Here is a 57,671-nt window from a genome sequence, read left to right as displayed (position 1 = left end):
CGAAAACCACCCGGCCGAGGTTGCTCGTATCAGCGCCTGTGCCCGGCTGCCCGCCCGGCTCGACGGCGGTAACCCGCGGCGGCGGGTGCAATCCCGCCGACGACCTGTGGAGAGGAACGCAACGTGCCCGACTCGGCCGAGAAGAAGGACCTTGCCGAATTCTGGTTCGACCCCCTGTGCCCGTGGTGCTGGATCACCTCCCGATGGATTCTCGAAGTCGCGAAGGTTCGCGATATCGAGACGCGTTTCCACGTGATGAGTCTGGCGGTGCTCAACGAGGGCCGTGATCTGCCGCCCGAATACCAGGAGTTGATGAAATACGCCTGGGGTCCGGTCCGGGTGGCCGTGGCGGCGGCCCAGCAGCACGGCGAGGAGATCCTGCCGTCGCTCTACGCCGCGCTGGGCACCCGGTTCCACAACCGCCGGGCCGAGTTCGAGATCGATGGGGACCGCCAGGGCACCTTTGCCGGCATCGTGGCGGACGCGCTCGCCGAGACCGGGCTGCCGGCCGAACTGGCGGCGGCCGCGGAGAGCGGCGACTACGACGAGGCGCTGCGCACCAGCCATCACGCGGGAATGGACAAGGTGGGTCCCGATGTGGGTACTCCGACCATCCACGTCAACGGTGTCGCCTTCTTCGGTCCGGTGCTGTCGCGTATCCCGCGTGGCGAGGAGGCCGGAAAATTGTGGGACGCCGTGGTGACCCTGGCGGCCTACCCGCACTTCTTCGAACTGAAGCGCACCCGGGACGAGAATCCGGAATTCGACTGAGCGCGCGCGTTCCGGATTCCGCCGGGAATCCTTAACCCCGGTACGTCCGCCTCCCGGGTCAGAGCGGGACTTTGGACAGGGTGATCGCGTCGCCCCCCGGACCCGGCGGCGGCCCGGCCGGTGGGGCGAACCGCGGCGGCACCGGGTTCGGCCGCCAGAACAGCCGTCCGTGCCGGCTGCGATCACGCAGCGCCCACATCCGCCAGGTCAGCACCGGATGCGACGCCATCGCGTTGACCATCCAGACGAAGAACCCGCGTTCCTGGGCCGCCCGGTCGGCCATTTCGTCGAACCCCACCACCGAGTTCAGGTACTTACCGGCCGCCAGGGTTCCCATCGCGGCGGGCGCCCCCTGTGGCCGATGGCAGTAGCCGTGATTGTCGGCGGTGTACTCCTGTGCCCGGATCAGCGAATTGCCGAGAATCGGCAGGAACGGCACCAGGAACATTCCGAGCTGACGCCAATAGGAAGCATGACCTGCCGCGATATGACCCACCTCGTGACCGATGATGAAGGCCAGCGCATCGGGTTCCCGGGCGGCGCCGCTGATCTCGAACAGGTCGCTGTACACCACCACGTAGCGCCGGAAACCGTGCCCGGACGCGAAGGCATTGATCTGCCCGTTGCCGAGGACGACATAGGCGTCCGGGGGAGCGGCCATCCCGAACCGGGCCGCGGCCTCCTGCACCATCCGATATCCGTCCGGGAACTGCGAGGGCGACATCTTCACCCCGTTCACCCGCTGCGACGAGAAGTTGACACCGCGACCGAACCAGAGCAGCAACGGCGCCCCCACCAGGATCAGGACGTACTGGTTGACCGCACCGAGGAACAGCAGCACGAACGCCAGCAGATAGGCCACCGCGGTGAACAGCACGATCACGACCAGTAGCGGGACCTCCCAGCTGTGCCGGGCCGGCATCCCGAACGGCGACAGCCCGCGGGGTTCGTGCCGCGGTACCGGCGGCGGGGGATATCCACCCGGAAGCGGCACCGAGGATGCGGGATGGTCGGTGAGCCACGGGTAGGGCCCGGGCTCCGGTGTACTCGCGGACCAGGCGGCGCCGGGGCCGGATCCGGACGGCTGCTGAGGGTCGTGCGGCTGCATACCCACGACTCTAAGCAGTAACTCGGTCACCCCGCCCGCCGTCGGGGCTCGGCCGGGGGCCTGACAGAATCGCAGCCATGCGCGTATACCTGGGTGCCGATCACGCTGGTTTCGAATTGAAGAACGCCGTCAAGGACCACCTGGAAAAGGCCGGTCACGAGGTCGTCGACTGCGGCGCCCTCGTCTACGACGCGCTCGACGACTATCCCGCCTTCTGCATCGAGGCGGCCCGCCGAACCGTCGCCGACCCGGGCAGCCTCGGGCTGGTCTTCGGCGGCAGCGGCAACGGCGAGCAGATCGCCGCGAACAAGGTGCCCGGCGCGCGGTGCGCGCTGGCCTGGAGTGTCGAAACCGCCCGGCTGGCGCGGGAACACAACAATGCTCAGCTGATCGGTATCGGCGGTCGGATGCATTCCCGCGACGAGGCGCTCGCCATCGTGGATGCCTTCGTGTCGACCCCGTGGTCGAACGAGGAGCGCCATCAGCGCCGGATCGATATCCTCGCCGACTACGAGAAGTCCGGCGAGGCGCCGGCGCTGCCCGCCCACTGATCCACCGGGTGGGCGAGTAGTCGGGTGCCGGAAGGTCATACCCTGCACCGGCTCGCCCGGCGTCACCAGCAGCGGCTCGCCGGTGCGGTGGTGCGGGTGTCGAGTCCGCAGGGGAAGTTCGCGGCGGGTGCCGCCCGTGTCGACGGGCGGGTCCTGCTGCGGTCGCAGGCGTGGGGCAAACATCTGCTCCACGAATACGAGGGTGAGCTCTACGTCCACGTCCATCTCGGGCTGTACGGCACCTTTTCCGAATCGGGGCTGCCGATGCCCGATCCGGTCGGCCAGGTACGGATGCGGCTGACCGGATCGGGGCGGGACGGACGCGGATTCGGGACCGATCTGCGTGGTCCCACCGCCTGTGAGATCCTCACGCCGCCGGAGACGGCGGCCCTCATCGCCCGGCTGGGGCCCGATCCGCTCCGCGCGGATGCCGACCCGGAGCAGGCGCGGGCCCGGATCCGCCGCTCACGGCGCAGTATCGGATCCCTGCTCATGGATCAGCGCGTGGTCGCCGGGGTCGGGAACGTCTATCGTGCGGAAGTGCTTTTCCGGCACGGGATATCCCCGCAGCGTCCGGGCACGGAGCTCACCGCCGGGGAATGGTCGGCGCTGTGGGCAGACCTGGTCGAGCTGATGCAGGTGGGCGTGCGGCGGGGAAAGATGCACGTGGTGCGGCCCGAGGACGATCACGGCGCGCCCTCGTACGCCGCGGACAGGCCGCGGACCTACGTCTACCGCCGCGCCGGTGAACCGTGCCGTTGCTGCGGCGATCCGGTGCGCCATTCCGTGCTCGAGGGGCGGAACCTGTTCTGGTGCGCGCGGTGCCAGCCGGCCTGACCCGCCGCGGTCAGCCGGCGACAGCGGTATCGACGGTCGTCTCCGGTGTCTCGGCGCCGGCGAAGCGGCGCCCGCCCGCGGTTTTCGCCGAGTACATGGCCTGGTCGGCGCGGCGGAGCAGTTCGGCCAGTTCGCTGTGGTCTTCCGGCGGTGCGTAGGTCGTGCCGACACTCGCCGAAACCGGTACCGGGCCGACCGACGACCACACCGAATCGTTCAGCGCGAGGACGATATCGTGCGCCAGTTCGGTGACCGAATTGTCCGCCAGTCCGGCGGCGAGGACGAACTCGTCCCCGCCGTAGCGGCAGACCACCGCGCCCGGCGGCGCCACCTCAAGCAGCCGTTTCGCCAGTTCCACCAGGACCTCGTCGCCGACCGCGTGGCCGTAGCTGTCGTTGATGTGTTTGAACCGGTCCAGGTCCACCACCAGCAGGCCGACCCCGCGGTCGGTCTGTTCGGCCATCATGCGCACCCGTTTCCGCAGCAGGGTGCGGTTGGCGAGTCCGGTCAGCGCGTCGTGGGTGGCCTCGTGCTCGAGCCGCTGCTGCAGTGCCGCGAACTCGCGGACCCGCTGGGTCGCCTCGTCGGAGAAGTTCTTCTTCTGCTGGGCGAGCGCGAGCTCCTGGAGCGCCTGGGCGTAGCTGTCGATCGCCTGGCTGGCCACCAGGGGCCACTGCGTCGCCACCAGTGACCCCCTCGGCCCGGCCGGGAAGCCGAGCAGGGTGCGTGTGACCAGGGCCAGCATCTTGACCCGGTGCAGGGGCTCGGCGCAGAGCCGGGCACCGAGGCGGCGGGCGGCGCGGATCGGGAAGGGATCGGAGACGGTGAGGTCCAGCAGCTGTTCGAGGATGTCGACGAGAACAGGTTCGGCCTCGGCCGCGGTGATCTCGGCGTCGGGCTGGGAGCCGGCGGTCAGTGCCCATTCTCGGGCGGTGGAGCGGACGGGTGGCCGGTGCTCAGCGGTCATATCGGCCACCGGTGGCGGTAGGGATGATCGCGCCGCGGACCAGGGTCCGCCGCGTGGGTGCCGGACCGGGCCGGCTCTGTCGCACTGCTATGCGGATGGTCCACCTTGTCGGGTGCACGCCACCGCCCCCTTTCCAGATACCCCGTCCGGCAAGAAGATCGTAGCAAGATGGTGGAGCCCGCCGACCTGCGTTCTGCAACAAGTTATCGGTCTCCGGAACAACAGTGATCTCTGCGCCTATCGTCGCGGAATCGCCTGTGTTACACACCTTTGCAGAAATTCCGGTGCCGAGTACCACGCGCCTCCCAGATCTGGGCCGTCGAATCCGCGACTACCGGGGTTCCCAGTATCGGGGAACTGCCGTGACCCGGCCGTTCCCCGGTGCGGACACCGGTATCGACGCTGGTCCGGGGGCTGATTGGCAAAATGAAACCGCGATTGGGTAGAGTCGCTGTGCACACGACATCGTGGTGGAACCACAGCGTCGTAGGTATGCGGGTGTAGTTCAATGGTAGAACCTCAGCCTTCCAAGCTGATGGTGCGGGTTCGATTCCCGTCACCCGCTCCAGACCGGTGATCATCCCCTCCGGGGGTAGTACGGGGTGTGGCGCAGCTTGGTAGCGCACCCGCTTTGGGAGCGGGTGGTCGCAGGTTCAAATCCTGTCACCCCGACAGTCGTTCGTTACCGAACCCGCGCCCCTTCGTATCGCGTTCCCGCCTCAGATACGAGTGCGTGAAGGCTGTTTCGCATCGCTCACCGCACTCTGCTGGCCCGGGCGCGGTAGTGCGATATCCACATCCGGGGGCGGGAGCTCCGCGCGGCGTCCGAAGGACTGGTCGATCAATTCGGAAGCGGCCCGGGTGACGATCAGCCGGGCGATGGCCAGATCGGTTTCCAGTTTGGTGCGGTCCTTGGGGTTTCGTTCGGACTGCTCGTAGGACCGGCCCGCCAGGACGTAGAAGATCTCCGCGGCATAGCGGTCGGCGATGCGGTCGCATTCGGAGCGCATTCGTTCGACCAGGTGGAAGGTGGCGGCGGCGGGTAGGCCGGCATCGGTGAGGCGGGTGGCGAGATCACTGCACCGAGGGTTGGTGACCCGGTAGACGTCGAACGGATCGTCGCTGGCGGCCAGCGCCTGCTGCACGTACTCGGGGAGCTCGTGTACCGGCTCGTCGGGTTCGGGTTGCGGCGGCCCGGCCGGTGCCTGCCGCCCGGGCGTGCTGACGGTCTGGTCGGTGACGCCCAGGACGTCGCCGAGGCCGTCGCCGCGATCCCAGGCGGCCAGCAATTCCCGGATGCCGTTCAGCTTCATACCCCGGCCGAGCAGACGGCTGATGGTCTGCAACCGGTTGAGGTGGTCGGAACCGTAGTAACCGATCCGGCCCCGGACATCGGGCGAGGGCAGCAGCCCACGCTCGTGGTACACGCGGACACTGCGCACGGTGGTCTCGGCAGCGCGCGCCAGCTCGTCGATCGTGTACTCGGATTCGCCAGCCATACCTATAGGAAACCATAATCGGGCCCGTAGATAAACGGTCCGTAACCAAACGAACCGCTGAGCAGCGGCGAAAAGATGTGAAAAACATGTCAACGTACCGTTACTTAACGGCATGAGGCCTTGCCTGAAGGCCCGGTAGTGCTTTAACGTGCGTGATACAGCTGACATCAGCTGGTTTCCGGGGACTGTTGAGCAGCCCTGATGTTCCGCCCGACCAACGGGACACGTATCGGTTTCCCCCGGCGTGCCCTCGGCAGTTCCGGAGACGGCTATGAGCGCAATGCGTATTCGTTCCCTGAGCGTGGTTACACCCCGCGCCACCACTACTCCCCGGCTTCCCGCGACGCCGCTGCCGGCGCCGGTGAAATCGGCGCAGCGGCCGCCGTGCGCGGAGGTCCCCGACAGCTGGGACCTGGACTCCGGAACGCCGGAAGCGTGGCATTCAGCAGTGCGCATCTGCTATGGCTGCCCTCTTTTCGCGCAGTGCAGCCGGCTCGCGGAGACGCTCATCGAGCGGGGCGACGCACCGCGGGCCATGATCTGGGCCGGCGTGGCCTACGACAACTCGGGCAATGTCATCGAGAACCTGGACCGTCACCGGACTGTCCCCATCGATCACAAGCGCCCGATGCGGATCATCCGCAACGGGCCCCGTCCCACGCACGGTGCGGCGGTCGCAGCTGCTCCGAAGCGGCATATTGTGCTGGGTCGCCCACTTCGCCCGACGGAGTCCGCGGCCGTCTGACTATGCTGCGGGGGCAAACGCGGATCTAACTCTGGTGGTGCGTAGATGACAATCCTGGCGTTGGAGATCGGTCCGACCCGGTTCGCCGCGATCGAGATCGCCGACGACGTCGGAGCCGACCGGGTCCAGCGGATCCCGGTCCCACGGGCCGGGGCCTGGGATCGCGTGCGCGAGCTGCTGCTCGGGCTCGCGGCCGGTCGGGACATCACCGCGGTCGGCATCGCCTCGAACGGTCCGATCGATATGGCCTCGGGAGTGGTCGCGCCGGATCAGGTCCGGGAGTGGCAGGCCGGTTTCCCGCTGGTGGAATCGGTGCAGAAGCTGTTCCCGGCCGCGACCGTCGCGATGGCCCTCGACGGCGTGTGCCTGGCGTTGGCCGAACGGCATTTCGGTGCCACCCAGGAGGTCATGGACTCGCTGTCGGTATATGTCGCGGACACGATCGTCGGTGGCGTGATGGTCGGCGGTTTCGTGGTGGTCGGGCGTACCGGGAACGCGGGCCAGATCGGCCACGTGCTGGTGCCCGGCTACGACGAGCGCTGTGTGTGCGGGGGCCGCGGATGCCTCGAATCGGTAGCCGGGGGCCCGGCTCTGACGAAATGGGCGCGCGAACAGGGCTGGGCCGGTGATTCGGTCGAGTCCCTGGCCGCGGACGCGCAGGAGGGCGATCGGATCGCGGTCGCGGCCCTGGAGCGGGCCGGTACTGCGTTGGGCCGGGCGATAGCCACGGTGGCGCCCCTGCTCGATATCGACCGGGTCGTGATCGGCGGGCCGATTGCCACTCCCGGGTCGGCGCTGTGGAAATCGCTGCACAACGCCGTCGCGAGGCACGCACGGCTTCCGTTTCTCACCGGATTGCGGGCGGTGGCTTCGGAACTGGAGGATCTCGGCCTGCTGGCCGGCGCGGGCGTTATCGCCCTGACCTCGCAGAGTGAGTGAACCCTCCTCCGGAAAACCGGAATCGACCGGCTCGTCCACGACACGGCCGTGGATGCCCCGCGGGGGCGGCAGCGCCGTTTGCGACCGGACGGGAGGGTCACCGTGCCGGTCAATTGGCTGATTATTAGCTGTCGGCTCTTCCGGTGGCCGCGGGCCGCGTCCGGGCCGGAGAGTGGCCGGTGCGGGTCGCGGATTCGTACCCCGAACAGGTTGTGTTGCCGATGATTTCCGTGCAATCGCCGGATGCCCGGCTCGCCGCCCGGTCAATGGGGGTTGCGGGCGGGTTGGGTTGCCGGGCTCACTCTTCGTGTTCTGCCCAAGGTCCACTGTTGAACGTACCGCTGCGCAACGGTACATTATGTTTTGCGGCCGATGTCTCGTTTGAGGCACCCACCGCGCAACAGTAGGACGCACGCGATGAGAGGGCGCAGTGATCCCCTGGGTGACGGTCGAAACTTTGGCGCCGGAAGGATTCTCGGTCGCGTCGGTCGGGGATACCGCACGTGAGTTCGCTGACTGGCGGCGAGTACTGCAGCGGCAGCTCGCTCGCACGCCGGCACTGTACGACGGGCTGAGCACCCGTGATATCACCGAGGCCCTCCGGGCCTCCATCGAAGGTTCGGCCGATGTGGACAAGACCGTGTCGACACGGTCCGGCTCGCACAAGCTGATGGTGCGCCCGGTTTTCGGACCGGGCGGCGAAGTGCATGCAGTCCGCTGGTGGGCCGGCCCGGAAAAAAGTCCTGTTCCGCCGTTGCCCGGCGCGGTGGGAGTGATCTGGGACCTGGACAGTCAGACTCTGGCCCAGCCCAGCGGGATCACCGGTCTGTCCGGGATCGCGCCCGAGGAATACGTGCCGCGGATGTCCATCGCGGAATTCTTCCACCGCGTCTCGGCCTTCGACCGGCACGCCGAAGTGCTCGACCTCCTCTATCGGCCGGTGCCCGGAGACAAACTTCAGTTCGAGGTCTCTGTGCTGCGCAACGCGGGCCGCGCCACTCGATGGCGGATCACCGTACGGGCGCGCGACGACGAGTACGCGCGCGGCGCCTGGTGGCTCATCGAGGACATCACCTCCGACAGCGATCCGGCGATCTGGCCGACGCTGGAGAGCGTCGGGCTGCGTGAGGCGCACCGGCGGGCCGGAAACCACCTGGCGGTCGTCCAGTTGGCGCACACCAGCATCTCCCATTGGCTGACCGACCCGGCGCCGTGGATCCGGTGGGACTATCTGTTCCGGCCGGTCGATGTCTTCCATCCCGAGGATCGGGTCCGGTTGGTGGAGCTCGGGTCCCGCGTGCGCAACGGCGAAAGCGCCGGGGTGACGCTCCGGGCGCTCAACTACGCCGGGGGCTACACCCCGACCTCACTGCTGCTCTATCCCTATCCCGGGTTCTCCAACCGCGAGCTGGCGATCGCGCAGCTCGTCCGAGTCGCCGACGATATCCCCATGATGGAACCCGAGCCGACGGATCTGGCCGCGCTGGAAACACCCATCGGATACGACGATCAACTCCGATACCGGCTGGCCGGCCGGTTGCGCCACAGCGCGATGTCGTGAGGGCCGCGGTGGTCGCGACCGAGCAGGCGAGTCCCCAGATGTGGGAAGGGGTCGCCGGTCGGTGGCCCCGCTGCTCTTTACCATTTCGAGAGTGAGGACTGGGGTGGCCGGACGTGCAGAATCGGGCGAAGCGCTGCTTCGTCAGATGGCCGCGCGCAGGCGCCGCGACAATATCGTCGTGATCGTTCTCGCGGTGCTCGCCGTACTGGGCGGTGGGCACGCTGTCTACGACTTCTTCGCCACCGATCCACAGCCCCCCGGTGACGACGCGATGATCACCGTTGCCGGGCACGACCGGTTGGCCGGTTCCTTCGCCGAGGATTTCGTGGTCGCCTACCTCAGCGCGGGCACCGGGCAACAGGAGTCGCTGTCCCGGTATGTGGGCGGTTCCCAGCAGCTTTCGCTTCCGAAGACCGGCCAGCAGGTGCGCGACCCGATCGTCGTCTACACCAGCCGTACGCTGTCCGCCGGGACCGTCGAGATCTGGACGGTGACGGTTTCGATACATGTGGGGCGTGGTCAATCCGACGGGGCACGGCAGTACTATCGCGTGCCGGTTTCGATATCCGAGGGGAACCTGCGGGCACTCACCCTGCCCGCCGCGGTACAGCCGCCGGGTATCGGCGCCGATCTGGCCCAGGCCTATTCGGCACCGTGCGGTGAGGAGACCCCGTTCACCCAGGTCGTCACGGGATTCCTCACTGCCTATCTGACCGGTTCGGGAGATGTCGCGCGATACGTGAGTGTCGACTCCGGGATCGCGGCGCTGCGCCCGGCCCCGTTCACCGAACTGAAAACCGTGGCCGTCACCGCCGAGGACTCGGCCTGCGGAACCGCCGGAGACACCGCACGAGTGCTCGCGACGGTGACCCCCGAAGGACAGTCGGGGGCCGCCCCGGCGCTCGCCTACCCGCTGACCATGGTTCGCGGCGACGGCCAGTGGCAGGTGCGGGTGATCGAAACACTGCCGGCGCTGAAGGAGCCGCTCACCGCCGTCCTGAACCAGGGGGAGAAAGCCGGTCCGGCGCCCGGTGGTACCACCACCGGAGCACCCACCGCGACAGCAGAGATTCCACGGGCCACCCAGAACTGACATGAGGCGACCAACACATGGGCAATATATCCAATATCCTCTACGGAATTCTCGTCTTCGTCCGCTGGGCGGGCCTGATCCTGATCACCATCGTCTCGATGGGTGTGATGATCTCGGAGGCCGCGAAATCCAAACTGTCCCCGGCGAAGGTCCTCGGTGTGGCCGGTTCGGCGATCCTGGCCGCCGTCCTGTTCTGGATGTTGCCGACACTGGTGAACTACGCGCGCGGCGACGCCAACATGATCGTGCCGGACCACCCCGTGGGTGGTTATAGGTGACCCAGGTGATCAAGGTCTTCACGCCGGTAAAACGTGTTCCCACCATGATCGGCAAGGCCCAGAACGGCCAGAAGCTGCCGTTCGGGCCCTACACGCTGCCGCAGGTGGCGGGGGTGGCCGTGGGATTGATCCTCACGGGCCTCGGCGCGATGACCCTGCCGGTCAATCCGGCGATCACCTTCCTGGTCGGTTTGGCGCTGACCGTTTTGATCGGGTTCGGACTGGGTCTGATCCCTTATACCGGGGTCCGACTGTTGTCCCGGTTCGTCTGGTTCGGCCGACTGATCCTCTACCCGAAACCGGCTCTTGCCTCGGGGATGCCGGTCACCCCGGAATCGGCCCGGATCACCATGTTCGTCGAGGAGACGGTGGTGGCGATCCTGCCGCACGAGCCGGCAGCTCCGGTGTCGGCGCGGGAACGCAGCAAACGGAACGCCGCCCGCGGCGGTCAGATCCTCGAGATGCTGGGCACGAGCCGCTTCATGCGACCGGTGGAAGTGGTGGAGCCGGCCACCGCTTCCGGTACGCCCTCCAATTGGCGGACGATGATCGGTGGTAACGGGGGGAGATCGAAGAGCGGAGAGGGACGCTGATGGGGTTCAACCGAGATCTACAGCCCACGGCCGCGATTCGCGGTCATCTGCAGTTCACCCATACCGGGCTGGTCACAGCGAATTATTTCATCACTCCGCTCGGCTACGGATTGCGTAAGGCCAGCGATAAATTCGATGTCAAACTGGCGCATCATTCGCTGGTCAACAACCTGCCCAACGGATCGCTGCTGCTGGGCATCCAGGCCCGGCAGAACACGATCGACGTCTTGAGCAAGATGGTCGAGGGCGTGGACCTCGACGAATGCGCCGACTACGCCGACGAGGTGTTCGCGTCCTACGAGCGGGTCCGCGCAATCTCCCCGCAGACGCGGATCTTCCTGCTCTCGTTCCCGGTGGGCACTGTCGGCACCGGTGGTATCTCGGCGATCTCGCGTATGTGGCGGGGCAGTACCACCACGATCGACGCCACGGCTGTTTCGCGGGCCGAATTGGATGCCTACGAAGCCGAGGCGAACGAGATCCTGTCCCGTATCGGTGGCGACTTCGATCCGGTGCCGGTGCCGGCGGCGCTGTTCCAGTGGCTCTGGGAGCACTATCTGGCGCGCGGCGCGGTCGGCGATCCGGTGGCCCCGACCCGGGCGGGAGCCCTGGACGACGCGACCGCGGCGGTGTTCAAATCCGCGGCGCTGGACGAGGGCGCTCGCGCCGATTCCCAGCGCCGGCTGCGACCGTCGTTCGTTCCGGTGATCAAGGTGGTACAGCCGGACACCGGCTATCGGCCTTCCTATCAGGCGATGCTCACGCCGCGTTCGTTCCCGTACGCGGGCATGATGTTTCCCGGCGGCAGCGAATTCCTCAATGTGATCGACGGTCTCGGTGACGTCACCGTCGACTGGGGGATGCGCATCTCCACCAAACCCGCCGACCAGGTGTTGAAGGCCAACGAGATCAACCTGCGCCGACTCGGCGAGCAGATGGACCAGCGCGACCAGGAGATCTCCTTCGCGCAGAACACGCTGATGTCCAAGGCTCAGATGCTGGGCGAGTACAACCAGCATTTCGAGGTGAACGGCGGCGAATCGGAGGTGTCGTTCACCACGGTCATCGCCGTGGGCGGGCCCTCGCGGGACGAGACCATGGACGCGGTCAATACCCTGCGGCGCCGGTACAAGCGGTTCCAGGTGGAGATGACCGCGCCGGTGGGAGCGCAGGTGGACCTCTGGTCGCTGCTCGTACCGGGTAGCCCGCCGCGGCGCGCATTCGACGATTTCGCCCATATCGTGCCATCGGATATGTGGGCGGGTTTCGTACCTTTCACCACGAGCCAGATCGGTGACGACAGCGGCCCGGTCATCGGTATCAATCTGCTGTCCGGGCATTTCGAGCCGATCCATTTCGGGATCATGGAGGCGGCGCTGCACGATCTGTCCGCTTCGTTCGCGGTCACCGGCGAACTCGGTTCGGGCAAGTCGTATTTCCTGAAGCTGATGGCCGTCCTCGTGCACGATATGGGGGGCCAGTTCCTCGCTATCGACCGCAGTCAGGTGGGTGAATGGGAGCATTTCGCCTCGGCCATCGACGACGCCGTGATCATCGACCTGGCCAACCCCACGGTATCGCTGGATCCGCTGCGTCTTTTCGATCCGCGAGTCGCCGGTGAACGTGCGCTCGACTCCGTGCTACCGCTGCTGGATCTGTCGCCTACCTCCGGTACCGGCGCGGTCATCAGTAATCTGCTCTCGCCGCGTGGGGTCGCCGAACACGGTATAACCAGTCTGCTGGACCTGTTCCACGTGGTCCGGCGGCTGCGCGACGAACCGGGCTCGCTGGAGGAGTACTCCGATCTCGCGTCCCGGCTGGGAACCATCGTGGAGCGGGTCCCGGTGCTTTTCGATCCGAATCTGGCACCGATCCGCCTGGACGCCGCGGCCACGGTGGTGCGCAGCCACCGGCTCGCACTGCCGACCGCCGAGGAACTCACCACCCCGCATCTGTACAACCGGCTGCCGCTCACCAAACGACTGGGGACCGCACTGTACGAGCTGGTCGGCGTGACCGCCCGGGAGGCGTTCCTCTCCGACAACGGCCGGTTCGGTCTGCTGGTCGGCGATGAGGCGCACCACTTCACCCAGACCCAGGTGGGTTCGGCCGTGACCTCCGATTTCAGCCGTGACGGTCGTAAACATCTCGCCGCGATCGGTCTGGCATCGCACGACCCCGCCACCGACTTCCAGGGTGCCGCCCATAACCTGATCCCGAACCGCTTCGTCTTCCGCCAGCGCGACGAGACCCTGGCCCGGAACAGCCTGGAGTGGCTGGGGGTCGATCTGGAAGAGGCTCCGTTCCTGCTGCAGGCGTTGCGGGAGGAGACTTCGCCACCGGTGGGCGCGGGACGACAGGTACCCGAGGAACGCCGGGGCGAAATGTTCATGCGCGATGCGTTGAACCGGATCGGGCGCGGTAAGGTCCTCGGCCCGGCCCGAACGGACCGAGCCGAAGCCATCACCAGTACCCCGACCGTCGTCGCCAAGACCGATCGACTGGAGCCGGAGGCGGTGCGGTGACCGAGGGGTGAACGGTGGCAGACGGATCGAAATCTGACGGCATCAACGGCTCGACGCGTGTACTCATCGTGGTAGCGGTTCTGCTGATCTGCTGTTGTGGTGGCATCATCACGGCACTCGTCCCGCTGGGGGAGATGATGTCGGCCGGGAAACGGCACTACAACCTGCAGTGCGATATCGCTCTCGGGCCGGAGCCCGGTGCTTCTCCCTCGCCCACCACCACAACGACCACGGCGCGGCCGGAGCCGATGACGCCGCGGCCGACCGCCAATCCGTACGCGGAGCTGAATTTCGACCCGAACGACCCGAACGTCACCGACCGGGATCTGGCCTGCCAGTCGGCGATGAAATCGGCGCCGCTACAGGATGAGCCGTGGCAGCAGGTCAATGCCAGTTGGGAGGCGGTCTGTGCGGCCGAGCTGGCGCAGCGATATCCCGAGGCGGGTGGCACCGCGACAATGGCCGACTATGCCCGCGATGTGATCTACAGCGCCTCGATCTACAGGTCGACCGGACAGTGCGTTCCGACCCGGGCGCCGGCGGCCGTCGCGATGGAGAACTGCGGCGATCCGAGTCGAGCCGTTTCCGCCGTGGTGCTACCGGCAGTCGTCGGTGATCAGGGATATTGCGGGCAGCTGGTCGCTCCGGAAGCGGCGTCTGCCGGCGACCTCGTGTTCTGGGAGTACAGGGACCGCAGAGCGACGCGGGTCGGCATCGCGCTCGGACCCCGTGAGCTGGTCACCGTGGACAGTGGAAAGTTCGTGCGTCTCGCCCTTCCCGAGGGTGCCGAAGTGCAGATCAAACGGGTTTTGGGGGCTGCCGCGTGACCAGCGCAGAAATCGGGCCGTTCTCGATAGAGGCCGTAGAGGCCGTTCTCATAGGGGAGGAACGGGACGGCGGTGATTCCCAGCCGGGGGAGCAGTCGAAACCCGGCGAGCAACGCCGCAACGGTGACAAGAACGGCGGGGGTCCGGGGGCGCCCTCGATACCCCCTGGCTCGCCGAACCCGAACGGGAGTGCGCCGCCGGCAGCCGGTCCCGCGCCCGCCGCCCCGGCCACCGTCGCGCCGGCGCCCGCCGCACCCGTGCCCGCCGCGCCGGCTCCGTCTGCGCCGGCGGCGCCTGCTGCGCCACCCCCGTCGCCCGTGCCCGCCACCGCCGCGCCGCCCCCGGTGGCCACGCCCGCACCCCCCGCCCGGAGCGCGGACCAGCCGGAACCCGAACCGCTGGTCGATCCGGAGACCGTGGAGAAGCTTGCGCCCATGGCCATGATGGCCGGGGCCGCGCTGCTCCCGATGATCGGTTCAGCGCTGTCAGGTCTACTCGGTGGTGGTTCCGGTGGCGCCGCCCCTGCCGCCACATTCGGTGGCACCGCCTTGGATCCTGAGTCCCAGGAGGCCATGAAGGCGCTGAAAGCGCTGGAGTCCGTCTACGGGGAGGGCGAGCCGACCGACCCCGGCATGAAGAAACTGCGAGACGAGGGCACCGATGCGGCTGCCGGCAGTGGTGACGGTCCGGCAATGGTCAAGGCGAAGCGGTTGTTCCAGGCCAATCGCGCCACTGCCTTCAACAATCTGGACAAACAGTTCGTGAACTACCTCTCGACCCTGGGTTCCTCGAACAAGGTCGACCAGAACGCGGTGCGGCGGCTGTTGAAGATGACGAACGAGGCATTGGCCGAGTTGGGTCCGACGGCTTATACGAAAGAGGGACAGCAGAAGGTCCGCCAGATCCTGACGGCGGCGCTGCAGACCGCGCACAAGATCGTATCCGGGGGAACGGCGAACAACGGCGACGCTGCCTCGGCGATCGATCAGCTCACCAACCAGTACCTGTACAACATCATCGGCAAAGAACTTCCCGGAGGGGTCAAGTTCAACGTGGCTGCCGCCACGGCCCAAGGGGGTTCGGAACGGGCGCAATTCGCGGTCAAGACCGCACTCGCCCAGATCGGTGACCCCTATGTGTGGGGCGCCGAGGGCCCGAACAGCTTCGACTGTTCGGGGCTCACGCAATACGCCGCCGCGCACGCGGGCGTGAACATCCCACGTACGGCCGACGAGCAGTACCGGCGGTTGCCGGCGGTGAATCCCGGCGATCTCCAACCCGGCGACCTCATCTTCCCGGCGACCAGTATGAAGAACGGTCAGGCGGGCCACGTGATGATGTACATCGGCAACGGTCAGGTGGTCCACGCGCCGAGAAGCGGTGAGACGGTGAAGATCACGAGTCTGCCGCGCAGTTACGAGGCCCGGCGCTTCGCCTGAACAGAGATTCGGGGCCCGGTGGACAGATCCACCGGGCCCCGAATCGTTCCCGGGCGGTTACGAATCCCAGGGGTCCAGGCCTCCGGCTGGATCCAGGTGGTCCAGATTCGCTACTCGGGTACTCCACCTCGCCAGCTCGCGGCGGGCGGATTCCGTCGGGGTGTTGTAGTAGTTGACCGCCGACTTCCGGAACGATTCGGAGACGTCGCTGGCGATGGCCCAGCGGGTATCGCGTCCGACCGCGTTCCATTCGTCCGCACTGATCGCATTGCGCAGCGCGATATCGGAATCCCAGTGTTGCCGGACCCTGCTGACGAATCCTTCGTTGATCGCCGCACCGGGGGGTGGTGTGCTCGTGTGCCGGGCGAAGTTCTCGGCGGCCACCACCGCCTGGGCCGCGAACGCCCGTTTGGTCGGATCGGTGTCCGTCGGCCGCAGGTGGTTCTCGACCGCACGGGATGCGGCGATGGCCTTCTGCAACGGTCCCCAGCCGTACGGGTTGGTCGACATACTGGCCTTCATGGCGGCCTGCGCCCGGAGCACCTGGTGTACCTGTTCGTCCGGCGTATTGCCGGCTCGCAGTACCGCGGCCAGGTAGCTGTCCGGCACCCGGCTGTCGCCGAGGCCGTCGAGCGCGTTGGCGATTCCGAGTGGCGCCGACATACCGCCGTGCGGATCGGCCCGGGCCTGCGCTTTGAGGAGCCAGTTCGCCCGGCCCAGCGCGCCCCACTTGTACTGCTCGATGCGCTGGTCCGCGGTGGCGATATTGGCCAGGTCGGATTTCTTCTTGCCGCGCGCCAGCGGGTTCAATGGGCCCGGCGTCGCGGCCAGCAGCCACCCGGTGACCGGCGAGCTGTTCACGGTGTTCAGGGCGGCGATCGCGGCGAGACCGCTCAACGATCCGCCGCCGCCACCGCCGCCGCCACCACCGCCCATCCCGAGCGCGGTACCCCCGCCGCCGCCCGATCCGGAACCGCTGCCCTGAATGGCCAGGGAGAACCGGTTGGCCACCCAGTCGTTGCCCCGGGACAGGCTCCGGTTGAGCCGCTTGACCTGCGAGATCGCCACGATCTCCACGACGCAGGCGATGACGATGACCGACATCACCTGGCCCTGCGCCTGGTCGAAGAGATTGCTCATGAACAGGAGGTAGATGCCGAGAAAGATGGTGAACGCGGTCATCCGGGCGGCGGCGATCAGTCCGTCGACGATATTGCGCACCAGGAATGTCTGGGTCGGGCCGTAGACGAAACCGCCTGCCGCGAAGCCGAATATCGACATGAAACCGTGGTAGATCGTGTTCAGGGCCGCCTTCATGACCTTCAAGCCGAGGTAGATCGCGAAGGCGAGCAGCAATGTCGCACAGACCAGCAGGATCAGGCCGGTGCCGACCTGCCCCATCGACGGATTGTCGGCCCGCTGATAGGCCGCGTCGTTACCGCACTGTTTGATTCCCTTCAGGACATTTTCGTCCTTACCGGTGAGCACCCCCGAAGTCCAGGCGGATTCGCAGGCCGGATAATTGTCGATGACTTGCCCGAAATTCCACACCTGTACGGGTTTCCGGGCGAAATTGTCCGCCAGGTCCTCCTGCATCGTCTTCACCAGCAGGACCGGGTTGGGGTTGCTGTCCCCGGTGAGCCCGGCCGCCACCGAGATACCCACATCCCGGCCCTGGGTGAGCAGGCCGTCGGAGGACAGCACATCGGCGAGGGGTTCGGCCAGGAACACCGGGCCGATGACAGCGACACCGAACATGAAGATCACCTGCATGGTGGCCTTGCCGGGGAAGCCGCGCACGATGAACCAGCCCACGAAAAAGGAGCCGCCGGTCGCGAATGTGATCAGCACGATCGGGGTGGCGATCTGATGGGACAGCGCCGCGGCGACACCGTTCAGCGCATTGGCGAACATATCGAGCCAGGTGAAACCGAAGGTGAAGCCGATTATCCAGATACCGGTGGTCACAATGGCCATGTAGCCCACGAACAACAGGCCGATCAGCGTCCACATCACGGTGTAGCCGGGGTTGAGGATACTGCCCCGGTTCGAGGCGAAGACATAGCTCGCCAACGGGACGCCGTTGGAATCGGTGATGTTCATCCAGCCGAGACCGTCGATCTGCGAGACGCCGCTGCTGACCTGCGCGGTCGCGATAACGCCGATAGTTCCCGGGAATACGACGAAAAGGAAGAGAAGGCCGACGACCCACAGGGCCCGCCGGTGCCAGGGATGTCCGGCCAGCCATTCGCGGGCTCGCCGGACGAGCGTATCGGGGTACCAGCGGAGCGGGTCCCAGCCGCTTTCTTCGCCGCTGCGACATCGGCGGTCGCGGACTCGGGCGAGCAGTGCGGGTCTCACCGGTGCCGTCATACCGCGCTCACTGCCGGACAGAAGTGATCCCGACCCGTCACGACGAGTCGCCCGGACGCGCGACGAATATCGGGACCGGGTATTTGGCGACGGCCGTTCGCCGCCGGCCGTGTGGAACGCAGGGTCATCCGGTTGTTCCTCCTGCGCCTGAATCCGGGCCTCGATGGAATGAGGGCATGATCGTGCACGTCACAGTTTACGAGTCGCTGACTCGATGATGACCTGTTGTACCAGGTCATCGTTTCCCCCCGGTGGGAATCCCGGACAATGAGCTCTGTCAGGAAGGAGAAGCGCGCATGGTCGGCTGCCGGTGCCCGCGATCGCGGTTCGACTCCTCCCGAATGCCCTGCCGCAGTGCCGATGACGACAGGATGACGCCGTCGGCGCTCGTCACAGCCATCGGCAGGTGAGGCCGTGGGCTTCTGGGATGGGATAGGCGGGGATATTGTCGTCGGCGCCGTGAGCGTCGCCGGCTTCGCTGTCGGCGGCCCCCTCGGTGCCGCGGTGGCCGGAGGTATCGCCGGCGGCGTGGCCTCCGGTTTCAAAGGTGAGAATATCCTGTTGGGAGCCGGTCTCGGTGTCGCGGGTGGGATGGTCGGCGGCCTGGGTGGGGTCGCGTTCAGAGGCGCGGCCAAGGGGATGGTCGGTGGGTTCCTGCGCCAAGGACACTCGCTGGATCTGGCCCGGGCGTTGGGCGGCAGTGTGGACAAAGTCGCGTTCGAGCGGTCGGGGTTGTTCATGCACAGAATCCCCGAACTGCTCGGGGGGTCGCACCTTTCGCCGTGGAAGACTTATATGGGTCTGTTGAACACGATGGCCACTCCGTACTACATGGACCAGATCCAGGGATTTCCCGACGAGGTCATGGATAAATGGCATAAATACATGGGATATCCCGATATCGAGCTGATCGATATCAGTGAGCAAGAGCTGTCGCCCATCCCGGACAGGATGCCGCACATCATGATGCCCGATCCGAATCGCCTACCGGAAGGACTCGCGCTCACTCCGCCCATGGAGGCGAACTACCGTACGGTGCCGGGCTCCTACGCGGAGTACTGGAAGAGCTTCGGGGAGAAACCGGGAAAACTCGAGCTGCCCAAGGAACTCGAAGTCAGCGATATCTCCGGCGCGGAGAAAGCCGGGATCCAGAACTATCCACAGCGAGTCGAGAAGCTGCAGTACACCTTCACCAACTTGAAGGCAAAGGCGGCTGTTGTCGCGAAGGCGAACGATCGGACCAGCGAACTGTGCGGCGCGGGCCGTAGCGATTTCAGCGGAGTCGTGAAGGCGTTGGAAGCGTTCGCCAAATCGGATCCACGGGATATGAAGCGTATCGGTACCCTATGCTCCGAGTACGCGCAGAAAGCGACCGACGTCAGTAATCTCAAGGTCTTCACGATCGACCCGGCGCCGCTGGGCGCCGGTGTGCCGAGCGAGGACGGCTACGCGTTCCTGCTCGTCGAGGCCGCCTACGACAACGCCGAGATCATCATGACCGCCTACGCGGCGGCATTCGATTCACTGGCCGCGCAGACGGAGGCCGAGAAGCCGGGTACGGAAACGGGCGCACAGCAAACGGGTGCCCCGCAGACCACGACCAACACCGGTAACGGCGCCGCCGACCCGTACTACGCGGGCGCTCCGACCTCGACTTGGCCGACGGCGCGGCCGAGTCCGTCGACGGTCGCCGCACCCACCCCGTGGAATCTCACGAGTGACAAGTCCTCGGGCGCCGGCGCAGATCGTCCGGCTGCCGATGTTCCGGGAGTCGGCAACACCGGAGTCGACGGGCTCGGTGCGGCATCGAGTACGCCCGACGTCGCGTCGCTCGCCGCCGCGGCCGCCCCCGCGGTATCCGCGGCAGGCAACGGGATGGGGTCCGCTCTCCAATCGATGATGCTCCCCATGCTCATGCAGGCCATGATGGGCCGGAATCGCCAGGGTGCCCAGGACGACCTGGAGACGGGACGCCGGGAGGGACGAGAACGGCAAGAGGACGGATCGGCCATGGCGATACCCGCACCGGCGGCCACCCCTACGCCCGCCACGCCCGCCACGCAGTCGCCGGGACAGCCGACGGCCCCGCCACCCGGTGATGCCAAACCCGTCTCGGCTCGCCCGGAGGCCGATCGCCCACAGGGGAAGCCGGTACCCGCCACCGCGCCGGAGAAGAAGGGCAACGTGACCTACACCTTCCCCGACAGCCGGACCCAGGAGGTCTCCGCGGTCGTGGCACGAGCATTGGACGCGGCCTTCGGCAATGCCGCGGGCACCGATGCCCGCGCGGCGTACACCGGGACACCGGCGGAGTGGAGCGATCCGAAACGGATCGGTCGCCGCATAGATCCCAGCGAGACCATGACCGGCGATGTCGGCGCCTGGGAAGACAGGTTCGCGCTGCTGGTTCAGTTCGACGGGCAGGACCTGCTCGAAGCAGTGGTCGACGGTGCGTTGATGCAACTGGCCGATCTGTCGCAGATGCGCGACGGTGCGGGTGAATTCGGCGGTTTCGTCGGTCTTTTTCATCCGCCCGGCATCGAGAAGGTGGCCGATGAATCCGCTGTGACAACCGTTCCCGCCGCGCCGGTCGACCAGACCGATTCCGGCGCCGTGGTGTCTCTCTGAGGGAGGTTCAGTGTCCGGGTTCAACGATGTTGCAGCATTCGCCGTCGATGTCGGTGTGAGCGTACTGGTCGACAAGGGGTTGGCCAGCAAGTTCGGGCCCGGAAGCGGCTTCGTAAGAGAGATGGTGGGGGGAGCGATATCCGGCGCAGCGGGTGGCGCGGCCGGAAGGATGTTCCAGGACGGCGCCGGATTCAACAACGCCTGGAACGGCGCGGTGGACGGTGCGATAGGTGGAGCCGTCGGGTCGGGCATCGGCTATTTCTGGGGCAAGAACCTGACGAAGGGCAAGACCGCGGCCGACGATGCCGTGAAAGAGGCGGACTCGGCCAAGAAGACCGCCGACGACGATGTACGACTGCTCGACGAGGCGGAACCTCGTCTGGAAAACGCGCGGTTGAAGGCGGAGGACGCCGAGCGCAATGTCGAACGGTTGAAACAACAGCTGGACGACCTCAAGGCACAGAACCCGCCTCCGCGCGATGCCGAGATCCAGCGGCAGATCACCGACAAGGAATCGCAACTGCACAGTGCTGAGGACGTGGCCCGCGATGCGCAGCGGGAGCTCGACGAGGCGATCGTGAAGAACGACGACGCGGAAGCCGACCGGTACGGGGTCCAGGACGCGCAGCGCAAAGCGGAGGACGGCCTCGACAAAGCCAAGAAAATCGCCGAAAAAAAAGGTAAGAGCCTCGAAGACTTCGGCAAGTGGCAGCGCGGTACGTTGATCGGTCTCGGTTCGGCGATCGGAATGTATGTCGGCAGCCACGACATGTGGTGGGAAGACTCCGCCGGAGGCACCCCCGGGGCGGCGGTGAACAAGGTCGATCTGCAGTGGGACGGCTACGCTCCTGCCGCGGCCGCCGGTGTGATGGGCACGCTGCCGTTCCAGCAGGGATCCAGCCCGCAGGCGGGTAAGGGTTTTCTGCTCCGGCCGGTCGGGCTCAATCCGAGTATTGCCGAGTGGTTCGGTGGTCCGTCCAACTCCTTCGCTTTTTCGCTGGTGGACACTTATCAGATGTTCGGAGATCTGAAGAAGCGGGAGACACTGACGATTACGCCCATTCCGAAGATGCCCGCGACAGTGGAGGGGGTCAAGGGCAGTGCCGGAGGCGCGTCGTACCAGGACAAGTCGAACTCGCTCAACCAGGCGGCGGAAACGTTGACCAAAACCCAGGGGAGTGTCCTGGACGCAATCCAGGCCGTCGAGAAAGTCAGCACGTTCGGTAAAGAGAATGTCGGCAAGCTGATCGTCGGTTTCAATCAGTACGTTGTGGCAAATCTGCAGGGCGACTCGGATATCGAGTTCATTTCCGTGATGGGCCAGGGATTCGCCGAACTCGTCAACGAGCTCGAGCGCTGGGCGGCGGAGAACAATGCCGCGGCCGGGCTGATCAACCAACCGACCACCGCCCAGGACCAGGCCGCCGCCAAGGGGCTGGCCGATTCGGTCGGCAACTATGCCAACCAGCAGCAGAGCCCGGGCCTCACCCCCGACAGTTCCCAGATCGGCGTGAACAACCCGTGGGATCCGGGCAATCTCGGCACCGGCCCGGGCTCGACCCCCGATACGTCGGATCTGAAGGATTCCGCCGACCGGTTCCGGGACCAGGCCGAGGGCCTGTCGGGGTCCGCGAACACCCCGTCGAACATCACGCCCGCCTCCTACGATCCCGGCGCCTCCCAGCTCGGGGCCGGGTTGGGGGCGGGGGCCGCCGGGTTGGGTGCGGATTCGATGGGGATGAGTAATCTCATGAGCTCGCTGCTGCCGATGATGATGCAGCAGCAGGCCATGCGGAATATGGCCGACAACGATATGTCCGGGCGGATGGACGATATCGATCCGTCCCGTTTCGACCAGGCCGCTGTCCCGACGCTGCCGCAGGCGCAGCAGCCGGTGGGAACCACACCGTGGTCGAATCAGGCGGCCGCGAACAATGCCGCCGCGACACCGGCCACCCAGCCCGCTACGCAGCATCCGGTCGGTGCTCCCAACGGTGCCACCTCCACCCAGCCCGGCGGCGGCGTGCCGCAGCGGATGCCCGGCGAGGACGGCCTCGTGCCCTACGCGTTCCCGGACGGCCGGACCCAGCGCGTCCAACCCACCGTGGCGCAGGCGCTGGACAAGGCCTTCGCGAACAAGAGCGGCACCGACGCCCAGGCCGCATACAAGGGCACCCCCGGTGCATGGGAGAAATCGAAGGATATCGGCGAAGGGGTGTACCCGCCGAAAACCGGCGACGTCGCCACCTTCATCATCCGGCAGCCGAAGACCGATTCGCAGAAGCCGGAACCGGTGCCCGCGCGGGCCGACGGGGAACCACGGATCCAGCCCGCCGCGATGGTCACCGTCGGCGGTGACACCGGCGAGGAAGAGAAGCCGCCGAAGGACAAGCCGGATACCGGGTCCAGTGATGAGCCGACGTACCGGACCGCCCTGCTGGTCGCGTTCGGAGAGGGCGAGAGTGGCACTCTGGAAGTCGTGGTGAACGGGGAACTCCAGCAGTACCGGGAGGAGATGTCCGATACTGAAGGTGACTTCGGTGAGTTCGCGGGCTTCAAACATCCGAAGGGGGTGGAGGCTGTGGGCGACAAGCCACAGGACTCCGAGACGATGGCGACCTCCGGCGACCAGACGACCGCCGATATTCCGGCGCTCGCGATGCCGGTCTAGGAGCTGCGGAGCCATGGTGAGAGGAGACAGGACATGCCGTTGAATGTCGATCTCGGTGAACTGGTGTCCGTCGCGGGCCGGTCGGCCGACCTCGCGCGCGTCACCGGAGCGGCGATGCCACGCGAATGGGTGCTGCCGGCCGGCGCCGACCCCATCTCGGCGCAGGCGGTTCCGCAGCTCAATGCGCAGGCCGCATCGCTGTTCAATGCGACCATCGGGGTATTGAACAAGATCCAGCGCGACGCCCACCACATCGGTGCGGCGGCCTCCACGTACTCCGGTGCGGACGACGAGGGCGCTCGTCGTGTCAACGCCTCGGGGGGTGAGCTGGTCACCAACCCCGTTCCGGCTGTGGAACCGGTGGGGTTCCGGCGGGTACCGGAGGGGCTGGGCAATATGCCGGTGGTCACCGGTGATCCGCTGACCTTCGCCAAACAGTTGCACAACGGGCCGGGACCGGAGCCCGCGCACCGTTTCGCCGATTCGGTGCGGTTGTTCAACCTCAGCTCACGGACCCAGGCGTCCGCCGATATGGATAGTGCGGGTTCGATCCTGCAGAATTGGACACCGGTCGGGACGGAGGTCGCCCAGCGATTCGCCACATATCGCGGCTGGATGGACCATTTGGGGGACGCGATGGAGAAACTGGCGCAGGGGGCCGACGACTACGGCAGCGCCTTCTCGCGCGCCAAGGCCAAGCACCCTACGCCGGAGGAGATCCTGGCTGCGCGCAAGCGGATGCTGGCCGCGGCGCGTTCGAAGAACCAGGCCGCGCTCGCCGCCGCGACCGCGGAGTACAACGAACTGAATGTTCGCTCGGGCGAAGCCGCGGGGTCCTATGCCACCGAAACCGGTACCAGTATCGCGAATTCATCCCAGGGCCAGGGTGCGGCGGCCGAGGCCGGTACCGGTACCGGCGGTTCCGGGGGCTCCAGCGATTCGCTGCAACAGATGTTGCCGATGCTGATGCAGATGATGCAGCTCGGCCAGGACGGCATGAGCCAGCCCGAGGATATTTCCGACGACGACTGGTACGACGACTCCTTCGACGACTACGGACTCGGCGGCTACGGGGTACCGTCGCTGGGCGGTCCGTCCGGCGGGTCGCCCTCGCTCTCGCCTTCGTTGCCGGGTAGCACGGTCCCCAGCACGTCCGATATCCAGGCGCTCTCGGCGACGACCGCGATGCCCTTGGCCGCCGCCACCGGCGGCAATGCCGGGATGCCGGCCCGATTGCCGTTGGGCGGTGACGGCGCCGCGGGCGGTACCGCGTACGGTCGCGGTGCCGCCGGCGCCGGCGCACCCATGATGCCCATGGGGGCGCCCATGGGTGGCGGGATGGGCGGTGCCGGCGGTGGTAGCGGTAACGAACGCAACCGTGTGGTCGCCTGGCATCCCGACCGGCTGATGTACGTCGACAACACCCCGCATACCGAACCCGTCATCGGGGAACGTCCCACAATCGCGCCGACGGTCACTCAGCCGACCCCGACGCCCACCAACCAGGCCCCCAGCCGCTCCGGAGGTAATGCATGAGCATCCACCCAGACGTGCAGGCCGCGCTGGACGCGGCCCGCGAACTACGGCATCGCATCGCCGATATGCGGGAGCGTATCGACGATGTGCGGGCCCGGCGGCCCTCGCCCAGCGGGACCGTCATCCCGGAGGTCGACGCGATGGGTCGGCTCACCAGCCTGTACCTGGCCCCCGGTACCGCGGGCCGGTTCACCAGCGCGGAACTCACGACCGAGATCATGGCCGCCATCCGGGAGAGCACCCGAGATGCCGCCCGGCAGTATCAGGCGATCATGGAAACCGTGATCACCGAGAACGCCCAGCACGCCGAGGCGGCCGGGGACGCCGACAGCGCCGGGGACGGCGGGACGGACGGTCGTGAACCGGCCGGTGTCGCCGAGGCGGTGCGGTGACCGCTCCCGAAGGCGCGGAGGCGGCGGACGATTCGGTATCGGCGGCCGATGCCATCGGATGGCTGCACGAGGAAGGTCTCACGCGGCTGGCCGCGCTGGGTTCCGGTGCGCCGAACCCGGCCGTCGCCTTCTCCGTCGATGTCGCCACCGGTATCGTCACCAAATACCCGGCCGCCAACGGAGGTATCGGGGCCGATTCGAGTACGGTCGCGGCCGATGATCTTCCGGCTCCGCTGGAGAGTCCGAACCGGCTGGTGATCGTCGGTATCACCAACAGCGACCAGATACTGGTGGTCGATCTGGCCGGATCGCTGGTCATCGGGATCAACGGTGAGCGGCCCGAATTGGCCGGGCGATCCTGGGTGACGCAGCTGATGCTGAACCCGGACATCACCGTGACCACCAACAGTGCCGAGGTGGCGATCGGCGGCAGCCCGCGGTGCCGCAAGAGCTTCATTCCCGGCGGTGGTGGTTCGATCATCAGCGTGGACGACGGAAATCCGCCGGTGACCACGGTGTCGATGAACTCCGAAGCGGAAAGTTCCGATTATCTGGAACTACTCGGAGACGGCGCCGGTGAGATGTACATGGGAGCGCGGGTGTGGCCGCTGCGGCTGGTGTTGACCATCGCCGATGCTCCGTGGTCGGCGCTGTCGGAAACCTTGGACCGGGCAGCCGGATAGATCCGCAGGAGAAGAAGATGAACGAAGATTTCGATTACGACGATACCGAGGACGATCGCGATGTCCCGGCCACGAGTTCCGCAGCCGCTCCGCAGGTCCACGAGGTTTTCAACCCTGATCACACCGTCGGTGTGGCCTGCGATCGCGACGGTGAGATCGTCGGGTTGCACATCACCGACGAGGCGCAGGACAACGGCGACAGCTGGCTGAGTGCGGAGATCCTCAAGATCGCCGGGCTCGCGCACGCCAAATCCCGGCTCGGGCTGCGGCGCGAGATGGAGTCGAACGGCGCTCGCTCCTACACGATCGACTCGTTCGGCCTGCCGACCGAGGCCGCCTATCAGGCCATGGAAGACGAGGCCTTCGGCCTCCGGCCCGCCTGACCGCAGACAGGACACGACCATGGTGAACATCCATTCCCTCGACGCGGTGAAGGCGATCGTCGGTGATGCGGCCGGGGCGCTCACGGTGATGACCGACGATGTCGGTACCACGGTGGACAGCCTGATGCTGGTATCGAAGGCCGATTCATCGCTGGACCGCGATATGACCGGAAAGCTGGACTGGATTCGCGACACCTTCGCGGCCGCGGCGTCCGATGTCGTGGAACAATCCGGAATCACCGTCGAGGCCACCAGATACGGCACCACGGTTCTCGACAACGCCGATCTCGACGGCCGGGACACCGTGCACTCGGCCGCGGTCTGATCGGACACGATGGCGCCGGAGCAGACGAGCCCGTATTGGGACCGGATCGTCGGAAATCGCTGGCCGCAGATACCGCCGTCGGCCTGGCACGGTCTGGCGGACAACGCCCGTGACGGCGCCGCGGCCCTGAACCTGGCCGATGTGGAGCAGGCACGTCAGGCATTCGACGAGACGGTCCGGCAGTCGGTCGGTCTGGCGGAGATTCGGCGGGCGCTCGTGGCGCTGGAACAGAATCCGCGGGCGTTCGCGGCTGCGCTGTCGGCCGCCGCGGATACTTTCGACACCTTCGGTGATGTGGTCCGGCGAACCCGCAACCAGATCCTCGATGTGGTCGAAAAGGCCACCGACCGGATCGAGCAGGCCACCCGCGGTGACAACAACGACGACGGCGAAGAGGGCGACGCGGCCGAAGCCGAAGTGGATCGCCGAGCCAGAGATGCCATTCTGGCCGAGGCCCGGGGAGATGTGCGCGATATCGTCGCCAACGCACTGAATTCGCTGGGACCGCAGGGGCTACCGCGGCTGGACGATATCGCCGAGGCGCTCGGACAACCGGGGCCGTGGCGTAAGGGTGGCGGCGTTCCCGGTGCCCCGCACCGGAGGCCCGGGGCGCCGGGCAGACCCGGCCGGAACCACGATGTGCCGCGCCGTGGGGGCCCGGGGTTCGACCACGGGCCGTGGGCGCCCGGACACGACCGGCCGGTCCGGCCCGATCCCGTCCTCGGGCAGATCCTCATCGACCTGCTCGACGATCTGTTCCGTCCGCAGCCGGGTCCGTCGATGCCCGGTGTGCCGTCGCCTCTCGATATCGAGGCACCGGTGGGTGTGGGAGATATGCCGCCCGCGCTCACAGATCCCGGCGGGCAGACCGATATGGCTCCGGCGCCGGTGGTGACCAACCCCGGACCGGAGGGATCGGGAGTTTCCGGGGTCCCGCAGCCCATGGGGCCGGGGGAGGATGAGCCCCCACCCGGTGAGACCCGTGGTGACGGCGCGGAAACCGGTACCGGTATCGATTCCGATACGGCCGCCGTGGACGACTCCGCCGATTCGCCGGGCAGTGAGAAGGACGGCGAGAAGAGCGGCGAACCGGACGAATCCTCGCAGCCCGACCGTGAGACCTCGGCCCCCCATGGCGCCGATACGCCGGACGTTCTCGGGGCCGCCCGGCCGGCCGGGGCTCTCACGACGGCGGAGCCGGACGCCGAGGGCGCCTCGCCCGGCGCCGTTGCACCGGTCCTCCCGGCGGCGCTGGGCCCGGCCGTCGGTGCGACCTCGGCCCCGGCCGTATCCGGTGCGAGCGCGAGCGTGAGTGGTACGGCCCCGGCGAGCAGCGCGGCCGTGAGCAGCGCTGTCTCCGCTCCGGCAGCAGTGACCTCGGCGCAGGCCGGGCGGGGTGCGCCGGGGTCGATCGAAGCGCATCGAGGGCCGGGCGCCACCGGCAAGAACCTCGCGTCCGCGTCCCAGCCGGGGGTCAGCGCGGTGCCCGGCGGGAAGCAGCCCGTGCCGGTGCCGGACAGTGATCCGGGGGCCGGGAAGAACCGCGGCCCGGGGGATCTCGTGCAGAACGCTGTCGGTGCGGCCATGATCTCGGCTTCCGCGCCGGCCTTCGTGGTGGGCGAACGCGTCGACGGGGATCTGGTCCTGGCGCGCACTCTGCTGGGCGGGATCCGCGCCGCGGCCGATCCCTGGGTGGTCGGCGTCGACTGGGCGGTGGCGGTCCTGCGTCACCCCAGCGGGGTCAGCGCCTTCGTCACCTCGAACGAGGGCCGCGGCTGGTTGCCCGCCGGGCTCTTCCTGCCCGCCGAAGTGTCGTTGCCCTGGTTGTGGGCCGTCTCCGAGGGGTCCCGCTGGGAAGGCGTCGCGGACCCCGCCCGGATCCTGGTGGAGTTCGCGATCGCCTGGGGTGCGAAATCCGGTTCGAAACTGTCCGCGCTGGTGTCGTCGCAGCCGATGGACCCTGTGCTCGGTGCCCGGCTGGGCACCGTCGCGCTGGCGGGATCGGTGGCGGCCTCGGACACCATGGATCTGCGCAGTCCCGCCGCGGGCATGCTGGACCGTCTGGGTATCACATCCTCGCCCCGACTGCTCGATCGCGCGGCCGGGGTCGCCGACCGCGATATCGCCGTGCGCTGTCTGGAACTGGCGGTCGACGCGCATATCCGGGTCGGGCGGGCGGAGCTCGCGACGGTGGACACGATGGAGGCACCCGAGATCAGATTGCGGATCCTGCGCGCGCTGCGTGACGGCCGCGATTTCGCGGACAGTTGGTGGGCCGAGCTCCAGGATGTCGACGATCTGATAGCTGCGACCGCGCTCGGTCACCGCGCCGATACCAGCCGGATCGGGCTCGGGGAACTCCGTTCCGACGCGGCCGATCTCGATCCGGGGTCGGAGTTGTCGATATCGCGCGCGCTCGCTTTCCAGCGCCGGTGCAACGAGTTGGTGTTCTTCCTGTCCGAGGAGAGGTCACGTCAGACGCTGCGCGATGCGGTGTACGCGCACGCGCAGGTGCTGGGGCATCCGCTGTTCGCGGCGCCGCCGGCGGCCCCACCGGCGCCGCGGCGGGCAACCGTGACCACCGGTTCCCGCCGGAGATGAGACGACCGCGCCCGACCGTACGGTCTCCCCAGCGTTGGGAAGAATCGACAATGATGAGAGTCGTTGGTGGGAAAGGATTGATCGAGCATGCCGGATTGGTTGGATATCGACCCTGCGGTACTGCGTCAGCTGGCCCTCCAACACGATCAGGTAGCGGCCGAGACCAGGGAGTGGGCCCAGCCGCCCTCGGAATGGCTCGCCAACTTCGAACCCACCTACGGCAAGATCGCCAATCCGGTCAAGGAAGCACTGGAACGGTATTACGACGCTCGGCTGCGCGCCGGCGAGGGCCTGGCCAGGGAACACGAGCAAACCGCGGCCTCACTGCGTGAGTCCGCGGACGCCTACGAGCGGACCGACAACGAGGCGGCCGTGAGCGTCGGCCGATCCAACGACGATTCCAACGGTCGCGTCGGGGCCTTCGGCGATCCCGCCCCGTCCGGGTTCGGCCCGGCCGCGCAAGCACCGATCAGCCGGATCGGCGCACCGCCGCTCAGCGGCGCCGGAAACGAGGCGGGTGCACTCCCGCCGACCGGTCCGACCGGACCGATGGATCCGGGTGCGGCCGCGAACAACGGCGCACAGGGTCCGGGCGGTGCTGCACCCGGGCAGGGGCAGAGCGGTGCTGTGCCCGGTGGCGCCACCGCCACGCCCGGAACCGGTACCGGTACCGGCGCCGTACCGCCCGCTGAGCACGCGGCGGGTTCGGGGACCGCGCCCGCCGGCAGCACCGCCGCCGCCGCGCCGGCGGCCGCCGGCGCGGTTCCGCCGGCCGGTGCGATGGTCGGCGGCCCGCTCGGCGCCGGCCCCGCCGACGACCGCGGAACGACCACGACCCCGCCCGGCGCGAACGCGCAGGACGGTCCGCCGGTTCCGGTGGTCGGGGGGCCGACCCCCTTCAACTCGGCGGTGTCCTCGGCGAAGGACAAGGAAGCCGAGCCCGCCTACATCGTCGGCGACGCGGTGAACGAAGATCTGGTCATCGCCAAGACCCTGCTCGGTGCCGTTCTCGCAGCCACCGATGTGCCGGTCGGAACGACCTGGGCGGTGGCGGTATTGCGCGGTCCCGCCGGTGCCGGCATGTTCATCACGTCCAACGAGGGTCGTGGCTGGCTACCCGTCGGCCTGTTCCTGCCGCGGCAGGTGTCCACACCGTGGCTGTGGGACGAACTGCTCGGCGCCGACGGTGAGATCGCCGCACCGTGGGAAGGGGTCTCGGACCCGGCGCGGGTACTGGTCGAATTCGGCCGGGCATGGGGTGCGAAAGCCAATGCGGTGCTCTCCGCGCTCGCTTCCTCCGGTCCGATCGATCCCGCCCTGCGGAGCCGGTTGTCCGAGGTCGCCATGCAGGGGCTGGTCGGGCCGGACGACGGTGTGGATCTCCGGGTGCTCACCCCCGATACCACCGATCGCCTCGGGCTCACCGGTTCCGAGCTCGCCCTGGAATCGGTGGCGGCGGTACCCGATGCCCAGGTTCGTGCCCGCTGTGTGGAACTCGCCCTCGATGCCCATACGCAGCTCGGCCGTTCGGTCCCGGGACATTTCGACACCACGGGTGCGCGTGCGATCCGGGACCGGATCCTGGCCCGGGTGGAGGCCGGCGAGGAGGTGCCGCAGGCCTGGTGGGACGAACTCCGCGACGCGGACGACCTCCTGGCCGCGGAGATGATCTCGCAGCGGGTCGATGTGGCCCGGGTCGATCTCGGCGATATCCGGGTGGACGACGAGGTGAACGCGCTGCGCGTCATGGTGTGGGACAGGCGTTGCAATGAGCTGGTGGCGCTTCTCGCGGAGGAGCCGAACCGGCAGGTGCTGCGCGACGCGGTGTACGCACACGAGCAGATCCTGGGCCATCCGTCGTTCGTGGCGGCTCCGCCGACCGTGGCCGCGGATACCGAGGAGCGGGTGGTTCGGCCGGAAAGCGGCGCATCGGGCGTATCGGCCCCGGTGGAAGAGGGCGGTACCGCCGCGGATCCGGCTCCGCCGACAGTCGCAGGCCCGCCGACCGGTGCGGTCGCCGCCCCGGAGACCGGAGGCCCGCCGCGCGGTGCCGTACCACCGTCGGTGACGCCGCCTCCGGAATCGAAGGGGACCTCCTCGTCCTGATCTGCCGGTGACAGCCCCCTTTCGTTCTACGCGGAAGGGGGCTGCGGGATCCCGGCACCCGGACACGGGAACGGCGGTGGGGCTGGCGTCGGTGTCGCGTCGGCCCGGTCCCGGAGATCGGTGCGAACGCTTTGCGCGGCCGGATCGACCGGCGTTCAGTAGGTTTTGCCTGCACAACCGTTCACCCCGGCCCGGCGTCCGAGCACGCTTCGGGGTGGGTGAGAAGGCGGCGGAACCGTCGGGTGACGAAAGTGTTTCGGTACCGGAGGCCCGGGCACACAAATGCGGTCCGGCTGGAAAGCTGGACCGTCCTGCTGTGTTCATCCCTGGACTGTTACCGGGCGGCGCCGATGCTCGTCCGGTAGCTCCACGGCCCCCGGCAGTGGGTCACCCTCGCGCCGACAGACCTCTAGCCAGAGAGCCTCGTGCAGTCGGCCCGGGTTGGCCGGCCCGGGTATCGCGCCGGGTACGGCCGGACCCGGAACAGTCTCGGCGCGACTGCAATACGACTGCTATACCTGTTTGCTGGGAGCTGTCGGGCCGTACGGAATATTGTTCTGCGGGCCGTCCTGGCCGGGATTCTGCGGTGCGTTCTCGCCCGGTGTGGGGGCCGCGCCGGTGGGCGGTGCGGCTGCTGTCGGGTCCGTTGCCGGGCCGGTCGCCGAGGGAGCGGGCTGTCCGGGTGGTGCGTCCTCGTCCTCGCCGTCCTTGTCGTCGTCCTTCTTCTGCCCGAGCAGCTCGGGCAGCTGGCCGAGCATGGGCATCAGCGCCATCGGCAGCATGGCCAGCATCGGCAGCATCGAGCCGAGACCGCCGGCCGCGGCAGCGCCCGTACCGGCTCCGGCCCCGGCACCGCCGCCGCCGGATCCACCCGAGCCGCCACCGCCACCACCGGCGGCGACGTTCACATCCTGCGCGGACGTGACCACTTCGTTCACCTTCGTCACCGCGGCCGCGATATGGTCCATGACGGCGGCCGCTTGGGCGGATGTGAGCTTCTTCGAAGCGACGGTCAGCAGAGCGGCGTTCAGGTCCTTCTCGATATGCACGATTTTCAGCAGTGTGTTCGCCTGTTCGGCGGCGACCAGCTGCGAGGTCCCGTCCACTTGCGCGTCCATATCGACCAGCGAGTCCTGGCGTGTGCCGGCGGAGAAGACCTGTTGTTGGTACATCTCGAAGCCCTTGCCCGAGCCGGGCAGGTTCGCGGCCTGGATCTTGTCCGGTGTCTTACCGCCCTTCGGTGGAGGCGGTGGGTCGGACCGGCCGAAACCGAGTACGTCGACCGATTTCTGCATCGCGTCCTCGGCGTCGCCGATGAAACTGTTCACGAGATCGTTCGTTTCGGATTGCACTTTCATCCGAACCAGCTCGACCGTGTACTTGGGCTTCGCCGGGCCGTCCTTCGAGGCGACCAGCAGGCCGCCCTCGGTGCCCGGTCCGCCGGCACCCGGTCCGGCGCTGCTCGCGGAGACGAACTCCCCGGTGGCGGGATCCTTCTTGCCGATCAGAGTGGTCGGCCGGTCTTCCGCGGAGCCGGGAACGGGAGGCCCTGGGCGTGGATCACCCGGGCGTGGATCACTCGGCCGGGAGCCCGGCGGACGCCCGCCGTCCGCCGTGTTTCCGGGGGTGTCGATATCCGCGTCGGTCGCTGTACTCATCCGCTGTCGTCGCCCTCCCGTGATGTCCTATTCATTGTGTTGTCTTCCTAGAGGTGGGAATAGGAGATGTGTCGCCGATACGAGTGTTGTCGCATAGTCGAACGGACAACATAGGCGTAATTGCCGAGAAATTGCCCGGGGTGCTGGGGCAGAGAGGTAAGTCGGTGCGATGAGCGACGGTGAGCTGATCGCATGCCGGCACTGACCGACGATGTGCACGGTGTGTTGCGCGAGCTGCTCGGGCTCTACGGGGCCGGGCAGCCGTCCGAGCGTGCGTCCACTCTGCTCGCGCAGTCCATGGGTGCGGATCTGACCCGGCTGTCCGGCGGCGGTGCCCGCGGCTACGGTGACGCGGTCGGAAGCCAGCGTACGGTGCTCGATACCCAGTACGGCCGGGACGGCATCGTCACCAAGACCGTCTCGGAGTCGGGGACCGGGACTGTCAACGGACGCGGGGTGTTGAGCAGTCAGATCTCCGATCTCCACGCGCGGCTCCAGGCGATCACCACCATCGGTGACACCCGGTTCAGCGGCCCGGCGTTACTCGATTCGGCTCAGCAGACCATCACGAACGCGACCAGGCAGGTGAACGCCGATATCGACGCGGCACGAAGACAGGCGGCCCAGATAATGCCGCCGGTGGCGTTCAGTGAGCGCGCCCGGACGACCACGACATCGGCGCCGCGGAAGCGGCGACGGCGACGACCTCGGATGGTGTCGGCGCAACAGGTCACCCATCAGCCCACGCGCCGTGGTATCCGGCGTAATTGGGACAAGTCGAAGGGTGGCCGGGCGGCCCAGATCGCCGACGGCGCGCTCGGCCTGCCCTACATCTGGGGCGGTGGCGGGGCCGGCGGACCCAGTGGCGGCGGGTTCGACTGTTCCGGGTTGACCCAGTACGCCATCGCGCAGGCCACGAACGGGGAAGTGGTACTGCCGCGCACCACCTATGAACAGATCTATTCCGGTGAACGGGTCGACCCGCGCGATGTGCGGGCCGGGGATCTGGTTTTCCCGGCCGCATCGTTCAGTTCCCGTGGGCCGGAACACGTTCAGCTCGCCGCCGGTAACGGTATGGTGATCGAGGCACCCTATTCCGGTGCCACGGTGACCTATTCCCCCATGCCGGCCAGCGCTGTCGTGGTACGAGTCGTCTGAGCGGAACTGTAGCCCTTGGCTATCGAAATACCCCATGAGGTGGCGGCGTTCCTGAACTTCATCGGTGTCCCCTATCCGGATATCAATGAAGACCAGGTCCGTGAGCTGGCCGGCCATGTGCGCACATTCGCCGACGAGGTGTCCGGCACCCACAGCGCGGCGACCGGGGCGATCGGCGAGATGGGTTCGGTGTACCAGGGCGAGTCGTACCGCGCGCTGGTGGCGTCCTGGGCGAATCTGAGCTCCTCGCATATGGAGAAGCTGGACGAACTGTGCCGCGGGGTGGCGCGGGCCCTGGAAATCGCCTCGGATGTCATCGCTGGGGTGAAGGTCGCGGTCCTGACCGAACTCGTGGTGCTCGCCGCCGCCTATGCCGCGACCATGGCGGCCACGGTGGCGACGTCGGGTGCCTCCGCGGCGCTGGGGCAGTCCATTTCGCTCGCGGCCCGGCGGCTGATCAAGGCCATGGAGGAGATGCTCATCGGCTACATCGTGGCCGAAGTGCTGGGTAAGGCCATCGAACCGCTCGAGGCCGCGGTGGCGGACATGATCAACGGTGTCGTCTACAACGCCGCTGCCGATGCGCTGGGTGTGGAGCCCGGCGGCAGCAATATCGTGTACATCGATCCGGACGAGGTGCGCCGCTACGCCCAAGTCCTCGACGATCACGCCGACGACATCATGAAGCACGCGGAGAAGTTCGCGAACGGTGTCGCGGCGCTGGACTTCACCACCCCGGTCGGGATGCCGGGGGTGAGCGGGCCGGCGACCCAGGCGCCCGGAATCATCCCGAACTCCCCGGCCGCGATCGGTCCGGGTCAGCAGCAGGTGCCGCAGGAACTGGCTGCTACACCGCGGAATTGGATACCCGGAGCGCCGACGGGTGCCGCTTCGGGCCCGGATGCGCGGGTGGACGGCGAGTCCCCGGCGGCCGCGGCGCCGCCGGGGAGCGCGACGGGATCGCCCGACGCCGGCCGCGCCCCGGCCGGGAACAACGGTATGCAGGGCGCCGGTTCGGATCCGGGATCGCCCGCCGACCTCCGGGCGCCGGATCCCGGTGCCGGGAATCTCGCGGCAGATGTGCAATCGACCCAGTCGCAAGGTGAGCGCGCACCGGCAGTGAGTGACCGGGATACCGCGGCGACCGCGGCCGCCGCGGGGCCGGCGATCGCCGATGCGGCGGGAGTGGAATCGGCGGCGGCCGAGAACCGGGCCGAGCAGCCCGAGTCCGGCGCCGGCGGTTCGGCGGGCACGGATTCGGTTCGGGCCGGGGAGGCGTCGAGTGCTGCCGCGGGAGCGATCGGCGGTCCGGTCGGCGCGTTGCCCGACGGTGCCGGTGGTCCGGCCAGCCCCTGGAATCGCCAATCGCCCGCGCAGGGCGGTTCGCCCGGTGGCGCCGGAAATGCCGCTCCTGCGGGACGCGGCCGTCGGCGCGCGTCCGAGAGTGACAAGCCGGGCCGTACTGCGGGTGGCCGGCGGCGTCGGGCCGCCCGGCCGAATCCGTGGTCGGCGCGTCCGGCCGCGGCGTCGCAACAACCGGCGCGTACTCCATGGGGCAAGCCGGTCGAACGCACCGAACCGGCGGTTCCCGCGGTGGCGGCCGACGGCGATACGCCGTCGCCTGTCGTATCGCCGGACTCGGCACGGGATCAGGGCCGAAAGGACGGTGCGGAGAAGAAAGAAGGCGCCGCACCGGAACCGGCGGGGAAGGCGTATCGCCCGGAGGCCGCCGTTCCAGCGGTGGCCGCGCCGGTTCACGCGGACGAAGGGCCGCCGCCGCGCGGGTGAACGAGCCGCGAGCAGACAACTCGCGGGTGAACAGTTAGGTGCGGCGGCCGGTGGCTCGCTGTTTCCACCGGCCGCCGCGGTGAGGTCATCAGGGATGAGGGAACTGGTGACCTGCGGCCAACTATAGCCAGAAATAATGTGCCGTTCAACAACGGCACTATTTTCAGGAGGGGGAATTCCGCCCGTCTCGGGTAGCGGGCCGATTGCCGCCGAGGTGGGTGTCCCGAGCGCTGAAACGTCTCGCTGACAACCGATTTCATGATCAACATGGGGTGAAGGGGTGGTGGTGACTCGGCGCCGAGTCGCGTCTCGGCGGTGCGCGCACCCCGTCCGGCAACTAACTTATCGCTGGATTACGGCTCGTTCGCTGATGGGAATGTCAATTCGGGAGAGTTGCGGCTTTCGTCCGATTCTGCGCCGATGCCGGCTCGCCTCCTCCGGTGCGGGCGCCGAATACTTCACCGCCGCGTTCACCTGCCGGGTCGGCTTCCCAGTGCCGGGAAATACCCGATGTCTACCGTGGGCCCAGGGTGGCTTACCCTGCCAGCAGGCGAGGGTCCGGCGGAAGGGAAGTCCGAGTTGTCAGCGGCCGAGGACGCGTTCTACACGGGCGTGCAGAGTTTGGGATTGGTCGCCGGTGGGGTGCGCAACGAAGAGCATGCCCGCGCGGCGTTCACAGCGGCCACGGATATCGATCCGGATATGTGTGACGCATGGCTGGGACGAGCCATGGCGGGGGAGGTCACGTCGGAGGTCATCTACGGCGCTTACCGTTCCTCCCATAATCTCTACCGTGATCAGCAGCGCGCCGGTCTGGTCGACCGGGCGCTGTGGTGTCAGGTCGAGATCGGGGTCTTCGGCCTACGGGTCGCGATGGCCGATCGCGACCAGATCGCCATCGCGCAGGCGTGCGCGTATGCCGACGGCGGGGAGTGGCAGGAGGCGGCCGCGATCCTGGACGAGGTGCGCGGTGACGATGTCGCCGACTTCGCCCGGATAGCCCTGTTCTACCGGACCGGACGCTGGCCCGACGTGCTCACCGCGCGGGCCGCCAAAACAGTGCTCGAGGACGGACTGCTCGATATCGCCGCCGAACTGATGGCCGCCAGTGCGCTGGCCCATCTCGGCAGATTCGGGGAGGCATTGCCGCGGGCCCAGCGGATCGTGGAGGACAGCCAGTCCGGGAGTTTGTCCTACATCTGGGCCGATGCCCACTACCTGCTCGGAATGATCCTGCGGCACAACGGTGAACACGACGCCGCCGACAAGATCCTCAAGGGACTGCAGGGCTCCGGTCTGTGGCCCAACCGGGAGCACTGGCAGCAGGCAGTGCGGGACAAGAACTTCCGGCTCGAGGTCACCACTCCGGCGGTGATCGCCTCGCGGACCGATATCTGGGATCCCAAATCCGGCGACGACCCGGCCGAAGTAGCGGCCAGCGCGGCCAAGGCCGAACGCGACGAACTGCTCGAAGAGGCCTCCAAGCTGCTGCAGTCGCAGATCGGGATGGACTCGGTCAAGGAGCAGGTGGACCGCCTCAAATCCGGTGTGCTGATGGACCAGGTCCGGGCCAAGCGCGGTCTCGCGGTCGACTCGCGATCGAATCACCTCATCTTCTCCGGCCCTCCGGGTACCGGTAAGACCACCATCGCGCGGGTTATCGCCAAGATCTTCGCCGGGCTCGGCGTGGTCGAGAACGCCGAGGTCATCGAGGCTTCGCGTAACGATATGGTCGGCACCCACCTCGGCCATACCGCGCCCAAGACCAATGCGCTGATCGACTCCGCGCTCGGTGGTGTGCTCTTCATCGACGAGGCGTACACCCTGATCCAGGAGGGGCTGTCCGGTGGTGACGCCTTCGGTAAGGAAGCGGTCGACACGCTGCTGGCCCGGATGGAGAACGACCGGAGCAAGCTGGTCGTGATCATCGCCGGGTACGAGGCCGAGATCGACAGGTTCCTGCAGTCGAACGAGGGTCTGTCGTCCCGTTTCACCAAGCGGGTCCGGTTCCCCAGCTACGATCCGGACGAACTCGTCCAGATCGCCGAATTCATCGCGGGCAAGAAGGATTCGATCCTGTCGGATCAGGCTCGCGAAGTTCTGCGCGACCGGTGCACGACGATGTCGGAACAGAACCGGAACGGCCGCCGCCTCATCGATCTCGCCGGCAACGGTCGTTTCGTGCGCAATGTCGTGGAGGCCGCGGAGTCGGAGCGTGATTTCCGGTTCACCCGCGACAACGTGGACATCGCCTCGCTCACCGATGAAGAGCTCATGACCATCGACGCCTTCGATATCAGCACCGCACTCCAGGGGCTGGCGCCGGTCGATAGATAGCGTCCGTCAACCCGCCTGACCGGCTGTTCCCAATTCTGGGGAGTAGTCGGTTCAGGCATGCGCGCTAGGTTGTGGCCAGGGTCGGCGGAAGGGAACGTATACCGGTGGCACGCTTCCGGGTGGTGACCAAGCACCAGGTTTCGGGTTGGCGGTTTCTGCTACATCGGATCGAACACGCCCTGGTGCGCCGCGACGCCTCGATGATCGACGATCCCTCCCGTGGCCGGTCCACGGCGTTGGCCATCGGGGTCGCGCTGGCCTGTGTGGGAATCGCCGCGGCCGCTGTCCTTGCCTTCTTCAAGCCCGCGAAACCGGTCGGGGACTCCCCGATTCTCGCCGAAAAAGACAGCGGTGCGCTGTATGTGAAGTTGGGGGACCGGATACATCCCGCGCTCAATCTCACCTCGGCCCGGCTCATCGTCGGCAAGGCGGCCAATCCGGTGGAAGTATCGCAGTCCGAGCTCGCGAAGTATCCGCGTGGTCCGTGGGTCGGAATACCGGGTGCCCCGGGGCAGATCAACGACGAAGCGGAGAAGGACTCCGAATGGACGGTCTGCGATACCGCCCGCACCGGTGCCGCGGCACCCGTCGACCCCAAGACCGGGCTGCCGACACTGTTGCGTTCGGCGGTGCTCACCACCGCCATCGCCGGGCCGATCACCGTCGACGACGACGCTGTCCATGAACTGAGCGGTCGCCAGGCCCGGCTGCTACGTGGCGAGGACGCCACCTGGCTCGTGTACTCCGATCCGGAACAGGGCGTGGTGCGCGCCGAGATCAATCTCGCCGATTCACCCGTGATGCTGGCTCTCGGGATCGACAGCCGGGCTCAGGTGGCCGCCGCGTCGCCGGGGCTGCTGGGGGCGATCCCGGAGGTCGCGCCGATCCGCGTCCCGGATGTTCCCAACTCCGGATCGCCCACGACCCTGAAACCGGCGCTCGACGCGGTGGTCGGATCCATCCTCACGGTCGCCACACCGAATCAGCCGGCCACCTACTATCTCGTGTCCAATGCCGGGCTGGTGCGGGTCAGCGGGGTACTGGCATCGATAGTCCGCAATTCGAACTCGCACGGTGCGGTCGCCACCACCACCATCGGACCCGATGTGGCGGCGGCGAACCTGCGCCCGGGCGACTGGCCGGGCACCGCTACCTATCCGGCCGAATCGGTCGAAATCCTCGACCCCATCCGGGACCTCGTCACCTGCTATCACTGGGAGCGCACCGGTACCGATCCGGACGCGCACACCCGGTTGCTGTTCGGCCGGCAGCTGCCGCTCACCAAAGAGGAACAGGGCCGCACCGTCGGACTGGTCACCGCCCCCTATTCGGGAGGTATGACAGCCGACTTCGCGTACCTCCCCCGGACCACCGGAAAGTTCGTCCAGGTCACCGGCGCCGAGCCCGGATCGCCGCTGCGTGAATCGCTGTACTGGATATCGGACAGCGGTGTCCGCTACGGAATCGACATGAACGAGTCGGGTAGTGGCGGCAAGGCGACATTGACCGCGCTGGGTCTGCGTGAGCCGGTGACAGCGCCGTGGAGCATCGTTTCGCTGTTCGCCGTGGGACCGACGCTCTCGGTCGGCGACGCGATGATCCAACACGACGGGATACCGCCGAATATGACGGGTGTGCAGATGACGGGGAACAAATGACCGCGACGCGCCGTTTCGTCCGGCCGGCTCGTATGGTGCGCGGCCCCAAAGCGCCCGCCGTCACCGAACTCCGGTTGCAGCCGCCGACCGAGCTGCCGCGGCCGGTGCCGATGTCCAAGATCAAGATGATCATGCCGGTCATCATGGTGGCGGCGATGGTCGGCATGATGGCGATGATGTTCTCCGGCGGCCGGGCCATGTCGCCGATGATGCTGATGTTCCCCATGATGATGATCGTGTCGATGTTCGGCATGGTCGGGGGCCAGCTGGGTGGCGGCGGGGGGACAAACAGCACAGCGGCCGGGCTGAACGAGGAACGCAAGGATTATCTGCGCTCGATCACCGACAACCGGAAAACGGTGCACGAGTCGGAGACCGAACTCTACGACTATCTCTCCTACACCCATCCGGGCCCGGCGGGCCTGGGACGCCTGGTCGGCGGTAAGCGGATGTGGGAGGTGCAGGTCGCCAATCCCCAGTTCCTACGAGTGCGGATGGGGCGGGGGCGGATCGCCAACCAGGTCCGGGTCATCGTTCCGGAGGCGGCACCCACCTCGGATCTGGATCCCGTCGGCGTGGTCGAGCTGACCCGCTTCGCCAAAGCCTATTCCACGGTCGGCGGAATGCCGGTGGCCATCAATCTGCTGTCGGCGCCGCTGGTCGAACTCGGCGGCGATCCGGAGGCGGTGGCGGGCCTGGTCCGGGCCATGCTGGCCGAGATCGTGGTGCTGCACGGACCGGACCAGGTCGCGGTGGCGGCGGTGCTCAACAATCCGGACGATCCGCAATGGGCCTGGCTGAAATGGTTGCCGCATACCCAGCACCCCGCGGAGACCGATGCCATCGGCTCCAGTCGGATGGTGTATCGGACCGTCGCCGAACTGCGCACGAAGGTGCTCGCCGGGCTCAATCGCGGCCCGTTCTCCGCGAACAACGAGCCGGCTCTGGACAAATCACATTTCGTGCTACTCGTGGAGTCGGGCGGGGCGAACACCGATCGTGATATCTCCGGTATCGACGGCTGTACCTGGCTACGGCTCGGGGAATCGGAGCAGTCGCTGCCGCGGTCGCTGAAGTTCTCCCTCACTGCCGACCGCACCCTCCAGGAGCTGACACCACGCGGTAGCCGGTTGGTCGGCACCGCCGACAATATGTCGATCCCACAGGCCACCGCCGTGGCACGGACGCTGTCGCCGTACCGGCTGTCCACCGTGGTGGAGGCGGTGGCCGCCGAACAGGCCAGCGGCAGCACGTCCTGGGAGGACATGGTCGGGATTCCCGATCCGGGCAATATCCGGGTGGATCGGGCGTGGCCGGTGCGCCGCGACGCCGATCGCAACCGGCTGAACATCGCGTTCGGGCACGATCCCACCGGCCAGATCGTCCACCTCGACATCAAGGAATCCGCCGAAGAGGGCATGGGACCGCACGGAATGTGCATCGGCGCGACCGGTTCCGGTAAATCGGAATTCCTGCGCACCCTGGTGCTCTCCGCGATCGCCTCCCATTCGCCCGACGTCCTCAACCTGCTGCTCGTCGACTTCAAAGGTGGTGCGACCTTCCTCGGGTTCGACCGGTTGTCCCATGTGACCGCGGTCGTCACCAACATGGAGGAAGAAGCGGATCTCGTCACTCGTATGGAAGACGTCATCAACGGTGAAATGGCCCGACGTCAGCGCGTGCTGCGTGACGCGGGAAACTTCGCCAGTGTCGCCGACTACGAGAAGGCGCGGGAGCAGGGTGCCCGACTGGAGCCGCTGCCCACCCTGATGATCATTCTCGACGAGTTCGCCGAACTGCTGGAGCAGCATCCGAGCTTTTCCAAGCTGTTCGTCGCGATCGGCCGCCTCGGCCGTTCGCTGCGTATCCACCTGCTGCTGTCCTCACAGAAGGTGCCGGCGAACCGGATGGGTGAGCTCGAGGCGCACCTGTCCTACCGAATCGCACTGCGAACCAACCAGACCAGCGACTCCCGTGACGCCATCGGCACCGCGGACGCGTACCACCTGCCGAAGAAGCCGGGCTCCGGGTATCTGCGGGTGGGCGCGGGCGACCTGCAGCGTTTCCAGGCGGCGTACGTCGGCGGGGCATACACCGCGCCGGCGCAGGCGACCACGTCCAGTGCGCAGCGCGCCCGTCGCCCGGGCGGTGGATACAAGCCGCCGCAGCGGTTCACCGCCGGTTTCATCGCCGAAGCGCGTACGGCGCCGGTCGTGGCCGCCGTACAGGCGCCGGAGCCTGAGGACAACGATCACGAACCGATCAGTGTGATGGAGATGGTGCTGCAGCAGTTCTCGCGGCACGGTCGGCCGGCCCACAAGATGTGGCTGCCGCCGCTGGGTGTGCCGCCCACGCTGGACCGGCTGACCGCCGGCGCCGAAGCCGGCTCGCTCGTGCTGCCCTGGGCGATCATCGACAAACCGCGTCAGCAGCGTCAGGACGTGTGGTCGGTAGACCTTTCCGGCGCCGGCGGGCACGTCGCGGTCGTCGGCGGTCCGCAGTCCGGTAAATCGACGGCACTACAAACTCTCATCATGTCGGCCGCGCTGACCCATACGCCGGAGCAGGTGCAGTTCTACTGCTTCGATTTCTCCGGCGGTCTGTCCGCGATGCGCGGCCTTCCCCATGTGGGCTCGGTGGCCTCGGCGCGTGACGGGGACCGGATGCGGCGGACCTTCGCACTGATCCGCAATGTGATCGCGTCCCGGCAGGCGCTGTTCGATCACCTCGGAATCGACTCCATGCGGGAATTCCGCCGGCGCCGCAACACTCCGGAGGGCTCCGCCGAGTTGTCGTCCTACGGCGACGAACACGGTGATGTATTCGTCGTCGTGGACGGCTGGGATATCGGATTCGCCATCAACGGGCCGTATTACGACGAGTACATGCCGACCATGGAATCGGTGGCTCTGCAGGGCCTCAACTACGGTGTGCACCTGGTGATCAGCAGTTCCCGTTGGGCTGCCATCCGGCCTCAGCTCAAAGATCTGGTGCAGACCCGTCTCGAGATGCGGCTCGGCGATCTCACCGATACGGTGTTCAACGCCCACCGGGCGGTAGTGGCCGCGGTGCCGCCGAACCGCCCCGGCCGTTGCGTCTCCAACGACGCGCTCCATATGCTCACCGCACTGCCGCGTACCGACGGCAACGGTGATGCGGAGACCGCGGCAGCGGGGTTGAGTGCGGCGATAGCCGAGGTGAGCCAGACCTATGGGAGCAGGCAAGCACCCGAAGTCCGGCTGCTGCCGACCCAGGTCACGATGCCCCAGGTTCTGGCGCGGGTTCCGCAGCCCACGAATCTCGCCGAACGCCTTGCTGTTCCGTTCGGCGTCCGGGAGTCCGACCTGGCACCCGCTGTGCTCGATTTCGATGTCTCCACCCACTTCGTCATCCTCGGATCGACCGGTTGCGGGAAATCGACAGTGCTGGCCGCGATCCTGGAATCCATCCGGGCCCGCTTCACCAAGGACGAGGCCCGGATCCTGCTGGTCGACTACCGGCGACGGCATATGGACGCTATACCGGAGGAACAGTCGATCGGGTATCTGACGAGCGCGCGTGACGTGGCGGACAACCTGCCGTTCATCACGGAGAAGTTGCGTGCCCGCCGGGCCCCGGACGGTGTGACGTCCCAGCAACTCAAAGAGCGATCCTGGTGGAGCGGGCCGGAGATCTTCGTGGTGGTCGACGATTACCACATGGTCGCCCAGCGCGGGCAGCTGAATCCCTTGGACCCGCTGAAAGACCTCATCGTCGACGGTCGCGATACCGGGTTCCACCTGATCGTCGCCCGGAATATCGCGCAAGCGGACTCGGCCATGTACGACGGCGTCCTCGGACAGATGAAGAATCTGAACTGTTCGGGTCTGATCATGGACGGCACGAAGTTGGACGGAATCCTCATCGGTGATGTGAAACCCACCAAACAGCCGCTGGGCCGCGGCATTCTGGTGGAGCCCTTGACCTCGTCGAAGGATCTGGTGCAGGCGGCCTGGACTCCCGAGTGATCGCCGGTCGGTGGCCGATCAGCGGGACTCCCCAGAAATGGGAATGGCCTAGCGTACTTCTAGTACCGCTCTGTTGCACCGACCGGCAACGGGCACGGACGTTTATCGATCGGAGCTATCGATGATCCCCTTCGAAGTAAGCCCTGCAGACCTTCCGGCCATCGGCGCCGCGGTGAGCGCGCAGGGATCCAGCCTGGAGTCGTTCCTGCAGTCGATGGCGCCGTTCACGGTGCCCGCACCGTCTGTGGCATGCGCACCGGGCCTCTATATGACGGCCGGCATGACCATCGTCGATGTCGTGATGAACGCGTACCTCGCGGCCTGCAACGCCGAGAGCGGTCTCTTCGGATCCGCTCTCGGACCGGTATCGGTGACCTTCGAGTCCACCGATACCGCAGGCGGCGGCGAGGTGTCGGCAGTCGGTGGTGCCGTCGCCGGCTCGGTGTTCGGCGGCTGATCGTTAACCTGCTCGGAACAGGGATCCCATGCCGTTCTTCGAATATTTCGCCCTGGAGCCGCTGCAGAATCGGGATCTGATCGATTCCGGGGCCGGCGCGGCTCCGCTGAACAACGCTTCCACGGCGTACAAAGCGATCGACGATGCGCTGGACATCGCGGCGACCAATACGGACGGCCTGATCAAGAACATGGCCACCGTATGGCCCCACGGCGTGAGTTCCCAGCGGGCTCGGGCGGCTTTCGGCGATCACAACCGATGGGTCCGGGAACAGGCCGGAGCCGCCGGGAAGATCGCCCAGCTGGCCGATCGCGGAGCCGGACTGCACAACGATGCCCTCGCGGCAATGCCTTCGCGGTTCGAGATCGAGGCCGCCATAGCGCAGTTGGCTGCCTCGGCCGCGCTGATGACGACATCCGGCACGGTCGCCTCCGCCGGGGCGGGACCGGCCTCAGCGGCGGCGCTCGTGGTATTCGCGGGAGCCACTGCCTGGCATGCGATGGCCGAGTTCGAATACAACCGGCTGCGGATCCAGGCGGCCGCGACGATGATGGGCTACGAAATAGGCGCGCTGGGCCTGCTCGTCGATATGGTCGGGGTGGCCGCCTCTTTCACGCCACCCCCGCCGATCGTATTGCCCGGCCCGGGCGCGTCGGGACCGCCCACGCTCGACGCGGTGGGCCCGCTGAAGGACTTGATCACCAACGGCCCCGACAGTCCCCACTACCCCGGAAACACCGATACGCCCAAAGACGGCCCGACCAACGGATCCGATTCGGGGGGTGATTCGAACAGCGGTGGCGACGGCGGTGGCGACGGCGGGGATCCGGGAAGCGGTGGTGACGGCGGAGATCCGGGGTCGTCGGGTGGGGATCAGCAGCTCGGCGATCCGCAACAGCCGATGGGTTCCGAATCGGGGATCGATCCCTCCGCGAACGGCTACGACGCCGACTCGGTGAACAACAGCCCGTTGCAGGGGGTTACCTCGAATTCCTCGACGCTCGCCGCCCTCAACGGTGGGGCCGGCGCATTGACCGGATTCGGGATGATGCGCGGGGGTATCGGCGCGATGTCCGGTATGGCCACCGGTTTCCGGTTGCCGGGTGGCTGGAATCCCGGGACGGGCACCGCTTTCGGTGCAGCCAATCCCACCACGTCAGCCTCGGCCGCGGGGCGCGGCGCGGCGCGGCGGGTATCGGCACCGACCGCGCGAATGCGGCGCCGCCGCAAGGAGGAGGAAAAGCGGACGGGCAAGGTGTTCACGCCCGGTGAGCAATTCGAGGTTCCGGAGCTCGAGCGTCCACCGGTGATCGGTGTGATCGAGTACGAGGACGATGAACCCGATACCGAACTGCTCGTGGACTCCTCACTCGTGGGAGTACTGGACCGGCTCGACGAAGAGAACGAGCCGGAGAATGGTTACAGCACCCGGTGAGTACCGGGGTTCACTGAATTATCGAGAGGAAGAACACCATGGCTGAAGGTGTAGCTGCTCCTTCCGGCGGCAACATTACAGAAGCGGACGAAGATGTCCTGATGGACTTCGCCAAGAAGATGGATGGGCCTCTGCAGACCCTGGAGAGCCACATCGGCAATCTCGGCAAATCGCAGGGCGCCCTGCAGTCGGCGTTCAAGGGCAATGCCGGTAATGCGGTCTACAACGCGTTCGGCAACGTTCTCACCACCGGTGCCAAGCTTTCGGATTATATCGAGCAGATCATGCAGATGATCCTTTCCTCGAGTCAGAAATTCGGTGCAGAGGACCACCAGGCGATGCAGCAGCTCGTCGCGAAAATGGGAGATGCCGCTGACGGAAGCTTCAATTCGGGTGGTACCGGAACCTGGGCGGACAACGGCCCGCTCGAAAGCACTGCCGGCCCGTCCAAGGCCAAGGTCGACTGGGCGTAACCGGTCCTTCCGGCATTGCCGGCCTGAATCGTTCATATTCCTTTCATATTCGAGAGAAGGTTCTCTTCAATGAGTCAGCCGATCTTTACCAATAAGGCCGAAATCGAGACGGCTCTGACCCAGGTCAAGGGCGTCGTCAGCGGCATGGCAGACAACATTCAGACCCTGAGGGGCCTGAAGGATATGCTGCTCACCCAGTTCAAGGGTGACGGTGCCGACAGCTACGAGGGTGTGGCACTCCAGCTGCAGTCGCGGCTCGACGCGTACCAGAACAGCATCAACAGCCTGGACCAGGCGACGAACCACGCCGCCACGCTGATCGGCGACGCGGACAAGCAGGTCGCCGGTATGTTCCGGAACCTGCTCTGAGGCGAGTGCGGGTTTGACCGGAAATACGCCGGTGGACACAGCATCGGCGGAGGTGGAATCCGGCGATCCGGTATCGGTGGATCTGAATGTCGATGCCGCCCTCGTCCTCAAAGACTTGGTCGGCATCGACTCATACCCACTGGTTCTGGCGATCACTCCGAATATCTACCGGATTTCCGACCGCGACCGGGTCCGGGCGGTCGTCGTGGAACAACTCACCGCGGACGGGATCGTCTCCGGCGGTGAGGTGAACCCGGTGGTGGCCGGCTGGTTGCGGTGCCTGGAACGGCCCGATACCGAGCTGGTCGCCCGGGTGCTCGACAACGGCCGCGGTGGTGAGAACCCGACCATGCTGCGGCTGTCGCTGGTCCGTAGTGGAGACCAGCATGTACTCGCCGTCCGCTGCGACGACGAAGTCGTCATCCAGTCGGTCTTCCACCAGGGCCGGCAGCTGGATACGCTCACCGCGGTCCTGGGATCGGTACTCGGCGACTATCCGGTACTGGATTTCGAACCGTTCACCAAGTCCGAGTCCGATATGGAGGAGGATGCCGAGCCGCCGCGGGACGCCGACGAGGTACGCGCGGGTCTGCGTGCCCTGGGCGCCACGCCACGCACCGCGAACGTGCTGACGCGCGCGCTGGGCGAAATCGTCCGGCAAGCCGAAGTCCTCATGATCGAACATCGGGACGGCGGACCTGAAACACCTGACTTCACAATCTGTATGAACGTGTTGGACACGTTCTCGGGGCGCTTCGTGATCACACCGAGCGTCGCGATGGACGGCCGGATCCGGTCGACCTTCCGGCCGGGTGACCACGCGTCCCTGCACAGTGGTATCAACACTCTGGCCGAGCTGCTGCCCGGCCACAGCTGGTTCGATACCGCGCGCACCGGTTGACGTTCCAGCGCTGGATGAGAGGACGGTGAGATGAACCGGGCACCGACAACCAACGGCGACGCTTCCGCTGCGCTCGCCAAAGGCGGTTACGACGCCTACTTCGCACAGCTCGAGGAACCTCCCGGTAACGCGGCAGCCACCGCGGCCAGCGTTGCCGGCCCTCCCGAGATCTCATCCGCGGCCTCCGGGGCCGATCCCACTACGGCACCGGAATCGGGGACCGATCAGATGAGTTCGGCCACACCGCAGCAGCCGGTGCCCGGGCCCGCGACCGATCAGCAATCGGTCGCTCCGCCGCCGACCTCGGTATCGCCGCCCGCCGCGCCGCCGCGGTCCGTTCCGGAAGCGCCTGCCGTGGACGACGGCGAGCTCGCCGATCTGCGACAGCGCGCCGCCACGGCGCACCAGCAGGCGATCGCCGAAGAACAGCAGGCCATCGCACGCCGACAGCAGCAGGGCGGCCAGAGCGTAGCGCCGCCGCCCCCGGCCGCGCCGGAACAGACCGCGGCCGCGCCGGACAGCTGGACCTCGCCCGCCGCCGCGTCGCCGCCGCCGCCCACGCAATCCGCGGCCTCGACCGGCTACTCCGCGGCCACCGGGTACGCCGGTCCCCAGCAGTCCTACACCGGCTACTCGCCGGCCGCGGGCGCTCAGCCGGCTGCTCCGCAGTACGGCACCGACGCGTCCCGGGTGCCGGATCGGATCCACCGGCCTGTCTATGAGACCAGCGGGCGGATCGAAGTACTGCCACCGGCCCTGGCCTCCGCGGAACTCCTCGCCGAGATCGCAGCCGTGCGCCAAGCCCATCTGCGTTCGAACAAGGGCGTCCGTGGCGCGCTGAACAAGGTCGGGTTCAACCTCGGCCTCTCACCGGCCGAACAGCAGGCCGAGAACCGGCGCACCAGGATCCGCCGCCAGCTCACCGCGCCTTATCAGATCGCGGTCGTGAGTGTGAAGGGCGGCGTCGGCCGGACCACGACCGCGGCCGGGCTCGGATCCACCTTCGCCAAGTTGCGGCCGGACCGGGTGGTCGCCATCGACGCGAACCCGGATTTCGGTGATCTGTCCAGCCGCACCACCCGGCATCAGTTCGGCCTCACGCTGCGTGATCTCGCGCAGGCCGGCGGTCGCCTGGATTCCTTCTCGGCCGTGCATTCCTACACGTCGGTCAACACCGCCGATCTCGCGGTAGTGGCATCACCCTGGAGCACGGACGCGGGGGAGGCCCTGACCGGCAGCGAGTACCAGACCGGTGTGGAGATCCTGCGTCGCCATTACAATCTGCTCGTGGTCGACTGTGGAACCGGTGTGCTCGATTCGTCGACCAACACTGTGCTGCGTACCAGTGATGCCGTGGTGGTGGTGACGCCCGCGACCGTCGGCGGAGTAACCGGTGCCGTCGCGACGCTGAACTGGTTGAGTTCGCACGGTTTCGATCATCTGATCGCCTCCTCGGTGGTGGCCATCGTGCGGCAGCACCCGGTGAAACCCACTGTGGATATCGAGGCGATCGAGAAGTTGTTCGCCTCGGCGCAACGGCCCACCATTCAGATCCCGTTCGATCCCCATCTCGCCGAGGGCGGCGAGATCGATCTGCGCATGTTGGAGAAGGAGACCGCGCTGGCCTTCGAGGAACTGGCGGCAGGTCTCGCCGACGACTTCCCCGGTTATGTCGCAGAGCCGTCCGGCGGCGACCACGGGGGCATGCGGTGACATCTGTGCAGACGGCGCCGGCGGCCCCGTCCGGGGACGCCGCGCCGGCGGAGGTGGCGCGGGCGCGCATCGCCGTCATGGTCGCCACCTACCAGGTGGATGTGGTCGTACCGACCAAGTTCACCGTCGAAACCTTCATCGACGACCTGGTCGCCGTCCTCGCCAATGCGATCGGTGACGAGGAAGTCGATTTCACTCCGCCGCACGGCCAATGGAGTTTGGCGCGGCCGGGCGAGCCACCCATTCCGCGGTGGCGGAGCCTCGGTGATCACGACATCGTCGACGGGACGGTGCTCATGCTGGCGCCGGTGGAGTCGTCCGAGGTCTTCACCCCGGTCGTGGAGGACATCACCGACGCGCTGGCGCTGATCAACGAGCGCGAATTCGCGGAGTTCGATGCCGAAACGGCCGCGATCGTGGGGCTCGGTGTCTTCGGCGTCGGCTCCGTGGGCCTGGCGGCGATGCTGTCCTGGGCGTGGACCCAGTCCGGTTCGCTGCTCTGGTGCGGGTTGCCCGCGCTACTGCTCGGCGTGGCGTGCTGGGCGGCGGCCGTCGCCATCCGCGGAAGCGGTGCGGCCCGGCGGATCTCGCTGGGTGCGGGACTGGCCGCGATCCCGCTGCTCTTCGCGGGCAGCGCCATGCTGGTTCCGCCCGCCTACGGCGAGCCCGGCCCGTTCGCGCCGGCCAATATCGTGGCCGGTGCGGTGGTCACCGCGGTCGCCGCCATGGCGATGATGCGGTTGACCGGTAGCGGTATCGCCACCTTGATGAGTGTCGCCGTCCTCGGCATCGCGGTGACTCTGCTCGTGCTGCCGCTGGCCTACTTCGACCTGGTGACCCGCCAAGTGGCGGGCGCCGCGGTGTTCGTGGGGCTGGTGCTGCTCACGTCGGCGCCACGGATCGCGGTGGTCATCGCCAGGATCCGGCCGCCGGACCTGCCCGACCCCGGCAACGAGGTCAACCCGGCCACACTCACCGATATCTTCGACGCGGAAACCCACCGTGATGTCGAGCAGGAGGCCGCCGACGCCGCGGCCGCGGAGCAGACCCGTCGTTCCGCCGAAGCGGGAATCGAGAGCCGGGCACGGCTCGCTGTCACCAGCTTGCGCGGTCTCATCGTGGCTGTTTCCGGGCTGGTGTCGGTGGCCACGGTGATCTGTGCCGCGGTGAGCCCTGGTGGGATCCGGGAGATCGTGATGGGCGCTGCGGTGGCCGGCATCCTGGCCATGCGTTCTCGCTGGTACCCCGACCGGATCCAGGCGATCGCACTGGTGATCGGGTCCACTGTCACCGTGCTCGGGGTGGCGGCCGTACTTGTGACGGCATACGAGACATCGTTGGCCCGGCTCGCCGTCGTGATGGTGGCCGCGCTGATCGCGTGCCTCGCGCTGGCCGCGTCGCTGCGGCTGCCCGGGAAGCGGCTGACACCGGTCACCCGCCGGATCACCGATCTCATCGAGTACGCGCTCATCCTGGTGGTGCCGGTGATCGCCTTCTGGATCATGGGTGTGTACACCGCCATGCGAGGAATCTGATGGGCCGTTGCTCGACCAGTGCGGCGGCGGTGGCCCTGGTCGCTCTGCTGCTCGGTGCGGGTGCCGCGCCCGCGGTCGCCCTGGTACCACCCGAGGTGGTGGTCGGAGTCGCCCCGCCGGACGGGCCGGCCGCTCCGGAGATGCCGACGAAGCAGGAGAGCGGTTGTCTGTCGACCGGCGTCCTGCAGGACACCGATATCTCCAGGACGCCGCCGTCGGAGCTGGCCTTGAATCTCGCGGACGCCCGGACGCTCAGTCGCGGAATGGGAGTGACCGTCGCGGTGGTCGATACGGGCGTCACCCCGCACCCGCGGTTGCCCAACGTGGCGCCGGGTGGCGACTACATCGCGGCCGGCGGCGACGGGCTGCAGGATTGCGATGCGCACGGCACCCTGATCGCCGGGATCATCGGCGGTGCTGCCGATCCTGCCGACGGATTCACCGGCGTGGCCCCCGACGCCCGGATCCTGTCCATTCGCTATCGGTCCGCGGCGTTCCGGGTGGATCGCGGAATGGGCGATCAACGGGAGCGGCTCGCGCTGGAGGTCCGGAACCTGTCGCGCGCGATCACACATGCCACGAATCTCGGCGCGGGCATCATCGTGGTGCCGCTGCCGGTGTGCCTACCGGTGGATTCGGGTGTCGATCTGGGAGTTCTGGCCGAGGCGATCGGCTACGCCGTGCACACCCGGGGGTCACTCATCGTGGCCGGCGCGGGTAATGCCGACAGTATGGGCTGCACCCAGAATCCGGGATTCGATCCCGGCCGGCCCGGCGATCCCAGGAACTGGAAATACGTGAAAACTGCTTCGGCACCTGGAGTTTTCAGCGAGTCCGTGGTGACCGTGGGATACACCAACGCGTTCGGCGGGGCCACCGACCAGTCCCTCCTGGGACCGTGGGTGACCGTCGCCGCTCCCGGCACCGGTATCGAATCGCTGGGGCCGGGATCCGCGGGTCTGATCAACGGTGTGGGGGAGCCCGGGAAACTCGGCCCCGTGGGCGGTTCCTCCTTCGCGGCGGCCTATACCGCCGGAGTCGCGGCACTGGTGCGCTCGCGGTATCCGAACGAGACCCCGGCGGAGATCACCGCCCGGCTCACCGCGAGCGCGCACGCCCCGGCACGCGGTATCGACAATATGGTGGGTGCGGGCATGATCGATCCGGTCGCGGCGCTGAGCTACCGGACACCGCCCCAACCTCCGGAGGGTCTGTTCCAGGCCGCCGATCTCGAGTTGCCGCCGCCGCCGCGGGCACCCGACGCCAGGCCCGGTATCACCGCGGCGATCGTGATCATCTCCGCGGTGCTGATCGGTGCGGCGGCGACCTACGGTGTGAATTCGCGGCGGAGGCAGCGGCGGTGACGATTACTGCGGAACGGGCCGTACGGGCCCCGGGCCGCCGCGTCGCCGGGGTCGAACGCGGTCCGTTTGCGGTGATGGCGATCGGAGGCAGTGTGGTGATGGCCGGATTGTCCGCGTATCTACCGCTGTGGGGTGCCGCGCTCATCATCGCCGGAGCGATGCTGACGGTGGTGGTCCGGATCAAGGGCCGGACGCCGGTGCGGTGGTTCATCGATTGGCTCGATTTCCGGACCGGCAGGTCGGTCCGGGCATCGCTGCTCACCGCGCCGCTCCCGGTACGCGATGTCGACGTATCCGCCGGACTCTGCGGTATCGCCGAGGACGGTGACGTACTGATCGCCATGATCCAGCTGGCGCCGAACCTCGACCTGCCGACGGTGATCGCCGAACAGACGATCTATACCGAGGACACGGTCTCGGTGGCGAGTCTGCTGCCGATGCTCGACCACTACGGCATAGGTATCGATATCGATATCGTGACCACCGGCCAGCGGGTGCGGGCGGCCGGTAGCTACAGCATGCTCTACGACCAGTTGATCGGGTCTCATCCAGTGGTCGGGAACCGGTTGACCTGGCTGGTCCTGCGGCTGGATCAGGAACGCAACCTGCTGGCGCTGGCCAAACGCGGCCCGTGTTCGGTGGTCGCGCCGCGCACACTGGCCACCGCGGCGCACCGGATCGCCGGGCGCTTGCGCGAGCGCGGGGTGGCGGCCCATCCGCTGCCTGCATCGGCGCTGCTGGACGCGACCCGGCTACTGCACGCGGGCGCCGAGCTCGGTGATCTGACCGAACAGTGGGAACGCCTGAAAACCTCGGTACCCGGCCGTTTCGTCACGAGTTTCGGAATCGACTGGGCGGAGCTCGACGATTCCGGTCTGGACGACTGCTGGACCTGGAACAGCGGCCGCACCACACTCGTGGTCAGCCTCTCCGGCGCCGACCGGCCCCGGGCGGTCGTGCGCTATATCGGCCCGGCCATGACCGAGGCACTGCCCGATTACCTGCGCCGGTTGCCCGGCCGTCAGTCGGTGGCGCTCCGTGCGACCCTGCCCACGGGGGTATCGCTGCGCGAGTTGACCCGCGACGAGGACATTGTCGAGGAGGCGCCCGAGGAGCTGAGTGCCGGTCTCGCGGTACCGATCGGACCGAACGGCCAGATCCTGGGCGCGATCAGCGGGCAGACACGCCATCAGCTCGCGATGCCGCTCTACGATCCGGCCCCCTACAATCCGCGCCGACGTACCGTCGACGTCCACGCGATGCTCCCCATCGCCCAGCAGCTGGTGCTGCGGGCGACCGTGGTCGGCGCCGATATCGAGGTGCACACCAACCGGCCGCAGCGCTGGCAGCATCTGGTGACCGCGGTCGGCGACGCCCGATCGCTGCGGTTGGTCGAGGGCGACGGCGAGGAGCCGGGCGCGAATGCCACCATCACGGTATTCGATCAGCTACCGCCGCAGGCGTCCGTATCGCCGACCACCGTCTCGATCAGCGATCCGGGGAGTCCCCGCCGTAGTTCGGTGGACCTTTCGATCGAACAGGTCGGGGAGGCCCAGCTCGATGTGCGGATCCCGATGCGCACTGTCCGGGTGAACCTGGTCGAACCACGCGGCGAAACCCGCTATCTCGACCACAGTGATCGACCGCCGACGGCGGCCCCGCCGTCGGGCAATTCCGAACGGACGGTCCCGGTGACCCGGCCTCAGGGATATCCGGCCCGGTGAGTAGGACAGAGCAGGTAATCTCGATGACCGTGGTAGCGGATCCCGAATTTGACAGTGGCAGATTCGACAACCCGGACGGCGCGCAGGAGCAGACACCGCGGCAGGCTGCCGCGGCGATCTTCTCCAGCCGGCTGTCGGAACTGATCGCCGAATCTGTGGTGTCCACCGAAGACGGCTCGACTCGCGGGCTGACGTTGTATTCGCTCGCCCAGCACCTGGAGCTCGCCTATCCGGACGTGCCGGTCTCGCAGTCCGGTTTGTACCGGTTGATCCACGGCGACGCCATCCCGCGACTCGATTTGATCATCGCGCTCGCGCGGGTGTTCGATGTGCCGCCGGAGTATTTCGTGACGGCCGAGAAGACACGCTGACCCGGGTGGGGGCGAGGGTCGCGCGGCCCGTCCCCGGAGCCCGGTGCAGTTCCCAATCGTGGGAATGATGGGGCGTTCGGTGGGTTCGTAGCCGATACCATTCCGGCATGCCCGATGCGGATTCCGGAGACGTATTCATCCGCAATCGAGGCGCCATTCTGGACGCCCTACTGGCGGATCCGGCTTTCGGACTCGCGGGGAGCGAGCCCCCGGCAGAACCGGTACCCGAAGCAGAGCCGAGTCCCGTCCGGGAAGCTCCCGGGGTCGCCTTCGACGAATCGCTACTCGCCCCGGCCCCCCGGGTTCGCGAGACGGTACCCGATATCGACGACACCCCACCGCCGCCGCCGGTGGGTGTCGGCTCGCCTCCGGCCGAAACGGATTCCGGTCCCGCGGTATCGCGACCCCGGCGGTCGACGGCCGGACCTTCGGCCAGCGACCGGATCAACGCACTGCTCAGCGGTCAGCTGCCCGATACCCGGGAATCGTCGTTCGCCTCGGACAACGCCGAACGGGTGGCGGACCGGCTGAATTCCACGGCCCCGCCCGAGGCGGAGGCCGCGCAGTCGCCCGCTCCCGGAGCCACCGGGTCCGAACGGCAGTCTCCGCAGGACATCGCCCGCGAGGTCGCCGACCAGCTGCGCAAACCGCGGGTCGCGCTGGCGGTCGCGGCAGTGGTCGCGCTCCTGATCGTGTTGCTGCTGGTGGTGACCAACGGCAAGGAGGACGAGTCCCGGACCCAGCCGCTCGCGGTGACCCAGGCCCCGGTCCAGCCCGCGCCGCAGACCACCGCGGCGGCCGGCAGCGGCACCATAGACGTGGAATCGGCGGTGGCGAAATGCCCGGACGGTGGCACCGACGGGATGGACGCTTTCTCCGGCGAACCGGACAAGGCCTGGTCGTGCCCCCGCGCGTACAAGATCGATGGCCAGGTGTTGCGGATCGATCTGGGTAAGAAGTACAAGATCGATTCGATCGCGATCGTGCCCGGCTGGGATCACGTGGGTACCGACGGCACCGATCAATGGACGAAATACCGTACGGTCAGCCGTGTCTCCTATCAGTTGAACGACGACGAGAAGACGACCTACACCCAGGAAACGCTGGATCAGCGGTCGCTGGTGGTGACCGAGATCGAGCCGCCGATCCAGGCGTCGGAGATCACGCTCACCGTATTGAAATCCAGCGGCGATACCTCGGCCAACAGTGTGGCCATCTCGTCGATCGTCATCACCGGACAGTGAGACCGGCCGTGGAACATGGAGCAGGGCGATGACGGCGCGATGCCAGTATTGCGGGCATTCCGCGGCCGCGGGGGTTTCGGCGTGTGCCAATTGTGGTGCGCCACTGCCCGTGAGCACGCCGTCATCCGGACCAGACGGCCCGGCGGCGCCGGTCGGTCATCATCACAGCGTGACGGCGGAGATGAGCAGCTGGGCCGGTGCGTTGGGAGTGCCGGGTGGGCACGGTCACCACAGTGCGGCCGGGACGGCTTCGCCGGAGCATCGGGATGCCGAGCACCGAGCGCACGGGCAGCACGGCCACCGTCGCGGTGTGCTCGGATTCATCCGTTCCCATCTGGTCGACGAGGCGGAAACCGTCGTTCAGAAGCATCATCCGAAATGGCAGTGGCGCGCGGCCGGCGGTATCGCGGTGGCGGTGCTGCTGGTGCTCGCCTTCCTGATGGTGAAGTCCTGCACCCTGACCGGCCCACCGCTCACCGGGCCGTCGGGTTTCGGTGGGGGCCCGGTCGCGGCGACCGACGCTGTCGCGGCCCTGCCCGGTCCGCTGCAGACCGCGTCCTGCCGCCCACACGACGAGACCGACGGTGTCCAGAGCTGTGTCCTCGATGCCGGTAGCCCGCTGCTGATGGGCGAGATCACCGACGGCCGCTCGCTGGCCTTTCAGGTGCAGACCGCGGCGCCCGCCGCATTGACGCAGGCCATCGCGCAGTGGCGTGCCGCGGGCGGCAGTGTCGTATCCGACGGGGACGTCTTCGCGGCGATCAGCGCCTCCGGTGCGGTCTGGTATGCCGATACCCAGTCGGGTCTGCGGGTGGATACCGGTGCGTTCGCGGACAGTTCGGGAGCGCGGACTTTCCTGGTGAGGTCCGGGCTGTTGCATCCGTAGGGGCGACCCGGCTGTGCCCGGCCGGTGCCGATTCCGGTGGGCCGGAAATCGACTGTGCTCCGGACCTATCCGAACTATGCCCCACCGCGAACATCTCGATAGTGTGCTTTCTTCCCGGAGCGCGGGAATCGGTGACCGTTTACACACGCGTAACGTACCGCTATACAACGGCACATTAAACGCGTAGAGTGCCCGAGTAGAGAAAGCTCGAAACCGAAGCGGAAAGGCGCGATCACGGTGACGACAATGCAGGACACAGTTTCGCCGATGCGATTCCGGATTGATCCGGCCGAACTGGGGTCGGCGCGTTTCCGGACCGCGCTGTACCGCACAGCCGAGGCTCCGCCGGGTGAGTGGCGCTTCACCCTCTACGCCGCCGGTGAGGGCGTTTCGCTGAGCCGGGTGCTCCCGGTTCTGCACAGCCTCGGCGTCGAGGTCGTGGACGAGCGGCCCTATCAGGTGGAATCCGAGGGCGCATCGGACTGGATCTACGATTTCCGGTTACGGGTGGTCTCGGCGGTCTTACGTACCCAACTCGATCCCGAGCTGGAAGCCGATCTGGACCAGCCCGAAAGCCCCGGTGCACAGGGGATCGCGCAGCGTTTCACCGCGGCGTTCGAGGCCATGTGGTTCGGTGTCGCGGAGGTCGACACGCTCAACGAGCTGATCCTGCGGGCCGGGCTGCACTGGCGTCAGGTCGTGGTGCTGCGTGCCTACGCCAAGTACCTGAAGCAGGCCGGATTCTCCTACGGCGCCGCCGGTATCACCCGTGTGCTGCTGGCCAATCCGGAGATGTCGCGCGGTTTCGTCCGGCTGTTCGAGGCCTATTTCGATCCCGACGGCGATACCGATTCGGCCGCGGGAATCGCGGAATGGCTGGAAGCCGAAATCGACGCGGTGGTCAGCCTGGATACCGACCGGGTGCTGCGCGCGGTCCTCAATGTGGTCACCGCGACTCTGCGCACCAACTACTTCCGGCGCGACGGTGACGGCGAACCGTCCGCGCATCTCTCGCTGAAATTCGACCCCCAGTCGATCGCACTGCTGCCGCAGCCGCGGCCGAAGTTCGAGATCTTCGTGTATTCGCCGCGGGTGGAGGGTGTGCATCTGCGGTTCGGTGCGGTGGCGCGTGGTGGTTTGCGGTGGTCGGATCGGCTGGAGG

The 57,671-nt window shown here is 67.4% G+C and carries 44 protein-coding genes and 2 tRNA genes; 41 read left to right on the top strand and 5 right to left on the bottom strand.

The window, feature by feature from the left end; genetic code table 11:
* Positions 1-123: 123 nt before the first annotated feature.
* Entirely contained in the window at positions 124-771 is a 648-nt protein-coding gene (locus ACWCPQ_RS28190) for a mycothiol-dependent nitroreductase Rv2466c family protein (protein WP_449904434.1), read from the top strand.
* A 58-nt stretch (positions 772-829) separates the two neighbouring features.
* On the opposite strand, the gene ACWCPQ_RS28185 is transcribed toward ACWCPQ_RS28190, so the two are convergent.
* Entirely contained in the window at positions 830-1,879 is a 1,050-nt protein-coding gene (locus tag ACWCPQ_RS28185; RefSeq protein WP_449904431.1) for a M48 family metallopeptidase, read from the bottom strand.
* Positions 1,880-1,956: 77 nt separating this feature from the next.
* Between ACWCPQ_RS28185 and ACWCPQ_RS28180 the strand changes: the two genes are divergently transcribed.
* Together ACWCPQ_RS28180 and ACWCPQ_RS28175 are read left to right on the top strand one after the other, a co-directional pair.
* Complete coding sequence (locus tag ACWCPQ_RS28180; protein WP_449904429.1) at positions 1,957-2,430, top strand: ribose-5-phosphate isomerase; 474 nt, start codon at positions 1,957-1,959, stop codon at positions 2,428-2,430.
* A 24-nt stretch (positions 2,431-2,454) separates the two neighbouring features.
* Positions 2,455-3,267, top strand: a complete 813-nt coding sequence (locus tag ACWCPQ_RS28175; RefSeq protein WP_449904426.1) for an Fpg/Nei family DNA glycosylase — start codon at positions 2,455-2,457, stop codon at positions 3,265-3,267.
* 10 nt (positions 3,268-3,277) lie between these two features.
* On the opposite strand, the gene ACWCPQ_RS28170 is transcribed toward ACWCPQ_RS28175, so the two are convergent.
* Entirely contained in the window at positions 3,278-4,234 is a 957-nt protein-coding gene (locus ACWCPQ_RS28170; RefSeq protein ID WP_449904424.1) for a diguanylate cyclase domain-containing protein, read from the bottom strand.
* A gap of 494 nt (positions 4,235-4,728) precedes the next feature.
* Between ACWCPQ_RS28170 and ACWCPQ_RS28165 the strand changes: the two genes are divergently transcribed.
* A tRNA-Gly gene (locus tag ACWCPQ_RS28165) sits at positions 4,729-4,802 on the top strand.
* Positions 4,803-4,832: 30 nt separating this feature from the next.
* Positions 4,833-4,906 (top strand) — tRNA-Pro (locus ACWCPQ_RS28160).
* Between the two features lie 47 nt (positions 4,907-4,953).
* Here ACWCPQ_RS28160 and ACWCPQ_RS28155 read toward each other — a convergent pair.
* Positions 4,954-5,733: a MerR family transcriptional regulator gene (locus tag ACWCPQ_RS28155; protein WP_449904422.1), complete on the bottom strand. Its 780-nt coding sequence runs from the start codon at positions 5,731-5,733 to the stop codon at positions 4,954-4,956.
* Positions 5,734-6,004: 271 nt separating this feature from the next.
* Here ACWCPQ_RS28155 and ACWCPQ_RS28150 point away from each other — a divergent pair, with 271 nt between their 5' ends.
* From ACWCPQ_RS28150 to ACWCPQ_RS28110, 9 genes are all read left to right on the top strand, one after another.
* A complete protein-coding gene (locus tag ACWCPQ_RS28150; protein ID WP_449904420.1) occupies positions 6,005-6,478 on the top strand; it encodes a hypothetical protein in 474 nt (157 codons plus the stop codon).
* A 45-nt stretch (positions 6,479-6,523) separates the two neighbouring features.
* Positions 6,524-7,417 (top strand): ROK family protein, encoded by an 894-nt coding sequence (locus ACWCPQ_RS28145; protein WP_449904418.1) that lies wholly within the window; start codon positions 6,524-6,526, stop codon positions 7,415-7,417.
* Positions 7,418-7,859: 442 nt separating this feature from the next.
* The gene (locus ACWCPQ_RS28140) at positions 7,860-8,978 is read left to right on the top strand and encodes a GAF domain-containing protein (protein WP_449904416.1); all 1,119 of its coding nucleotides are present in this window, start codon (positions 7,860-7,862) and stop codon (positions 8,976-8,978) included.
* 91 nt (positions 8,979-9,069) lie between these two features.
* Entirely contained in the window at positions 9,070-10,071 is a 1,002-nt protein-coding gene (locus ACWCPQ_RS28135) for a conjugal transfer protein (RefSeq protein ID WP_449904413.1), read from the top strand.
* A 17-nt stretch (positions 10,072-10,088) separates the two neighbouring features.
* A complete protein-coding gene (locus ACWCPQ_RS28130) occupies positions 10,089-10,349 on the top strand; it encodes a hypothetical protein (protein WP_449904410.1) in 261 nt (86 codons plus the stop codon).
* On the top strand, positions 10,346-10,942 hold the full coding sequence (locus ACWCPQ_RS28125) for a hypothetical protein (protein WP_449904408.1): 597 nt from the start codon (positions 10,346-10,348) through the stop codon (positions 10,940-10,942). Before ACWCPQ_RS28130 ends, ACWCPQ_RS28125 begins: the two co-directional genes overlap by 4 nt.
* The gene (locus tag ACWCPQ_RS28120) at positions 10,942-13,467 is read left to right on the top strand and encodes an ATP-binding protein (protein ID WP_449904405.1); all 2,526 of its coding nucleotides are present in this window, start codon (positions 10,942-10,944) and stop codon (positions 13,465-13,467) included. The genes ACWCPQ_RS28125 and ACWCPQ_RS28120 overlap by 1 nt, the downstream gene beginning before the upstream one ends.
* Before the next feature lie 14 nt (positions 13,468-13,481).
* Positions 13,482-14,294, top strand: coding sequence for a hypothetical protein (locus ACWCPQ_RS28115; protein ID WP_449904402.1), 813 nt, complete (start codon positions 13,482-13,484; stop codon positions 14,292-14,294).
* Positions 14,291-15,733, top strand: a complete 1,443-nt coding sequence (locus ACWCPQ_RS28110; protein ID WP_449904400.1) for a C40 family peptidase — start codon at positions 14,291-14,293, stop codon at positions 15,731-15,733. Before ACWCPQ_RS28115 ends, ACWCPQ_RS28110 begins: the two co-directional genes overlap by 4 nt.
* Before the next feature lie 57 nt (positions 15,734-15,790).
* On the opposite strand, the gene ACWCPQ_RS28105 is transcribed toward ACWCPQ_RS28110, so the two are convergent.
* Complete coding sequence (locus ACWCPQ_RS28105; protein ID WP_449904397.1) at positions 15,791-18,106, bottom strand: hypothetical protein; 2,316 nt, start codon at positions 18,104-18,106, stop codon at positions 15,791-15,793.
* A gap of 414 nt (positions 18,107-18,520) precedes the next feature.
* Between ACWCPQ_RS28105 and ACWCPQ_RS28100 the strand changes: the two genes are divergently transcribed.
* From ACWCPQ_RS28100 to ACWCPQ_RS28060, 9 genes are all read left to right on the top strand, one after another.
* Complete coding sequence (locus ACWCPQ_RS28100; protein ID WP_449904395.1) at positions 18,521-20,734, top strand: hypothetical protein; 2,214 nt, start codon at positions 18,521-18,523, stop codon at positions 20,732-20,734.
* Between the two features lie 10 nt (positions 20,735-20,744).
* A complete protein-coding gene (locus ACWCPQ_RS28095; RefSeq protein ID WP_449904393.1) occupies positions 20,745-23,405 on the top strand; it encodes a hypothetical protein in 2,661 nt (886 codons plus the stop codon).
* A 33-nt stretch (positions 23,406-23,438) separates the two neighbouring features.
* Positions 23,439-24,941 carry a PPE domain-containing protein gene (locus ACWCPQ_RS28090; protein WP_449904391.1) on the top strand — a complete coding sequence of 501 codons (1,503 nt, stop codon included), beginning with the start codon at positions 23,439-23,441 and terminating at the stop codon, positions 24,939-24,941.
* Positions 24,938-25,333 (top strand): YbaB/EbfC family nucleoid-associated protein, encoded by a 396-nt coding sequence (locus ACWCPQ_RS28085; protein WP_449904389.1) that lies wholly within the window; start codon positions 24,938-24,940, stop codon positions 25,331-25,333. The genes ACWCPQ_RS28090 and ACWCPQ_RS28085 overlap by 4 nt, the downstream gene beginning before the upstream one ends.
* Positions 25,330-26,016 (top strand): hypothetical protein, encoded by a 687-nt coding sequence (locus ACWCPQ_RS28080; RefSeq protein ID WP_449904387.1) that lies wholly within the window; start codon positions 25,330-25,332, stop codon positions 26,014-26,016. Before ACWCPQ_RS28085 ends, ACWCPQ_RS28080 begins: the two co-directional genes overlap by 4 nt.
* Before the next feature lie 17 nt (positions 26,017-26,033).
* A complete protein-coding gene (locus ACWCPQ_RS28075; RefSeq protein WP_449904385.1) occupies positions 26,034-26,399 on the top strand; it encodes a hypothetical protein in 366 nt (121 codons plus the stop codon).
* 19 nt (positions 26,400-26,418) lie between these two features.
* Positions 26,419-26,724, top strand: coding sequence for a hypothetical protein (locus ACWCPQ_RS28070; RefSeq protein WP_449904382.1), 306 nt, complete (start codon positions 26,419-26,421; stop codon positions 26,722-26,724).
* A 9-nt stretch (positions 26,725-26,733) separates the two neighbouring features.
* Positions 26,734-29,325, top strand: a complete 2,592-nt coding sequence (locus ACWCPQ_RS28065) for a hypothetical protein (protein ID WP_449904379.1) — start codon at positions 26,734-26,736, stop codon at positions 29,323-29,325.
* 87 nt (positions 29,326-29,412) lie between these two features.
* A complete protein-coding gene (locus tag ACWCPQ_RS28060) occupies positions 29,413-31,431 on the top strand; it encodes a type VII secretion target (RefSeq protein WP_449904377.1) in 2,019 nt (672 codons plus the stop codon).
* 512 nt (positions 31,432-31,943) lie between these two features.
* Here ACWCPQ_RS28060 and ACWCPQ_RS28055 read toward each other — a convergent pair.
* Positions 31,944-33,089: a hypothetical protein gene (locus tag ACWCPQ_RS28055; protein ID WP_449904375.1), complete on the bottom strand. Its 1,146-nt coding sequence runs from the start codon at positions 33,087-33,089 to the stop codon at positions 31,944-31,946.
* Positions 33,090-33,281: 192 nt separating this feature from the next.
* Between ACWCPQ_RS28055 and ACWCPQ_RS28050 the strand changes: the two genes are divergently transcribed.
* The 18 genes from ACWCPQ_RS28050 to ACWCPQ_RS27965 all read left to right on the top strand — a co-directional run.
* Entirely contained in the window at positions 33,282-34,247 is a 966-nt protein-coding gene (locus ACWCPQ_RS28050; RefSeq protein WP_449904373.1) for a C40 family peptidase, read from the top strand.
* Positions 34,248-34,262: 15 nt separating this feature from the next.
* Positions 34,263-36,035 carry a WXG100-like domain-containing protein gene (locus ACWCPQ_RS28045; RefSeq protein WP_449904371.1) on the top strand — a complete coding sequence of 591 codons (1,773 nt, stop codon included), beginning with the start codon at positions 34,263-34,265 and terminating at the stop codon, positions 36,033-36,035.
* A gap of 579 nt (positions 36,036-36,614) precedes the next feature.
* Positions 36,615-38,372: a type VII secretion AAA-ATPase EccA gene (eccA, locus tag ACWCPQ_RS28040; protein WP_449904368.1), complete on the top strand. Its 1,758-nt coding sequence runs from the start codon at positions 36,615-36,617 to the stop codon at positions 38,370-38,372.
* 122 nt (positions 38,373-38,494) lie between these two features.
* Positions 38,495-40,030 carry a type VII secretion protein EccB gene (gene eccB, locus ACWCPQ_RS28035; protein ID WP_449904366.1) on the top strand — a complete coding sequence of 512 codons (1,536 nt, stop codon included), beginning with the start codon at positions 38,495-38,497 and terminating at the stop codon, positions 40,028-40,030.
* Positions 40,027-44,037: a type VII secretion protein EccCa gene (gene eccCa, locus ACWCPQ_RS28030; RefSeq protein ID WP_449904364.1), complete on the top strand. Its 4,011-nt coding sequence runs from the start codon at positions 40,027-40,029 to the stop codon at positions 44,035-44,037. Before eccB ends, eccCa begins: the two co-directional genes overlap by 4 nt.
* Positions 44,038-44,158: 121 nt before the next feature.
* Positions 44,159-44,494, top strand: coding sequence for a hypothetical protein (locus tag ACWCPQ_RS28025; RefSeq protein ID WP_449904362.1), 336 nt, complete (start codon positions 44,159-44,161; stop codon positions 44,492-44,494).
* Between the two features lie 28 nt (positions 44,495-44,522).
* Entirely contained in the window at positions 44,523-45,929 is a 1,407-nt protein-coding gene (locus tag ACWCPQ_RS28020; RefSeq protein WP_449904360.1) for a PPE domain-containing protein, read from the top strand.
* Between the two features lie 38 nt (positions 45,930-45,967).
* On the top strand, positions 45,968-46,402 hold the full coding sequence (locus ACWCPQ_RS28015; protein WP_449904357.1) for a WXG100 family type VII secretion target: 435 nt from the start codon (positions 45,968-45,970) through the stop codon (positions 46,400-46,402).
* Between the two features lie 69 nt (positions 46,403-46,471).
* Positions 46,472-46,771, top strand: coding sequence for a WXG100 family type VII secretion target (locus ACWCPQ_RS28010; RefSeq protein WP_449904354.1), 300 nt, complete (start codon positions 46,472-46,474; stop codon positions 46,769-46,771).
* A 31-nt stretch (positions 46,772-46,802) separates the two neighbouring features.
* Entirely contained in the window at positions 46,803-47,672 is an 870-nt protein-coding gene (locus tag ACWCPQ_RS28005) for an ESX secretion-associated protein EspG (RefSeq protein WP_449904351.1), read from the top strand.
* Positions 47,673-47,702: 30 nt separating this feature from the next.
* Entirely contained in the window at positions 47,703-49,385 is a 1,683-nt protein-coding gene (locus ACWCPQ_RS28000; RefSeq protein ID WP_449904348.1) for an AAA family ATPase, read from the top strand.
* Complete coding sequence (gene eccD, locus ACWCPQ_RS27995; protein WP_449904346.1) at positions 49,382-50,920, top strand: type VII secretion integral membrane protein EccD; 1,539 nt, start codon at positions 49,382-49,384, stop codon at positions 50,918-50,920. The genes ACWCPQ_RS28000 and eccD overlap by 4 nt, the downstream gene beginning before the upstream one ends.
* Entirely contained in the window at positions 50,920-52,284 is a 1,365-nt protein-coding gene (gene mycP, locus ACWCPQ_RS27990; protein WP_449904345.1) for a type VII secretion-associated serine protease mycosin, read from the top strand. The genes eccD and mycP overlap by 1 nt, the downstream gene beginning before the upstream one ends.
* Positions 52,281-54,008, top strand: a complete 1,728-nt coding sequence (eccE, locus tag ACWCPQ_RS27985) for a type VII secretion protein EccE (RefSeq protein ID WP_449904343.1) — start codon at positions 52,281-52,283, stop codon at positions 54,006-54,008. The genes mycP and eccE overlap by 4 nt, the downstream gene beginning before the upstream one ends.
* Positions 54,009-54,031: 23 nt before the next feature.
* Positions 54,032-54,379, top strand: coding sequence for a helix-turn-helix domain-containing protein (locus tag ACWCPQ_RS27980; RefSeq protein ID WP_030525335.1), 348 nt, complete (start codon positions 54,032-54,034; stop codon positions 54,377-54,379).
* A 107-nt stretch (positions 54,380-54,486) separates the two neighbouring features.
* A complete protein-coding gene (locus ACWCPQ_RS27975) occupies positions 54,487-55,623 on the top strand; it encodes a discoidin domain-containing protein (protein ID WP_449904340.1) in 1,137 nt (378 codons plus the stop codon).
* 169 nt (positions 55,624-55,792) lie between these two features.
* The gene (locus ACWCPQ_RS27970) at positions 55,793-56,509 is read left to right on the top strand and encodes a hypothetical protein (RefSeq protein ID WP_449904338.1); all 717 of its coding nucleotides are present in this window, start codon (positions 55,793-55,795) and stop codon (positions 56,507-56,509) included.
* Between the two features lie 267 nt (positions 56,510-56,776).
* The coding region (locus ACWCPQ_RS27965) for an NAD-glutamate dehydrogenase domain-containing protein (RefSeq protein WP_449904335.1) at positions 56,777-57,671 on the top strand (895 nt) is incomplete at its 3' end.

It is taken from the genome of Nocardia sp. NPDC001965 (assembly GCF_053594175.1).
This window is presented reverse-complemented; position numbering and strand designations above follow the sequence as displayed.

Excerpts from the sequence above, each read along its gene's own strand:
- ACWCPQ_RS28185 (WP_449904431.1), bottom strand. The coding sequence starts at position 1,879 with ATGCAGCCGCACGACCCTCAGCAGCCGTCCGGATCCGGCCCCGGCGCC.
- ACWCPQ_RS28180 (WP_449904429.1), top strand. The coding sequence starts at position 1,957 with ATGCGCGTATACCTGGGTGCCGATCACGCTGGTTTCGAATTGAAGAAC.
- ACWCPQ_RS28170 (WP_449904424.1), bottom strand. The coding sequence starts at position 4,234 with ATGACCGCTGAGCACCGGCCACCCGTCCGCTCCACCGCCCGAGAATGG.
- ACWCPQ_RS28155 (WP_449904422.1), bottom strand. The coding sequence starts at position 5,733 with ATGGCTGGCGAATCCGAGTACACGATCGACGAGCTGGCGCGCGCTGCC.
- ACWCPQ_RS28150 (WP_449904420.1), top strand. The coding sequence starts at position 6,005 with ATGAGCGCAATGCGTATTCGTTCCCTGAGCGTGGTTACACCCCGCGCC.
- ACWCPQ_RS28145 (WP_449904418.1), top strand. The coding sequence starts at position 6,524 with ATGACAATCCTGGCGTTGGAGATCGGTCCGACCCGGTTCGCCGCGATC.
- ACWCPQ_RS28130 (WP_449904410.1), top strand. The coding sequence starts at position 10,089 with ATGGGCAATATATCCAATATCCTCTACGGAATTCTCGTCTTCGTCCGC.
- ACWCPQ_RS28120 (WP_449904405.1), top strand. The coding sequence starts at position 10,942 with ATGGGGTTCAACCGAGATCTACAGCCCACGGCCGCGATTCGCGGTCAT.
- ACWCPQ_RS28105 (WP_449904397.1), bottom strand. The coding sequence starts at position 18,106 with ATGACGGCACCGGTGAGACCCGCACTGCTCGCCCGAGTCCGCGACCGC.
- ACWCPQ_RS28090 (WP_449904391.1), top strand. The coding sequence starts at position 23,439 with ATGCCGTTGAATGTCGATCTCGGTGAACTGGTGTCCGTCGCGGGCCGG.
- ACWCPQ_RS28085 (WP_449904389.1), top strand. The coding sequence starts at position 24,938 with ATGAGCATCCACCCAGACGTGCAGGCCGCGCTGGACGCGGCCCGCGAA.
- ACWCPQ_RS28075 (WP_449904385.1), top strand. The coding sequence starts at position 26,034 with ATGAACGAAGATTTCGATTACGACGATACCGAGGACGATCGCGATGTC.
- ACWCPQ_RS28070 (WP_449904382.1), top strand. The coding sequence starts at position 26,419 with ATGGTGAACATCCATTCCCTCGACGCGGTGAAGGCGATCGTCGGTGAT.
- ACWCPQ_RS28065 (WP_449904379.1), top strand. The coding sequence starts at position 26,734 with ATGGCGCCGGAGCAGACGAGCCCGTATTGGGACCGGATCGTCGGAAAT.
- ACWCPQ_RS28060 (WP_449904377.1), top strand. The coding sequence starts at position 29,413 with ATGCCGGATTGGTTGGATATCGACCCTGCGGTACTGCGTCAGCTGGCC.
- ACWCPQ_RS28055 (WP_449904375.1), bottom strand. The coding sequence starts at position 33,089 with ATGAGTACAGCGACCGACGCGGATATCGACACCCCCGGAAACACGGCG.
- ACWCPQ_RS28050 (WP_449904373.1), top strand. The coding sequence starts at position 33,282 with ATGCCGGCACTGACCGACGATGTGCACGGTGTGTTGCGCGAGCTGCTC.
- eccCa (WP_449904364.1), top strand. The coding sequence starts at position 40,027 with ATGACCGCGACGCGCCGTTTCGTCCGGCCGGCTCGTATGGTGCGCGGC.
- ACWCPQ_RS28025 (WP_449904362.1), top strand. The coding sequence starts at position 44,159 with ATGATCCCCTTCGAAGTAAGCCCTGCAGACCTTCCGGCCATCGGCGCC.
- ACWCPQ_RS28020 (WP_449904360.1), top strand. The coding sequence starts at position 44,523 with ATGCCGTTCTTCGAATATTTCGCCCTGGAGCCGCTGCAGAATCGGGAT.
- ACWCPQ_RS28015 (WP_449904357.1), top strand. The coding sequence starts at position 45,968 with ATGGCTGAAGGTGTAGCTGCTCCTTCCGGCGGCAACATTACAGAAGCG.
- ACWCPQ_RS28010 (WP_449904354.1), top strand. The coding sequence starts at position 46,472 with ATGAGTCAGCCGATCTTTACCAATAAGGCCGAAATCGAGACGGCTCTG.
- ACWCPQ_RS28000 (WP_449904348.1), top strand. The coding sequence starts at position 47,703 with ATGAACCGGGCACCGACAACCAACGGCGACGCTTCCGCTGCGCTCGCC.
- mycP (WP_449904345.1), top strand. The coding sequence starts at position 50,920 with ATGGGCCGTTGCTCGACCAGTGCGGCGGCGGTGGCCCTGGTCGCTCTG.
- ACWCPQ_RS27980 (WP_030525335.1), top strand. The coding sequence starts at position 54,032 with ATGACCGTGGTAGCGGATCCCGAATTTGACAGTGGCAGATTCGACAAC.
- ACWCPQ_RS27975 (WP_449904340.1), top strand. The coding sequence starts at position 54,487 with ATGCCCGATGCGGATTCCGGAGACGTATTCATCCGCAATCGAGGCGCC.